General features: G+C 74.0%; 27 protein-coding genes (2 of these 27 running past the window's edge). 18 read left to right on the top strand and 9 right to left on the bottom strand.

The window, feature by feature from the left end; genetic code table 11:
• The 4 genes in view from DMB42_RS43155 to DMB42_RS43140 are tightly spaced (at most 38 nt apart) and all read left to right on the top strand, a layout consistent with a single transcriptional unit that may run on beyond the window.
• On the top strand, positions 1–3,754 hold the 3' portion of the coding sequence (locus DMB42_RS43155; RefSeq protein ID WP_125645309.1) for a DNA-binding protein. Its footprint begins 1,100 nt before the window's first position; only the last 3,754 of its 4,854 coding nucleotides appear in the window; its start codon lies off the left edge, out of view; its stop codon occupies positions 3,752–3,754.
• A gap of 38 nt (positions 3,755–3,792) precedes the next feature.
• Positions 3,793–4,959, top strand: a complete 1,167-nt coding sequence (locus DMB42_RS43150) for an AAA family ATPase (RefSeq protein WP_125645307.1) — start codon at positions 3,793–3,795, stop codon at positions 4,957–4,959.
• The gene (locus DMB42_RS43145; protein WP_125645305.1) at positions 4,956–8,537 is read left to right on the top strand and encodes a DUF5682 family protein; all 3,582 of its coding nucleotides are present in this window, start codon (positions 4,956–4,958) and stop codon (positions 8,535–8,537) included. Before DMB42_RS43150 ends, DMB42_RS43145 begins: the two co-directional genes overlap by 4 nt.
• Complete coding sequence (locus DMB42_RS43140; protein WP_125645304.1) at positions 8,534–10,543, top strand: SWIM zinc finger family protein; 2,010 nt, start codon at positions 8,534–8,536, stop codon at positions 10,541–10,543. Before DMB42_RS43145 ends, DMB42_RS43140 begins: the two co-directional genes overlap by 4 nt.
• Before the next feature lie 54 nt (positions 10,544–10,597).
• Here the strand turns inward: DMB42_RS43140 and DMB42_RS43135 are convergent, their stop codons facing one another.
• The 5 genes from DMB42_RS43135 to DMB42_RS43115 form a co-directional block, all read right to left on the bottom strand.
• A complete protein-coding gene (locus DMB42_RS43135; protein WP_125645303.1) occupies positions 10,598–12,796 on the bottom strand; it encodes a caspase, EACC1-associated type in 2,199 nt (732 codons plus the stop codon).
• On the bottom strand, positions 12,793–13,167 hold the full coding sequence (locus DMB42_RS43130; RefSeq protein WP_125645301.1) for an effector-associated constant component EACC1: 375 nt from the start codon (positions 13,165–13,167) through the stop codon (positions 12,793–12,795). The genes DMB42_RS43135 and DMB42_RS43130 overlap by 4 nt, the downstream gene beginning before the upstream one ends.
• Positions 13,168–13,233: 66 nt before the next feature.
• Positions 13,234–14,382 carry a UDP-galactopyranose mutase gene (gene glf, locus DMB42_RS43125; RefSeq protein ID WP_125645299.1) on the bottom strand — a complete coding sequence of 383 codons (1,149 nt, stop codon included), beginning with the start codon at positions 14,380–14,382 and terminating at the stop codon, positions 13,234–13,236.
• Positions 14,379–15,014, bottom strand: coding sequence for a hypothetical protein (locus DMB42_RS43120; protein ID WP_125645297.1), 636 nt, complete (start codon positions 15,012–15,014; stop codon positions 14,379–14,381). Before DMB42_RS43120 ends, glf begins: the two co-directional genes overlap by 4 nt.
• Positions 15,011–16,807 carry a carbamoyltransferase C-terminal domain-containing protein gene (locus tag DMB42_RS43115; protein ID WP_125645295.1) on the bottom strand — a complete coding sequence of 599 codons (1,797 nt, stop codon included), beginning with the start codon at positions 16,805–16,807 and terminating at the stop codon, positions 15,011–15,013. The genes DMB42_RS43120 and DMB42_RS43115 overlap by 4 nt, the downstream gene beginning before the upstream one ends.
• A gap of 197 nt (positions 16,808–17,004) precedes the next feature.
• On the opposite strand from DMB42_RS43115, the gene DMB42_RS43110 reads away from it, so the two are divergent.
• The 6 genes from DMB42_RS43110 to DMB42_RS43085 all read left to right on the top strand — a co-directional run bounded on the left by DMB42_RS43110 (position 17,005) and on the right by DMB42_RS43085 (position 23,715).
• Complete coding sequence (locus DMB42_RS43110; protein ID WP_125645293.1) at positions 17,005–17,946, top strand: glycosyltransferase family 2 protein; 942 nt, start codon at positions 17,005–17,007, stop codon at positions 17,944–17,946.
• Positions 17,943–19,145, top strand: coding sequence for an ATP-grasp domain-containing protein (locus DMB42_RS43105; RefSeq protein ID WP_125645291.1), 1,203 nt, complete (start codon positions 17,943–17,945; stop codon positions 19,143–19,145). Before DMB42_RS43110 ends, DMB42_RS43105 begins: the two co-directional genes overlap by 4 nt.
• Complete coding sequence (locus DMB42_RS43100) at positions 19,142–20,425, top strand: phenylacetate--CoA ligase family protein (protein WP_125645289.1); 1,284 nt, start codon at positions 19,142–19,144, stop codon at positions 20,423–20,425. Before DMB42_RS43105 ends, DMB42_RS43100 begins: the two co-directional genes overlap by 4 nt.
• On the top strand, positions 20,422–21,633 hold the full coding sequence (locus DMB42_RS43095) for a hypothetical protein (RefSeq protein WP_125645287.1): 1,212 nt from the start codon (positions 20,422–20,424) through the stop codon (positions 21,631–21,633). The genes DMB42_RS43100 and DMB42_RS43095 overlap by 4 nt, the downstream gene beginning before the upstream one ends.
• Positions 21,630–22,925 (top strand): phenylacetate--CoA ligase family protein, encoded by a 1,296-nt coding sequence (locus DMB42_RS43090; protein WP_125645285.1) that lies wholly within the window; start codon positions 21,630–21,632, stop codon positions 22,923–22,925. The genes DMB42_RS43095 and DMB42_RS43090 overlap by 4 nt, the downstream gene beginning before the upstream one ends.
• A gap of 244 nt (positions 22,926–23,169) precedes the next feature.
• Positions 23,170–23,715 (top strand): PadR family transcriptional regulator, encoded by a 546-nt coding sequence (locus tag DMB42_RS43085; protein WP_125645283.1) that lies wholly within the window; start codon positions 23,170–23,172, stop codon positions 23,713–23,715.
• A 30-nt stretch (positions 23,716–23,745) separates the two neighbouring features.
• On the opposite strand, the gene DMB42_RS43080 is transcribed toward DMB42_RS43085, so the two are convergent.
• Both DMB42_RS43080 and DMB42_RS43075 read right to left on the bottom strand, forming a co-directional pair.
• Positions 23,746–24,807 (bottom strand): alkene reductase, encoded by a 1,062-nt coding sequence (locus DMB42_RS43080; RefSeq protein WP_125645281.1) that lies wholly within the window; start codon positions 24,805–24,807, stop codon positions 23,746–23,748.
• Between the two features lie 53 nt (positions 24,808–24,860).
• Positions 24,861–26,276 carry an MFS transporter gene (locus tag DMB42_RS43075; RefSeq protein WP_125645279.1) on the bottom strand — a complete coding sequence of 472 codons (1,416 nt, stop codon included), beginning with the start codon at positions 26,274–26,276 and terminating at the stop codon, positions 24,861–24,863.
• Between the two features lie 140 nt (positions 26,277–26,416).
• Here DMB42_RS43075 and DMB42_RS56165 point away from each other — a divergent pair, with 140 nt between their 5' ends.
• Both DMB42_RS56165 and DMB42_RS43065 read left to right on the top strand, forming a co-directional pair.
• Positions 26,417–27,334, top strand: coding sequence for a nitroreductase/quinone reductase family protein (locus tag DMB42_RS56165; protein ID WP_125645277.1), 918 nt, complete (start codon positions 26,417–26,419; stop codon positions 27,332–27,334).
• Between the two features lie 88 nt (positions 27,335–27,422).
• Complete coding sequence (locus DMB42_RS43065; protein WP_125645275.1) at positions 27,423–28,061, top strand: 4'-phosphopantetheinyl transferase; 639 nt, start codon at positions 27,423–27,425, stop codon at positions 28,059–28,061.
• Between the two features lie 28 nt (positions 28,062–28,089).
• Here DMB42_RS43065 and DMB42_RS43060 read toward each other — a convergent pair whose 3' ends face one another.
• Positions 28,090–29,373, bottom strand: coding sequence for a cation:proton antiporter (locus tag DMB42_RS43060; protein WP_221762611.1), 1,284 nt, complete (start codon positions 29,371–29,373; stop codon positions 28,090–28,092).
• A gap of 132 nt (positions 29,374–29,505) precedes the next feature.
• On the opposite strand from DMB42_RS43060, the gene DMB42_RS43055 reads away from it, so the two are divergent.
• From DMB42_RS43055 to fabD, 4 genes are read left to right on the top strand one after another with little or no spacing between them, the layout of a single operon-like run.
• The gene (locus tag DMB42_RS43055; RefSeq protein WP_125645273.1) at positions 29,506–30,339 is read left to right on the top strand and encodes a DUF6039 family protein; all 834 of its coding nucleotides are present in this window, start codon (positions 29,506–29,508) and stop codon (positions 30,337–30,339) included.
• Positions 30,340–30,342: 3 nt separating this feature from the next.
• Positions 30,343–31,560: a hydroxymethylglutaryl-CoA synthase family protein gene (locus tag DMB42_RS43050; RefSeq protein WP_125645271.1), complete on the top strand. Its 1,218-nt coding sequence runs from the start codon at positions 30,343–30,345 to the stop codon at positions 31,558–31,560.
• A complete protein-coding gene (locus DMB42_RS43045; RefSeq protein WP_125645269.1) occupies positions 31,551–32,273 on the top strand; it encodes an enoyl-CoA hydratase-related protein in 723 nt (240 codons plus the stop codon). The genes DMB42_RS43050 and DMB42_RS43045 overlap by 10 nt, the downstream gene beginning before the upstream one ends.
• A gap of 15 nt (positions 32,274–32,288) precedes the next feature.
• Complete coding sequence (gene fabD / locus DMB42_RS43040) at positions 32,289–34,484, top strand: ACP S-malonyltransferase (RefSeq protein ID WP_125645267.1); 2,196 nt, start codon at positions 32,289–32,291, stop codon at positions 34,482–34,484.
• Here the strand turns inward: fabD and DMB42_RS43035 are convergent.
• The gene (locus DMB42_RS43035) at positions 34,481–35,215 is read right to left on the bottom strand and encodes a thioesterase II family protein (RefSeq protein ID WP_125645264.1); all 735 of its coding nucleotides are present in this window, start codon (positions 35,213–35,215) and stop codon (positions 34,481–34,483) included. The two genes, fabD and DMB42_RS43035, sit on opposite strands and share 4 nt — an antisense overlap.
• A gap of 98 nt (positions 35,216–35,313) precedes the next feature.
• On the opposite strand from DMB42_RS43035, the gene DMB42_RS56160 reads away from it, so the two are divergent.
• On the top strand, positions 35,314–47,403 hold the full coding sequence (locus tag DMB42_RS56160; RefSeq protein WP_125645262.1) for a non-ribosomal peptide synthetase: 12,090 nt from the start codon (positions 35,314–35,316) through the stop codon (positions 47,401–47,403).
• A 4-nt stretch (positions 47,404–47,407) separates the two neighbouring features.
• Positions 47,408–57,671: the 5' portion of an SDR family NAD(P)-dependent oxidoreductase gene (locus tag DMB42_RS43025; RefSeq protein WP_125645260.1), read on the top strand. It continues 9,743 nt past the right edge of the window; 10,264 of the gene's 20,007 nt are visible here — the first part of the coding sequence; the start codon lies at positions 47,408–47,410; the stop codon falls past the right edge of the window.

Raw genomic sequence — 57,671 nt, 5'->3', positions numbered from 1 at the left:
GGCGCCGCACCTGCCCGCGCTGCACGCGCTGATCGAGCGCATGGCCGACCGGCTGCGCGACGAGCTGGCCGCCGGCGGCGGGACGATCTCGGTCGAGGACGACCCCGGCCTGATCGACCTGCTGCTCGCCCTCGGCGTTCCCGTGGCCGACCCCGGCGACGGCGCCCGGCTCCGGCTGGCCCACTGGGCCGAGCGGGAGGACCGCCGCGACCTGCTCGCGCTGGCCGCCGACGGCCGCTTCCACACCGCCTTCCGCCACGGCGCCGACTACCTGGACGCCGACGACGAGGGCCGGGCCACCGTCCGGGCCCTGGCCGCCTCGCCCGGCGGGCGTCCCATGCTGACCGAGTGGGTACGCCTGGTCGCCCGGCGTTCGGCCGCCGCCGGCCTGCCCACCCTGCCCGACGCCCTGCGCCGCCTGGCCTGGCTGCCCGGCGAGGCCCTGGCCCTGGCCGAGGACGAGGTGCGCCAGGCCGTGACCGACGCCGACGTGGCCGGGGTGCTGGCCCGCGCCCTGCGGGCCGGGATCATCGACGAGCTGGGCTGGCCCGCCTTCGAGGAGGCCGACGCCGAGCTCGTGCCGGAGAAGGACGTCGACGACCTCGTCGTGTGCGACGCCTGGCCCCACCTGGTCGTCGCGGGCACCGCGCAGGCTCGCGTGCTGACCGCCGACGGCGTCGTGCTCACCCACGACCTGCGCATCCCCAGGGACGACACCTGGAGCGATCCCGGCTTCCACTACGTGGACGGCGAACTGCTCGTCTACTGGGACTCCCGCGACCGCGTCAACGGGCTGCGCGGCTACTGGCACACCGCCGCCGACCGCCCCCGCGACCTCGACGGGACCGACCGCAGCCGGGGCACCCGGCTGGACTACTACACGGGCGAGGACCCGGTCAGCCTCCCCGTCCCCGGCGGCGGCCGCACCACCGGGTACGGCGTGCTGCACGCCGGCGACACGGCCGTCCCCGACGAGCGTCCCGTCCTCACCGACGGCACCTCGTTCTGGGCGTGGGTCTGGGCCGAGCGTGACAGCGGCTGGTACGAGTTCGACCCCGCCGGCGGCCAGCTCGGCAGGAAGTCGCTGCCCGGCTTCCTCGCCGGCGCGTCGCAGGACAGGCCCGCCGAGGGATGGCTGCTGCCCGCCCCCTCCGCCGATCCCACCCCGGTCGGCACCCCCGTGGACGGCCTGTACGGCCTGCGCGTGACCGAGCTGCCCGACGGCTCCCACCGCGCCGAGGACCTGTCCGGCATCGCCGTGACGCTGCCGCCGGAGGCCGGCGTACCGGCCCGCGTGCTGACGTTCCCCGGCGCGGAACGGCCCTGCGCCGTCGTGCGCTCCAGCTACCGGATCAGCCTCGTGGACGCCGACGGCGTGCTGGCCGAGTTCAGGACGGACGCCAGGCCCGGCGCGTTCGGCGCGGGCACGCTCATCCTGCCGCCCGAGCGCTACTGGAACTGCCTGCGTCCCCGCGACCCCGAGGGTTCGGCGGCGCTGCGCCGCATGGACCGCGAGACGGCCGCGTCCCTGCTGGAGGCGGCCGAGCCTCAGGGCGCGGACCTGCCCGCGGCGATCCGCGTGCTGCTGCCGGGCGTGACCCACGAGTCGCTGCTCAAGGGCCTGGCCGGCGTCGTCGGCTTCGCCGCCGCCCAGCAGGCCGCCGTGCGTACCGTCGTGGGCAACCTCACCCGCGCGCTGGCCGGCGGTCCCGTCGAGGAGCAGGGCCCGTCCGGGCCCACGGACCTGCTGCTGGACGAGGCGCTCAACGGCGTCGGCGGCGGCCACGGCTACCACCGGCACAGCCGCGACGCCGTCGTCCAGCAGATCCGGGCGGCCGGCCGGGCGCTCGCCGCCGCGCCGGAGCGGCCGGAGGTGCCCAACCACCTCCGCCTGCCCGGACTTCCGGCCACCGGCCTGCGGTGGGAGCGGCTGCTCGACCACCTCGCCGCCGTGGCGTACCGGACGGCGGCGCCGACGACCCCGGCCGCGCACCGCGACGCGCTGCGCACGCTGCTGGACGAGCTGCGCGACGGCGGCCTGCCCACCTCGGCCGGCTCGGCACGCTGGCGCGGCATGACGCTGAGGCTCAGGCGCGAGCACATGGTCGTGACCGACGGCACCCCGTCCGGGGGCTCGCTCTCCGGCGTGCTGCCGCTGGGCGGCGGCGCGTTCGTCCTCTTTCTCGATGCCCGGGAGGCCGGCCTCGACGAGCTCGAATGGACGGCGCTGTGCCACGACCCCGCCGGGACGTTCGAGGTGCCCGCGCCCTACACGGCCGCGGACTCCTCGCCCGTCGGCGGGGACCGGGAGGCGGGCTGGCTGGAGGCGTTCCTCACCGAGCTGGCCGAACGCGGCCCGGCGCCCTGGCACGCCGCCGCCGCCGAGGAGTTCGCCCGGCTCACCGGGGTCTCGCAGACCGCCGCGCGGCTGGTCGTGGCCGGGTTCCCGCACGTGGACACCTACGATCGGACGTTCCTCGACAAGGAGGCCCGCACCACGATCGGCGTGAAGGTGGCCGAGGCCGCCGTCGCCAAGGACGAGCTGCGCGCGCTCGACGAAGGCGTGCGGCGGGCCGTCACCGCGGCGCTGCTGCCCGCCGACCCGGCCCTGCTGTGGACCGGCGGGCCCGACGTGGCCGCCGCCGCGCGGGTCTGGAACGACCGCGTCGGGCAGCGGCTCGCCCTGCCCGAGTGGCTGCTCGGCGAGGCCGCCCGCACCCTGCGCACCGGCCGGGACGCGGCGTACGCCCTGCGTGGCGTGCTCGGCGCCGACCATCCCGAGCTGAGCGTGGACCTGGAGTGGGAGGTACGCGGCGACCGCGTCCACTCCGTCGGCCAGGGCACCGGGTTCACCGGCCAGTCGCTGGTCATGGCCGTCACCGCGGCCGGCTGGCTGGCCCACCGGCTGCCGGCCGGGCACCCGCTGCGCGCCGGGCTGCCCGCCACGCTGTCGGCGGTCCGCGACCGGCTCGCCAACCCCGCGCTGCTGATCGACCTCGACAGGTACGTCGGCCTGCCCGCGTTCAGGAAGGTCGCCGGCACCCCGACCGAGGTCCGCGACGGCTACGAGCGGTACGGCGCGCTCATCATGGCCACCCACGACAGCCAGCCCTCGCCCGCGATCCGCCCCGACCTGCTCGACCCGGCCGGCGAGGACCCGTACCTGCGGGCCCTGATCGGGCTCAACGGCTCCTTCCCCGCCGTGATCGCGCTGCGCACGGTCCTCGACCCCCGCTTCGCGGCGCTGCTGGACGATCCCGGCGACCCGCGGCAGGGCGACCGGGACGCCGACGGCACCTGGTGGCCGCAGGACCCCACCCGGTCCGTGCCCGACCTGGTCGTGGACGCGGCCAAGGCGTACGGGCTGGGCGAGGACGCCGCCGCCGTCTACCTGATGTTGCTGGCCATGCCCGACCCGGCCGACCGCAACGTCTCCCGGTGGACCGGCTGGAAGCCGGCCAGGCTCAAGGCGGCGCGGGCCGAGCTGGCCGCGACCGACCTCGTCGTCCAGGCCGTACGCACCCGCGCCGGGCGCTCGTTGTTCCTGCCCGGCGGCTGGTCGGAGCAGGTGACGCCGCGGCTCCCGCTGGAGCAGTGGAAGCTGCCCATGTTCGTCCGGGACGTGGGCCTCGGCGGCCCCATCGTGCCCGCCGAACCCGTGGCCGACCTCTACGACCGGGCCTGGCGCCGCGTACAGGACGGCGACGTGCCCCGCTTCGAGCGGCTCGACGTCAAACGCGGCCGTCGCCGCTGACCTGTCCCTTCTCACTTCCCTAAGGACCGGAAAACCCCATGACCCTCACCGACGAGGCGACCTCCGCCACGCAGGTGGTCTCCGCCGAGCAGCGGTACGCCACCGAACTGGCCTTCCTCGCCGTCCACGACGACGGCCCGCGCCCGCCCGGCTGGCTGCTGACGCCGCGCGCCGTCGTGACCTTCATCTGCGGCAGCGGCGAGGAGACCCTCAGCCTGCCCGCCGGCTCCCTGCCCGCCCGCGACGACCTGCCGTCCAAGCTGCGCGTCGCGCCCAAGTTCGTCGGCGAACGCGCCCTGGTCGAACGGTGTGTCGTGACGCTCGCCGGCGAGCGCGGCCTGCTCCTGGTCGGCGAGCCCGGCACGGCCAAGTCGATGTTGTCGGAACTGCTGGCCGCCGCCGTCTGCGGCACCAGCGCGCTCACCGTCCAGGGCACCGCCGGCACCACCGAGGACGCCTTCCGCTACGGCTGGAACTACGCGCTGCTGCTGGCCCAGGGGCCGAGCCGGGCCGCGCTGGTGGACTCGCCGGTGCTGACCGCCATGCGGTCCGGGCGGGTGGCCAGGATCGAGGAGATCACCCGCTGCCTGCCCGAGGTGCAGGACGCCCTGGTGTCGATCCTGTCCGACCGGCGGGTCAGCGTCCCCGAGCTGGCCGGGACCGACGAGGCGCAGGTGGCCGCCGTGCCCGGGTTCACCGTGATCGCCACGGCCAACCTGCGCGACCGCGGCGTGTCGGAGATGTCGGCCGCGCTCAAGCGGCGCTTCAACTTCGAGACCGTCGATCCCATCTCCGACGCCGCGGCCGAGACGTCCCTGGTCCGGCGGCAGGCCACGGCGGTCGTCCAGCGGGCCGGGGCCGGGTTCGCCGTGGACGACGCGGTGCTCGAAGCGCTGGTCACGGTCTTCCGCGACCTGCGTACCGGGCGGTCCGGGGAGGGCTGGGACGTGGAGCGGCCGGGCACCGTGATGTCCACGGCCGAGGCCGTGCAGGTGGCCGCCTCGCTCGGCGTGGCCGCCGCGTACCTGCCGAGTGGTGACGTCCTGGACCTGGTGCCCGGTCACCTGCTGGGCGTCGTACGCAAGGACGACCCGGCCGACCACGGGCGGCTGCTCGGCTACTGGGACGGTCCGGTGCGGCGCCGCGCCGAGGACGGCTCCGCCATGTGGCGCCGCCTCTGGGATCTCCGGGAGAGCCTGCGTTGACCGCCCACCCCCTCACCTCGCCCGATCCGGCCGGCCCTGAGCCGGATGAGCCGGATCAGCCGGCCGGTTCCGGCACGGGCGACCCCCGGCGGGCGGTGGCGGCGCTGGCCGCGGCCACCCGGCCGTACCTGCTGGGGGTGCGCCACCACAGCCCGGCCCTCGCGGCGGTGCTGCCCGAGCTGCTGGACGCGGCCGATCCTGATGCGGTGTGCGTCGAGCTGCCGGCCGACTTCCAGCCGTGGTTGCCGCACCTGGCCGACCCCGCCACCCTCGCCCCGGTCGCCCTGGCCGGGAACGGGCCGGGCGGGCTCGGCTTCTACCCGTTCGCCGACTTCTCGCCGGAGCTGGTGGCGATCCGGTGGGCGTTCAAACGCGGGGTGGAGGTGTTGTGCTGCGACCTCCCGCTGCCGGACCCGGCCTGGCACACCCCCACCGATCCCGCAGGTGAGGCCGGTGAGGCCGACCGGCCCGCCTTGGAGGTGCGCCGGTTCGCCGACGCGCTGGCCGCCTCGGGCACCGGGCGGGCGGGTGATGACATGTGGGACCGGGCCGTGGAGGTGCTGGCGCCGGGTTGCGAGCCCGAGTCCGTACGCCGGGCCGCCCTCGGCGTCGGCTGGGCGTTGCGGCGCGACGCGGTGACCGGTGGCGGCGTCCAGGCCAGGGACCTGGCACGCGAGGCGCACATGCGGCGCGTCGTGGCCGCCGCCGCGGCCGGTGGCCGCCGGGTCGCCGCCGTGATCGGCGCCTTCCACGCCCCCGCCCTGCTCGCCGACGCGGACACCGCCGAGGCCGCCACGGCGGTGCCCGCCGCGTCCGACGTGGTCACCTCGCTGGTCCCGTACGCCTTCGACCTGCTCGACTCCCGGTCCGGCTACCCGGCCGGCATCCGGGACCCGCGCTGGCAGCAGGCGGTGTTCGAGGCGGGCGGCGTACCGGACCGGGTCAGGGACGGCGCCGCGCGGTCGATCACCGACCTGTGCAGGGAGCTGCGGGCCGCCGGGCACACCGCCGGCACCGGCGAGGCCGTCGAGACGCTGCGCCTGGCGTGCGACCTGGCCCGCCTGCGCGGGCTGCCCGCCCCCGGCCGCGGCGAGCTGCTGGAGGCGGTCACGACCGTACTCGGCCAGGGTGAACCCCTGGGACGCGGACGGGCGCTGGCCAAGGCGCTCGACGCGGTGTTCGTCGGGACGGCCAGGGGCCGCACCGCCCCCGGCACCCCGCGCTCCGGCCTCGGCCCCGCCGTCGAGGAGGAGCTCGCCGCGCTCAGGCTGCCCTGCCCGGACGACCCCGACCCCCGCGAGGTACGCCTCGACCCGCTCCGCTCCGAGCTGGACGCGCGCCGCGAGGTGCTGCTGCGCCGGCTGCACGTGTGCGGCGTCGGCTACGGCGAGCCGATCCAGGTCGCGGGCACCGGCGACGGCACCGCGCTCAGCACCAAGTGGCGCCTGTCCTGGACCCCGGCAGTCCCGGCGCTGCTGGACCTGGCGGGCGTCCGGGGCGTGACCGCGGCCCAGGCGGCGGCGGGGACGTTGCGGGAGGCGTACCGGCGCGAGTCCGCGGACGGCGGGCCCACCTGCCGCACGATCCTCGACGGGCTGCGCGCCGCCGCCCGCTGCGACCTGCCGGAGCTGGTCGCGGTACGGCTGGAGGACGCCGCCGTCACGCTGCCCGCCACCGCCACCCTCCCCGAACTGCTGGACGCCCTCGACCTCATGGAGGCGCTGCGCCGCGAGCACCTGCCCGGCACCACGCCCGAAGGGCGCGAGCAGGCCGGCGAGCTGACGGTCACGCTGCTGGAGGCCGCGGTCCGCGCGCTGCCCGGACTCGCCGGCAGCGACCGGCCCGAGGACGCGGTCGCGCTGGTCGAGCTCGCCACGCGGGCCGGCGAGGACCGGCTGGGGTTGCGGATGGACGACGCCCTGGGCGCGCTCGCGCGTACCGGCGCGCCGCTGGTCCAGGGGGCCGCGCTGGCCGCCCGTGTACTGCTCGACCTGGACGGCCCCGGCCTCCTGGGCGCGCGGGCCGCCGGGTGGATCGACGCCGCCACCACCCCGGACGGCCGCCGCCGCCTGAGCCTGCTGCTGACCGGCGTGCTCACGGCCGCCGGACCGCTGCTCCAGACCGCGCCCGCCGCGCTCGGCCCGCTGATGGACCGGGTGGACGAGCTGGCGGACAAGGAGTTCCTGGACCGGCTGCCGGCGTTGCGCGGCGGGTTCGACACGCTCGCCCCGGCGGCGCGCGGCCGGGTGCTGGCGGCGGTGTCGGAACGGCTGGGCGACCGGCCCGACCTGGCGCTGGGCGCGCCGCCCGACCTGCTGGCCGCCTGGACCGCCGCCGACCTGGCGGGCCTCGCCGCCCTCCGGACCCTCGGCCTCCAGACCCCGTCCACCCCCCTCAACCCCTCCCCGTCCGACACCGTGGTCCCTTCCGCGGATGGTGTTCCCGGGTCCGGGCCGAGGGAGCCGCTCATCGGGCCGGCCGACCGCTGGCGGTTGCTGCTCGGCCGGGAGCACGAACGGCTGCCCGCCGGCGCCCGCCCGTACGCCCGCGCCCTGGACGAGCTCTACGGCACGGGACGCGGCGAGGGCGCCGACGACTTCGAGCAGGGCGACACCGGCGGCCAGGGCGAGCCGTTCCCGACCGCCCGCGAATGGGCGGACGAGCTGGAGTCCCTGTTCGGCGGCGACGTACGCGAGGAGGTGCTGGCCAGGGCCGCCGACGCGGGACGGCACGACGTGCTGTCCGAGCTGGACCCCGACGCCGTACGCCCCTCGGTCGAGCTGCTGACCTCGGTGTTGTCCCTGGCCGGCGGGCTGCCCGAGCAGCAGGTCGCCAGGCTCAGGCCGCTCGTCCGCCGCCTGGTGGCCGAGCTGACCCGCGAGCTGGCGACCCGGCTGAGACCCGCGCTGACGGGCCTGGCCAACCCGCGCCCGACCAGGCGTCCGGGCGGCCGGCTCGACCTGCCGCGCACGCTGCGCGCCAACCTGGCCCACACCCGCCGCCTCGACGACGGGTCGCTCGTGGTGGTGCCGGAACGGCCGGTGTTCAGCACGCGCTCCAGGAAGGAGGCCGACTGGCGGCTGATCCTCGTGGTGGACGTGTCGGGGTCGATGGAGGCCTCGGTCATCTGGTCCGCGCTGACCGCCGCCGTCCTCGCGGGTGTGCCGACGCTCTCGACGCACTTCCTGACGTTCTCCACGAAGGTGATCGACCTGACCGACAGGGTGGACGACCCGCTGTCCCTCCTGCTCGAAGTGCGGGTCGGCGGCGGTACGCACATCGCCGCCGGGCTCGCGCACGCCCGGACGCTGGTGACCGTGCCGAGCCGTACGCTCGTGGTCGTCGTCAGCGACTTCGAGGAGGGTTACCCCGTGGGCGGCCTGCTCGCGGAGGTGCGTTCGCTCGCCGGGTCCGGCGTACACCTGATGGGCTGCGCGGCGCTCGACGACCAGGGCGTGCCCCGCTACTCGCTGCCCATCGCCCAGCAGCTCGTCGCGGCCGGGATGCCCGTCGCCGCGCTCAGCCCGCTCGCCCTCGCCCGCTGGGTGGGCGACCGCCTCCGGGGAGAAGTCCGGTGAACACCTCAGCAACGCTCCCGCCCGCCGCGCCGCACGTGGTGGCCGCCGCCGTCGACGGCCTGACCAGCAGGTTGCGCAAGAAGCTGGACGCGGCCGTCGACCAGTACGCGGCCCTCGACCGGGTGGCCGACGGGACGGACCTGGTGATCACGTGCGGCGAGGACGCGGTGGTCACGCTCTCGCCGGGGTCGTCGGGGGCGATCGAGGAGGAGGGGCAGACACGCTGCTCCTGCCTCCTCGCGCCCCGCTGCCTGCACCGCGCGGCCCTGCTCACCGCCTGCCCGCTGGCCGACCCCGCGCCACCCTCCGGCGACCTGCCGGAGACCGAGGTGACCACCCCCGTACGAACGCCACCACCGCCCGCGGACCCACAAGCCGCCGCCACGGACGAGCGGACACCCGAGCCGGCACCGGCCGGTGCGGTGCCGGAAGTCGCGCAGTCCGGCGCGGTGCCGGGGGCCGCGCAGGTGGCGGCGGCCGGTGGGTTGTGGCGGGCGGCGGCCGCGGTGTTGTCCGCGGGCGTGCCCGGGGCCGGCGCGGTGCCGCAGGCGGAGTTGCTGCGGGCCGCGCACACCGCCCGCCTGGCCGGGTTGCCCAAGGCCGAGGCCGCCACGCTGCGGGTGGTCCGCGGGCTGCGCGCGGCCCGTGCCCGGTACGACGGCCACCGCCTGGCCGACCTGGTGTCGGCCCTGCGTGAGCTGCTGCTCACCGTGGGCCGGCTGGCGGCCTCCGATCCCGACCCCGCGCTGGTCGGCACTGTACGGCGCGGCTACAGCCCGAACGGCGGTCTCAAGGTCTACGGCGTCTTCCGCGAGCCCGTGATCAGCAGCACCGGCTACGGCGGCGTGGTCACCCACCTCGTCACCGAGGACGGACGCTGGTTCTCCGTGGCCGACGTCAAACCCGGCGGCCCCGCCCGCGCCCGGGGTGCGGCCACCGCGACGGTCGCCATCGGCGCGGCCATGATGAGCCACGCCCACCTGGCCCGGGGCGGCCTGCTGATCGCGGGCGCGACCGTGTCCCCGGACGGCCGCCTCGGCGCGGGCAAGGGCGTACGGGCCACCCCGGTCGCGGGCCTGGCCTGGACGGACGGGCCGCTCGGCACGCTGTTCGCCCGTCCGCTGAGCGAGGCGGCAGGGGAGCGGTTGTCGGCGGGGGCGTGGAGCGAGGAGGAGTCGGCCGAGCAGGTCAGGGAGCCGGTGGGCTGCGACCTGGTGATCGTCGGCGCGGCGGGCGACCACGTACTCGCCCGCGAGCTCCTGCCGACAGGAGACCGCGCGCCTCAAAACGGAGGCGCGCAGGACGAAGGCGCGCCGGACGAAGGGCAGGGAGGCCCGGCGGTCCGGGAGGAAGGGCAGGGAGGCCCGGCGGTCCGGGAGGAAGGGCCGCTGATCCGGCTGGTCCCCGCCAACCGGCATCCCGATCTCGCGCACGTCGAGAACCTGCGGCGGCTGGCCTCGCGGCCCGGCCTGCGCGTACGGGTGGTGGCCAGGGTCGAGCCCGATCGGGCCGCGACGCTGGTCCCGCTCGCGGTGGGCCCGGTCGCGGGCGAGGAGGCCACGCTGAGGCTGCCCCCCGAGTGGCGGGACCGGGCCGACCTCGGCTACGACCGCCTCCAGGGCTCGCACCTCCCGCCCGCCGACGCCTGCCCGCCGCCCGGTGCGCACGCGTACGACGACGTGGACCCGCTGGAGGCCGCGCCGCTCTGGCGGGTACGGCGGCTGGTCGAGCTGGCCGTCTCCGGCGGGCGCAGGGCGGTCGCCGAGTCCGCGCGCGGCGGCGACGCCCGCCGCCAGGCCGGGTCACTGCGCGGCGCCGGGTTCCGTACGGCGGCCGACCTGACCGTCGCGCTGGCCGACGAGGCCGACCGGCGCGAACGCGACGTGTTCGGCCGGCTGACCGACTCCGGACCGGACGGGTACGCGCGGGCCTGGCTCGCGGCGGCCACCCACCTGGCCGCCACCGAACGCGCCCTCGTCCGCACGTCCTGGCAGGCCGCCCCCTAGCGGGACCGGGGACGGGCCGCCCGCGCGCGGCCCGTCCCCGAACGCGACGCGGGGTCAGGTGGGCTGTTGGGTCACCGTGAGCCGCCGGCCGGTCGCCGCCTCCCGCGCCGAGACCGTGAAGGCCAGGTCGGCGTCCAGGCCGAACGTGACCTCGATCCGCGGCTCGCCGCGCGGCGCGGCGGTGATGCCGCTCACCGTGTACGTCCCCAGGACGGCGTTGAGCGCTGCGGTCGGCTGCTCGCCCTCGTAGACCCGGATCCGCAACGACGACTGGCCGTCGGCGGTCGTGGTGAACGTGACCGTGCGCTCGACGGGGACCGGCACGTCGCGTTCGATGACCTTGCGCAGGACGCCGCCCTTGCCCTGGAGGCCGAGCGTCATCGGCGTCACGTCGGCCTTGAGCAAGCCGGCCTGCCGCGCCGCGCCGATGGAGGCGGCCTCCGCCGGGCCGAGGCGGGTGAGGGGCGTCCTGCCGCCGGACAGCTCCTTGACCAGCGCCGACACGGCGGGCATCCGGCTCGCGCCCCCGGCCAGCACCACGTACGCGAGGTCGGAGATCCTGAGACCGGCGTCCCCGACGGCCGACAGGAACGGCGCCCTGATCCGGTCGAGCAGGTCGGCGGTCAGGGCCCGGAACTCCTTGCGGGTCAGCGTCGTCTCGAGGTGGAGGGGGCCCTCCTTGCCGGCGGTGATGTAGGGCAGGTCGACGCGCGCGTCCCGCGCGCCGGTCAGGGTGATCTTGACCCGCTCCGCGGCCTCGGTCAGCCGCTGGAGCGCCATCCGGTCCTTGGTCAGATCGACGCCGGTGGTCTTCTTGAACCGCCTGACCAGCTCCTCCACGATCCGCCGGTCCCAGTCCTCGCCGCCGAGCCCGGTGTCGCCGTGGGTCGCCCGGACCTCGACGAAACCGTCGCCGATGTAGAGGACGGACACGTCGAGGCTGCTGCCGCCGAGGTCGAAGACCAGGGCCGAGCGGTCCGGCTCCTCGTCGAGCCCGTACGCCAGGGCCGCCGCGGTCGGCTCGTTGATCAGGCGCAGCACGTTGAGCCCGGCCAGCGCGCCGGCCTCCGTGGTGGCCTGGCGCTGGGCGTCGTCGAAGAAGGCCGGAACGGTGATCACCGCGTCGGTGACCGGCTCGCCCAGGTGCGCCTCGGCGTTCTCCTTCAGCCTGCGCAACACGAACGCGCTGACCTGCTGCGCCGAGTACGTCGTCCCGTCGATCCGCAGCGACCAGTCGGTGCCCAGCTTGCCGGCGACCCCCTGGACCGTGCGCTCGCTGTTGGTGACGAGTTGCCGCTTGGCGAGCTCACCCACCAGGACCTCGCCGTTCTTGGCGAAGGTCACCACGGACGGCATGGACGGGGAACCCTCGGCGCTGGGGACGACGGTGGGCTCGCCGTTCTCGATGACGGTGATGACGGAGTTGGCCGTGCCGAAGCAGATGCCGGCCGCCCGGCCCGTCCCGCGGGCCGCGCCGGCCGGGCGGATGTCCGGCCGGGCCGGCTCGGGCCGGGTGCGCCCCGGCACCGGCCTGTTGCGTATGAGCGGCAGTTCGTCCGCCGCGCCGGCCTGGCTGTACTCGGGCAGCGGCAGCCGCCGGTCGAGCAGCCGGTAGCGCAGCGCGCGGGTGACGTCGCCGATGGACAGGTCGGCGGGGCCGGCGGGGACGCCCTCCTGGAGGATCTTGAGCAGTTCGCCGGTGAAGGCCGTCCGCTGCTCGCCCGGCGGCGCGAGCGACAGGGTGTCCCTGGCCGAGGACGTCAGGACGTATGCGCTGGTGGTGTCGATCAGCCCGCGCAGGGCCGCGCCGCTCATCCCGTGGGCCATGCCGCTGTAGCAGCAGTCGAGCACGACCACGGCGCGTGGAGCCCGGCGCTCGCGGATGATCTCCCGGATGACCGAGAACCGCACGCCGCCGATCCGCAGCCGGTCGGGCCGGGTGGTGGCGATGGGCAGCAGCAGGTCGTTCTCGGTCTTCTCGCCGTGGCCGGAGTAGTAGATGAAGACCGTGTCGGCGGCCTCGGTGGCCGCGTCGTGGATGAGGTCGAGGACGTGGTCGGAGCTGGCCGGGTCGATGAGCCGCGCGCAGTGGTCGCGACTCAGGTGCCACGAACGCGGGCTGGTGAGCACCTCGCCCAGATCCGTGACGTTGGCCCGCACCGCCGGCAGGGCGGGCCACATGACCTGGTCGGTGTACGTCGTCGTGCCGATGAGGACGGCCCGGCAGCGCGCCGGGTCGGGCCAGGCGGTCATGAGGCGGGGGGTTCGAGCATCTCGGCCAGCCGCCGGGCGACCTCCATCACCTTCTCGGGGTCCTTGGCCGCGTCCACGGTGAGCTCAAGCGTGCGCTCGCCGTGGCTGACCTTGACCGTGAAGCTGTGGCGCTGCGTCCTGAGCCAGCCGGCCACCGCCTGGACGATCGAGACGCCGAGCCCGCCGGACTCGGCCGAGACGGCGACCATGAGGGCGTCGACCGTGCCGTTCATGGTCCCGGGCTCGGGCGGGCCGGACAGGGGCCTGATCTCCGCGCCGCGCAAGGCGCTGTCGCCGCGGAGCTGCCGTTCCAGCGAGGAGAGGGCGGGGGCGGTCGGCGCCTCTCCGTCGAGGCGCACGGTTACCTGCATGCCAGAAGTGTGGCCTTCCCCCTGGTTCCGGCACAACCGACATTTTTCATCCGCCCGGGGCCGCCCCTACTCCGGCACGCGGGCCGCGAACCGGGCGCGCAGGCGGTTCTCGTACAGGGTGAGGGCGGCGGCGATGGCCATGTGCATGTCGAGGTACTGGTAGGTGCCCAGACGGCCGCCGAACCACACGTCCCGCTCGCCCTTGGCCAGGTCCCGGTAGCGGCGCAGCCGGGCACGGTCGTGGGGGGTGTTGATCGGGTAGTACGGCTCGTCGGAGCGGCCCGCGAAACGGGAGAACTCGCGCATGATGACCGTGGCGTCGTCCGGGTACCAGGTGCGTTCCGGGTGCAGGTGGCGGAACTCGTGGATGCGCGTCCACGGCAGGTCCTCGTCGGCGTAGTTGATCACCGACGTGCCCTGGAAGTCGCCGGTCGGCAGCACGGAGGTCTCGAAGTCGAGCGTGCGCCAGCCGAGCTCGCCCTCGGCGTACCCGAAGTAGCGGTCCAGGGGGCCGGTGTAGACGACGGGCACCGCCCCGGCCAGGCTCTCCCGCAGGTCGAAGAAGTCGGCGCCGAGCCGGATCTCGATGTTGGGATGGTCGGCCATGCGTTCCAGCCACGCGGCGTAGCCGTCGGTGGGTAACCCCTGGTACGGGTCGTCGAAGTAACGCCCGTCGAAGGTGTACCGCACCGGCAGCCGGCCGATGATCTCGGCGGGCAGCTCGGCCGGGGCCGTCTGCCACTGCTTGGCGGTGTAGCCGCGGATGAACGCCTCGTACAGCGGCCGCCCGATCAGCGAGATCGCCTTCTCCTCCAGGTTGCCGGCCTGGGTGACCTCGGCGGCGTGCCGGGCCACCAGGTCGCGGGCCTCGTCCGGGCTGAGGTGGCGGCCGAAGAAGGCGCAGATCGTGCCCAGGTTGATGGGCATCGGGTAGACCTGCCCCTTGTGTACGGAGTACACCCGGTGCTGGTACGGCGTGAACGACGTGAACCGGTTGACGTACTCCCACACGCGGGCGTTGGCGGTGTGGAACAGGTGCGAGCCGTACCGGTGGACCTCGATGCCGGTCTGCGGCTCGGGCTCGCTGTAGGCGTTGCCGCCGATGTGGTCGCGGCGCTCCAGCACCAGCACGCGCAGTCCCAGCTCGTTCGCGCACCGCTCGGCCACGGTGAGCCCGAACAGGCCCGAGCCGACGACGACCAAGTCGGCGTTCATGCGGCGGGGACCAGCCGGTCGAGCCATCGCCGCACGGGCAGCGCCAGCACGATCCCGGCCAGGACGAAGTGCACGACGCAGAACGTCACCGCCACGGCCACGCTGGGCGGCCCGCCGACGAACACCGCGATGTGCGAGGCCCAGGTCAGGATGGCCGGCCGGCCGTCGGGCCAGTCGCCGAGCAGCCACATGCCCAGGTCGTTCAGCCCGGAGATGACGATCAGGATGCTGGCGATGCCGACCTTCAGCACGCGGTCCGAGCGCGCCCCGCCCAGCCGGTAGGCGAACAGCGCGGCCAGCACGGTGAACGAGTTCATGAAGATCATGAACTGGTAGAGCTCGGGGAAGGCGGCCTTCTGGTCGGCGGACTCGGCGTAGGAGAAGATGTGCAGCACGTTGACGGTGTCGAGCACTCCCATGTAGCCGACGACCAGCACGCAGACCAGGGCCATCCCGAGGCCGGGCCGCCGCGGGAACCCGGCCACGGCCAGCACCGCGAACACCAGCGGGCTGACCTTCCACAGGACTTCGAGCGGGTTGTCCAGCGTACGGTCCGCCGGCAGGATCACCATGATCAGAGTGGCCGCCGCGGCGCCCAGTACGGCGGGCGCCAGCCACAACCATCGCCTCAACGAACAGCCTTCTCCGTGAAGAACGGTCCCAGGGACAGGGCGTCCATGTCGGTCTTGAGGTAGCAGCGCACGGCGTCCTCCGGGGTGCACACGATGGGCTCCTCGTTGTCGTTGAACGAGGTGTTGACCACCATGGGCACGCCGGTCAGCTCCGCGAAGCGCGAGATCATCGCGTGGTAACGCGGGTTGTCGGCGGCCGTGACCGTCTGGACGCGGGCGGTGCCGTCCTCGTGCGTGATCGCCGGCACCTTGTCCCGCTGGTGCTCCAGCACGTCGAACACGAGCAGCATGACGGGCGAGGGGTAGCCGCTGGCGAAGTACTCGCCGGAGCGTTCGGCCAGGCAGGAGGGCGCGAAGGGGCGGAACGGCTCGCGGTGCTTGACCTTCTCGTTGAGCCGGTCCTTGGCGTCGGCCCGGCGCGGGTCGGCCAGGATCGAGCGGTTGCCGAGCGCGCGCGGCCCGCACTCCATGCGGCCCTGGAACCAGCCGACGATCTTGCCGTCCGCCAGCGCCTGCGCCGTCGTGTCGTTGATGTCGTCGGTACGCCGGTACTCCAGGCCGGCGTCCTTGAGCGCCTTCTCCATCTCCTCCTCGGAGAACTGCGGGCCGAGGAAGATGTACTCCTGGTCGCGCGGGCGGCGCATGCCGAGCTTCTCCACGCCGAGCAGCAGCGCCGAGCCCAGGGCGGAGCCGTCGTCGGCGGCGGCGGGCTGGGCGAAGAAGTCCTCGAACGGCGTCTCCAGCAGGATGCGGCCGTTCATGACGCTGTTCAGCGCGACGCCGCCGGCGGTGACCAGCCGGGTCTGCCCGGTCTTGGCCTGGAGCCAGCGCGCGACGTGCAGGCCGGTGCGCTCCAGCGTGGCCTGCAGCGCGTACGCGACGTCGGCGTAGTGCTGGGAGGGGGTGGCGCGCTCGCGCGGCCTGGCCGGGCCGAAGCGTTCCAGGAACTTGGGCGACATCTGGTGCTTGCCGGTGGCGTGGTGGCGGAACCAGCTCAGGTCCAGCTCGAAGTAGCCGTCGGGGCCGAAGCGGACCAGGTCGGCGAAGTCGTCCACGTACCGGTCGGTGCCGTACGCGGCCAGGCCCATGACCTTGCCTTCGTCCCTGGTGGGGTTGAAGCCGAGGTAGCCGGTCACGCCGGCGTACATGGCGCCCAGCGAGTGCGGGAACTTCACCCGGCGGATGTCGTGGATCCGGCCGCCCTTGCCCAGCCCGAGGTAGGTGGAGGTGCCGTCGCTGCCGATGCCGTCCCAGGTGATGATCGCCGACTCCTGGTACGGCGAGATGAAGAAGGCGCTGGCGGCGTGGGCCCGGTGGTGGTCCATCAGGTGGACCTTGAACTTCGTCCGGCCACTGAACCCCTGCGACTCGCGCAGGATCGTCTCCAGCGTGAACCCGCGCCGCAGGTGCAGCAGCAGCGCGCCGCCGACGTTGTAGTCGTCGGGGTGGGCCTGGCCCTTCTGGTCGGAGAGCGTGTCCAGCAGGCCGCTGGCCTTGTCGCCGTAGTCGCCGGCGTCGTTGCGGAAGACGGCCAGCGTCTCCGGCAAGTGCCGGACGAAGTGGCTCAGGGCGTGCATCGTCTCACGTGGCGCCTGCCAGTAGTAGGCGACGTGGTCCACGTCCGCCAGCGTGATGCCGGCCTCCTCCAGGCAGTAGCGCACGGCCTGCGCGGGAAACCGGCCGTCGTGCTTGACCATGGTGAACCGCTCCTCCTCGGCGAAGGCCACGATCGTCCCGTCGGCCACCAGGGCCGCCGCCGAGTCGTGGACCTGGCTGATGCCGAGCACAAACATGAATGCCCCCTGACAATGCGCATGACCCAGCGGCCCCGCGTGAGGATCTTTCCTAACAAACCGCCCGGAATCAAATCAATACCTATCTTTCTTCTGACACGTCCGGATATATTCCGCAACCGGGGTCGTAGCCGGGTGGGAATGCCCGGGCCCGTACGGGGTGAACCGGGGATGATGCACGTGGTGAAGACCGTTCCATGAATGAACACCCGCTTCCAGTTCCGCCGGACGGCCTGGCACTCACCGTGGTCGTTCCGTGCCTGAACGAGGCCGACAACATCCCTGACACGTATCGCGAAATCGCCGACGCGCTGGGTGACCAGGCAGATCTCGAAATCCTCTTCGTCGACGACGGCAGTACGGACGAGACGCTGGCGCGCATTCGCGTGATCGCCGAGAGTGACGATCGGGTGTCGTTCCTGTCGTTCTCCAGGAACTTCGGCGTCGAGGCCGCCTTCTCGGCCGGCTACCGGTACGCCCGCAACCCCTGGGTGCTGCACCTGGACGCCGACCTGCAGTTCCCGCCCGCCGAGGCCAAGCTGCTGATCGAGCGGGCGGCCGACGGGTACGACGCGGTGTTCGGCATCCGGGTGGACCGCAAGGACCCGTGGCCGCGCCGGACCGCCTCGATCGTGCACGACTGGCTGGCCCGGCGGCTGCTGGGCATCGAGATCCCGCCGCGCGCGACGACGTTCCGGCTGGTCCGTACGGAGATCGCGCGCCGGATCGTGGACCTGCGGCTCGGCACACCGTACTTCCTGGCCACGCTGCCGCGCCTGACGCGGGCCTGGACGACCGTGCCGACCGCGCACCGGCCGCGGGCGCACGGCTCGTCCAAGGTGACCGTGCGCGGACTGGCCAGGCACTCCCTCGACCTGTTCTTCGGTTTCTCGTCGCGGCCGATCTCGGCCGCGGTGTGGGCGGGCCTGATCGGCCTGCCCGTGGCGCTGCTGGCCGGGCTCACCGGCAGCACGGCGCTGTTCGGGCTGGCGCTGGCCGCCGCCCTGTTCGGGCTGGCCATGGTCGCCCGCACACTTCTGCACATCTCTCGCGGTCAGGCCCGTCCGCCGCTGTTCCTCGTACGGGAGGCCAACGTGCCGGTCGACTCCATGGACCTGCTCGCCGGGAGGATCTCATGACCGGCGCCCGCCGCACCCTGGCGGTCCTCGGCGGCGCGGACGGCGCCATCAGCACCATCCGCGCGGCGGCCCGCCTCGGCGTGCGCACGATCTGCGTGGACATGCGGGCCGACGCCCCCGGCGTCGCGCACGCCGACGAGTTCCTCGACCTCAGCACCCGGGACGTGCCGCGGGTCGCGCGGGCACTGGCCGAGCGGGCCGACCTGGCCGGCGTGGTGTCCCCGGCCAGCGACGTCAACCTGCCCTCGCAGCTCGCCCTCGCCGAACGGCTCGGCCTGCCCTGCGGTCTGTCGGAGGGCGCCGTACGCGGCTCGGTCGACAAGGGCTGGTTCCGCGCGATGTGCGCCCGGCTCGGCCTGCCCGGCCCCCGGCACGTGAGCGGCCCCGAGGAGGAGGTCCTGCGGGACGCCCTCGACCTGGACTTCCCGCTCATGGTCAAGCCGGTGGACTCCTCCGGCAGCCGCGGCGTGTCGCTGTGCCACACGCCGGACGAGCTGCCCGAGGCCGTACGGCTGGCCAGGGAATGGTCGCTGTCCGGGCGGGTCGTGGCCGAGGAGTACCTGGAGGGCGCCCACTACACGGCCGAGGCGTTCGTGATCGGCGGGAAGGTGGCGCTGATCGGGCTGGCCGAACGGGAGCTGACCCCGCCGCCGCTGTTCATCACCGTCCAGCACACCATGCCGGGCCAGGCCGCGATCACCGACGCCGTACGCCCGATGCTCGACGCCGTCTGCGCCGAGACCGGGCTGCGCGAGGGTCCGCTGAGCGCCGACGTGCTGGTGACCGGGACGGGCGAGGTCGTCCTCGTCGAGATGGGCGCCCGCCTGGGCGGCAACGGCCTGGCCGAGCTGCTGGGCCTGGTCCACGGCGTGGACGTGGTCGAGCAGTACGTGCTCTCGGCGATGGGCGAGACGCCCCGCCTGACCCCCACCGCCGCCAGGTACGGCGCGGTCCGCGTGCTCGGCGCCGAACGCGACGGGAAGCTGATCCGGGTGGACGGCGAGGGCGAGGTCAGGGGCCTGCCCGGGATCGTCGACCTGGTGCTGGCCGCCGCCCCCGGCGACCACGTGGACCGCTACACGCGGGCCGGCGCCAAACTGGGTTACCTGACCGCCACCGCCGCCGACCGGGACACGCTGGCCGGCGAGCTGGACGAGGCCGCCGCACTGCTCCGGTTCGAGATCGGGGACGTGCAGTGAGCCACGGACTCGGCGTCGCCGTACGGGAGGTGCGGCACGTCGTGGACGCCTTCCGCGCCATCCGCCGCCCGCGCGCCGAGACCGACCGCACCACCCTCGACGGCCTGCGCGAACTGCTGGCCTTCGCCCGCGCGCACGTGCCCCACTACGCCGACCCGCGCTACGACGTGCCCCTGGACAGCCTGGCCGACCTGGCCCGGCTGCCGGTCCTGGACAAGGCCACCGTGCTGGACGGCGAGCTGTCCCGCTTCCACGTGCCCGGCCTGACCGAGAAGGACTACCGGCTGGACCGTACCAGCGGGACCACGGGCCGCGTCCTGGAGGTCCGGCACGACGTGGCCGCCTACGGCTACCACGGCGCGACCGTCTTCCGCCGCTTCCTGCTGTCCGGCTACCGGCCGTGGTGGCGGATCGCGCACATCAAGCCGTTCCCGCGCCCGCTGCGCTGGTTCCAGCGGCTCGGCCTGTTCCCGCGTACGGTCATCGGCGCCGGTCAGGGCGACGACAGGATCCTGGCCGAGGTGCTGAAGGTGCGCCCGCACCTGATCATGGGCTACCCGGTGGTGCTGCGCGGGCTGGAGCGCGACGCCGGGCCCGCCGACCTGGCCCGGCTGCGGCGCACGTTGCGCATGGTCATGACCGACTCCGAACTGCTCACCGACGAGGTGCGCGACCTGCTGGCGAACGGCTTCGGCGTCCCGGTGTACGACGAGTACTCGGCGTACGAGGTGCTGACGGTCTCCACCCAGTGCGACCGGGGCTCGATGCACGTGGACGAGGACCGCGTCCGCCTGGAGATCGTGGACGACGACGGCTTACCCGTGCCCGACGGCGAGGACGGCGCGGTCGTGGTGACGCACTTCAGGGAGCGCGCGATGCCGCTGCTCCGCTACCGCCTGGGCGACCGCGGCATGATCGTGCCGGGGGAGTGCGGGTGCGGCAACCGGTTCATGCGCATGCGCGTGACCGGCGGCCGGTCCGACGACTACATCACCTTCCCCGGCGGCCACCGCGTCTACACGGCCACGTTCCTGTCGCTGGCCATGTGGACGCCGGGCGTGGCCGAGAGCATGGTCCGCCAGGACGCCGGCGGGCAGGTCACCGTGCACCTGGTCCCCGAGGAGGGCCGGGACTTCGAGGAGGTCGCCGCGGCCTACCGGAGCGGGCTGGCCCGGCAGGTGGGCGGCCCGGTCGAGGTGCGGTTCGAACGCGCCGAGCGGGTCACGCTGACGCCGGGCGGCAAGGGCAGGTTCGTCGAGTCGGCACGGGCCCGGCAGTGATCGTGGGCCTGCGGCGCAGGCCACCGCCCCGCCTGGTGGCGGTGACGGCGGCCCTGTTCGCCGGGCGCGGCGCGTTCCGCGCCGCGCTGTGGACCGCCAACCTGGTCCTGCTCGGCATGTGGGGCGCCGACGAGTTCGCCCTGTACGCCACCGCCAACGGCGTGTCGGGCTGGCTGCTCGCGCTGACGTCGAGCGGCATCGAGAAGGCGGCGCTCGCGCTGGTGCCGCGGCGCGGCGGGCAGGGGCTGCGGCCGCTGTTCATGTTGCTGGCGGCCACGCCGTTCACGCTGGCCGTGCCGGTGTGGCTGGCCCTGGCGGCGGCCGATCCCGGCGGCGCGCCCGCCAGGTACGCCGCCGCCGCGGCCTACGCCTGCGGGCTCGGCTGCTGCGCGGTCATGGCGGCGCTGAACCGGCTGCGCGGGCGGGCGCGGGCCGACGTGTTCGCGTACCTGACGCTCGCCGTCGCGCAGGCGTCCGGCGTGGGGCTGGTGGCCTGGACGGGGATGGGGGCCAACGGGCTGCTGGCCGTCCACGTGGGCGTGCTGGCCGTGCTCAACGGCGTGCTGGCGGCCGGGCTGCTGCGCAGGCGCCCCGCTGCTCCCGGCAAGGGCGCCTACCGTCCGGCGGTACGGGCCGCGGCCCTGCTCAGCGTCGGCGAGGTGACCAGCGTCGCGGCCACCTCGGTGACGTTCGCGTACTTCGCGCACCTGGACGACGCGCAGAAGACCAGCGTCTTCTACGTGTGGTCGGTGGCGCTGTCCGTGGTCGTCATGGGGGTGTCGTACCTGCTGCGCATCCTCCAGCCGCGGGTGGCGGTCTGGATCGAGGGCATGGGCGAGGCCGGCGCCCGGCGGATGGCCCGCCGCATCCTGGCGCCCGCGGTGCCGGCCGGGATCGTGGCGGTGGTCGTGCTCTCCGTGTTGCTGGCGGGCGGCCAGCGGGGCGTGGTGGCGACCGGCGCGGCGCTGCTGGTGGAGGCGGTGCTGACGGCGGCGGTGTTGCCCGCGTTCCTGCTCGTGGAGAACACCGACGACCGTGGGCGGCGGCTGGCCGCGGTGGCCGCGTGCCTGCAGTTCGCGGTGGTCGCCGCCGCCGGATGGTTCCTGGTGCCCGCCGCGGCGGCGTTCGGCGCGCTGCTCGCGTACTGCGCGGGCGAGGTGGTCAAGGGCGGGGTCATGCTGGCCACGCTGAGGAAGGAGACCTCATGAAGGGCTTGCCCAGCACGATCCCGGTGGTGCCGGTGGTGCGGAACCTGTACCTGGCGCGCTCGCGGGACCGGATGGACCCGGTCCGGCTGCGGGCCGTGCAGGACCGGCTGCTGACCGGGCTCGTCCGCCACGCGCACGCCAACGTGCCGTACTACCGCCGAGTTCTCCCGGCCGACGCCGTGGCCGCGCTGTCCACCGCCGCCGACCTGGCCGCCCTGCCGATGCTGGACCGCGCGACGCTGCGCGACCTGCCGCCCGCCGAGCTGATGGCCACCGGGTTCACCCCCGACAACACCCGCGAGGCGCCCACCAGCGGGTCCTCCGGCGTGCCCATCCGCCCCTTCTACTCCGAGGGCGACCTCGGCTACCTGCGCGCCACCTACCTCCAGGACCTGCTGGCCTCGGGCCTGCGCCCCTGGGACCGGATCGGCTACTTCCGGGTGGGCGAGTTCCGGCCGCACCGGCTCCAGCGGCTCGGCCTGGCCCGTACCGTCCACGTCAACACCAGCCGGAGCCTGGACGAGCAGGTCGACGCGTTCCTGAGCGGACGGCCGACGTTCCTGTGGGGCTTCCCCGGCTGCATCGCCACCCTCGTGGACGAGCTGCGCCGCAGGAAGGTCGTCTACCGCGGCGTGCACACCGTCATCTTCGCCGGGGAGACGCTCACCCCCGAGGCCCGCGCGGACGTGCTGGGCTACTTCGGGGCGCGCGGCCACGAGGTGTACGCCTCGGTGGAGGCGTACACGATCGCCCGGACCTGCACCGAGGGCACGATGCACCTGCGCTCGGCGGACGTGGTGGTGGAGGTGCTGCACGACGACGGCAGCGTGTCGCTGGAGGACGGCGAGGGCGAGATCCTGGTGACCCGGCTGCACGCCGAGGCGATGCCGCTGATCCGCTACCGGCTCGGCGACCGCGTGCTCATCGAGCCGGACGACTGCCCGTGCCGCGTGTTCCACACCCCGATCCTCCGGCGCATCCAGGGCCGGACCGAGGACCGCGTCGTGGCCGCCGACGGGCGTACGGTGCACGCCAACTTCCTCACCAACCCGGCGGTGATGCCGACGGCGGGCATCCGCGGCGTACAGGTGCTCCAGCACCGGCCGGGCGCGGTGGAGATCCTGCTGGTGCCCTCGCCGTCGGCCCCCGCCGACCTGGCCGTCACGGTCCGTGACGCCGTGGCCGCCGTGGCCACGGACTTCGAGGTGACCGCGCGTACGGTGGACTCGATCACCCCGGAGGCCAACGGCAAGGTCCGGATGGTGAAGATCGTCCGGGAGGCCACGGCCTGACGCGGGTGATCGATAAGGGCGCTTTCCGATCACAAAACGATTCCGGAATTTTCGCCGCCGTGCTCGCCGCCGACACGTTCGGAATGAATTCCTGGGAAAATTCCGCACGCTGAATTTCCGCGCCGCAGAGCTCCCCGAAAGAGCCCTGCGGAACGTCGGACATGCCCTTCGACATGACCGAACTCGGTTAGTCGAATTCGACTATTGGGAGCCTCCTGTGCCGCCGCGTCCTTTACGCAGCCCCTTGACCGTCGCCGTGCTCGGCCTGCTCGCCGAGCGGGCCCGGCACGTCTACGACATGCGTACGGCGATGCGCGAACGCGGCCACGACCGCACCCTGAAGATCAAGAACGCGTCGTTCTACGACGTCCTGCCCCGCCTGTCCGGCGCCGGCCTCATCAGCGAGGGCGAGACGGTCCGCGACGGCGCCCGGCCCGAGCGCACGGTCCACCGCATCACCGAGGCGGGCGCCGCGACGCTGCGGGAGTGGCTGCGCGACCTGCTCGACGGCCCCGAGGACGACACCCCCGGCTTCACCGTCGCGCTGATGTTCATGTCCGCCCTGCCCAAGGCCGAGGTGATCGCCCTCCTCGACCACCGCGCCGCCCGCATGGAACGGCAGGTCGCCGAGACCGGCCAGGCCCTCGACGCCGCCGTCCGGGACGGCCGCGCGCCGGTGTCCCTGGCCGACCACGCCTTCCCCCAGGCCCTGCGGCGGGCCGAGCTCGACTGGGTGCGCTCGTTCACCGCCCAGCTCCGCGACCCGGCCACGTACTGGCCCGGCCCGTAGCGCCGGCGGGGAGCGCTCGGTCCCGGCGGGTCAGGGAAGGGCCGGGTAGTCGGTGTAGCCCTCGGCGGCGCCGCCGTAGAAGGTGGCCGGGTCCGCGGCGTTGAGCGGCGAGCCGGCCGCCAGGCGGCGGGGCAGGTCGGGGTTGGCGAGGAAGAGCCGCCCGAAGGCGATCAGGTCCGCGGTCCCGTCGTCGATCAGCGCGAGCTCCTCCGGGCCGGTCGGGCGGTCGCCGGTGTGCGGGTTGAGGATCAGCGCGCCGGAGAACCGCCGCCGCAGTTCCCGGGTCAGTTCCCGGTCGCCGGCCTCCATGACGTGCAGGTACGCCAGGTCCAGCGCGGCCGTCCGGCTGACGAGCTCCTCGTAGACGGGACGGGGGTCGGGCTCGTGCATGTCGTTGTTCGGCATGCCGGGCGAGATCCGCAGCCCGGTACGGTCACCCCCGATCGCCCCGGCCACCGCCGAGACGACCTCCACCGCGAACCGTACGAGGCCCGGGACCGAGCCGCCCCAGCCGTCGGTGCGCCGGTTGGTGCCGGGAGAGAGGAACTGGTGGATCAGGTAGCCGTTGGCGCCGTGCAGCTCCACGCCGTCGAAGCCGGCCTCGACGGCGTTGCGGGCGGCGGCGGCGAAGTCGGCGACGGTCTGCTCGATCTCGGCCGCCGTCAGCTCGCGCGGGGTGACGAACTCCTTCACGCCGTCGGGGGTGAAGAGTTGCCCCCGCGCGGCCACCGGCGACGGCGCGACCGGCACCAGGCCCTCGGGCAGCAGGACGGGGTGGCCGATCCGGCCGGTGTGCAGGAGCTGGGCGAAGATCTTCCCGCCGGCGGCGTGCACGGCGGCGGTGACCTCGCGCCAGGCGGCGATCTGCTCGGCGCTGTGCAGTCCGGGCGTGAACGGGTAACCCTGGCCGACCGCCGACGGCTGGACGCCCTCCGTGACGATCAGTCCGGCGGAGGCGCGCTGAACGTAGTAGCGCGCGGTCAGCTCCGTCACCAGCCCGTCACGGGCGCGGCTGCGGGTCATCGGGGCCATGACGAGCCGGTTGGCGAGCTTGGTACGGCCGACGGCGATCGGGTCGAAGGCGATGGACATGGGTGTCTCCTCGGTGGAAGGGGTGAAGGTGATCTCTGTGTCCCGCGGCGCGGTCATCCGCGCGGGCGGCGCGGCAGCAGGAAGCTGACCAGCGCGATGGCCAGGCCGAGCCCGGCCGCGATGAGGAAGACCAGGTCGTAGCCGTCGGCGAGGGCGGCAGGGGTGCCCGCGGGGGCGGCGCCGCTCGCCGCCGTCGCCAGGACCGCCAGGCCGATCGAGCCGCCGACCTGGCTCGCGGTGTTGGCCAGGCCGCCGATGACGCCCGCGTCGCCCTCGGGGGCGTCGGCGGTCGCCGCGGCCATGAGGGTGGGGAACGTCAGCCCGATCCCGGCCGCGACGAGCAGCGTGGGCCCGAGTACGCCGGTGAGGTAGGCGCTGTCGGCCTGGGCCAGGGACAGCCAGCCGAACCCGGCCAGGAATCCGGCGCTGCCGGCCAGCACCAGGGGACGCACCCCCGTACGCGGGAGCAGCGCCGCGGACCCCCGTGCGACCAGCATGAACGTCACCGCCGCCGGCGTCTGCCCGAGCCCGGCCTGCAGCGCGCTGAAGCCCAGGACGTTCTGCAGGAACAGGGAGGAGAAGTACCACATCGCGATGGTGATCCCGCCGAACAGCAGCAACATGCCGTTGCCGACGGCCACCCCCCGGATCCTGAGCAGCCGCAGCGGCATCATCGGGCGGTCGGCGAAGCGCGCCTCGACCACGACGAAGACGGCGAGCAGCAGCAGCCCGGCCAGGACGGGCACGAGGACCTGGCCGGAGAGCCAGGCGTGGTCGGCGCTCCGCATGACGCCGTAGATGAGCGCGGCCAGCCCCGCCGTCCCGGTGACGGCGCCGGTGAGGTCGAGCGGCTCGCGCCGTCCGGTGTGCGCGCCGGCCAGCGCGGTCAGGGCCACGGCGATCAGCAGCGCGCCGATGGGCACGTTGATCAGGAAGACCCAGCGCCACGACAGGCCGGTGGTGATGGCCCCGCCGGCCACCGCGCCGATCATCCCGCCGACGCCGCCCGCGGCCGACCAGGCGCCGAACGCCCTGGCCCGCGCCCCAGGCTCGGTGAAGAAGGTGTTGATCACGGCCAGCGTGGCCGGGGCCATCATGGCGGCTCCGACGCCCTGCGCGACGCGGGCCGCGACCAGGACCCCGGGGGTGGTCGCGAGCCCGCCGGCCAGGCTGGCGGCCGAGAACAGCACCAGCCCGGAGACCAGCATCCGGCGCGGGCCGAATAGGTCGGCGGCCCGGCCGCCCAGCAGCATGAAGCCGGCGAAGGCGAGCAGGTAGCCGTTCACCACCCAGGCGAGCCCGGTGGCGGTGAAGCCGAGCTCCCCGCGGATCGCGGGCAGGGCGACGTTGACGATGGAGGCGTCCAGAATGACCATGAACTGCGCGGCGCAGGCCAGCGCCAGGATCATCCAGGCGGGGACTGTCCGGGGGGTGGTGGCCCGCCGGGGGGCGGTGCCGATGCTCGTCATGACTTCTTTCCGTTCTGCTGTGGGCGCGTCTTTGTGGGGGGCCGCGTCGGAGGAACCACGCGCGGCGGCCCGAAGCCGTGTAGGATTCGGTTACGCGGATAACTATTATGCAGATAACTAATTTTCGTCAAGGAGCGATCATGGACTTCGCGCAAGCCGATGCCATCAACCAGGCCATCCGCCTGCTGAGCCTGCGCCACCGGGCCAGGGCCGCCACGCTGCTGGCCCCGCTCGGCCTGCACCCGGGGCAGGAGGCGCTGCTGCTCGAACTCGACCGGACGGGACCGAGGATCCAGGCGCAGCTCAGCGAGGCGCTCGGCTGCGAGCCGCCCAGTGTCACGCTCATGACCCGCAAGCTGGAGGCGTCCGGGCACATCCGCCGTACGCCGGCGCCGTCGGACAAGCGGGCCAGCGTGGTCGAGCTCACCGACAGCGGCAGGGCGCTGGCCGAGCAGGTCAAGCGGCTCTGGCGCGACCTGGCCGAGGAGACCGTGGCCGGCCTGCCGGCCGAGACGGTGGCCGGGCTGCCCGCCGTCCTGCACACCCTGACCGACAACGTGGACCGGCGTCCCGGCCGGCGGCAGGCCCCGGCGGAGCAGCGGCGGGCCGCGCTGACCGGCGAGTACGAGCCCAGCGCGTCGGCATGGGTCCGCGAGCACGTCGAGCAGATCATGAGCACCGGCACGACCGACGGCGTCACCATCCTCGACCTGCCCGTCGTGCTGATGACCTACCGGGGCGCCAAGACCGGCAAGGTACGCAGGACGCCGGTGATGCGGGTCGAGCACGAGGGGCGTTACGCGGCCGTCGCGTCCCTGGGCGGCGCGCCGGTCAACCCCCAGTGGTACGCCAGCGTGCTCGCCGAGCCGGTCGTCGAGCTCCAGGACGGCACCGTGAACCGGGCGTACCGGGCACGCGAGGTGTCAGGGGAGGAGAAGGCGACCTGGTGGCGGCGGGCGGTGGCCGCGTACCCGGAGTACGCCGCGTACCAGCTCAAGACCGACCGCCAGATCCCGGTCTTCGTGCTCGAACCGCTCGGCGGCGACGCCGAGGGATAGGCCGGGACGGGCCGGGCGAGCGCGATCGAGGCGGCGGTCCGTGGGTAGGCGGAGTCGGACAGGCGCCGGCGATCGGAAGGGGCGTCCGGTGATCGAAGCACTCGTCCCCGGCAACGTGGCCGTCTCGACCGCGTACGGCGACGCGCCGGACGTGCGGCTCTTCCCCGAGGAGCGGGCGGCCGTCAGGAAGGCGGTCGCCAAGCGGCGGCGGGAGTTCGCCACCGTACGGCACTGCGCCCGCGAGGCGCTGGCGGCCCTCGGCCTGCCCCCCGCGCCCATCGTCCCGGGGCGGCGCGGCGCGCCCCGGTGGCCGGCCGGCGCCGTGGGCAGCATGACGCACTGCGCGGGATTCCGGGCGGCGGCGGTGGCCGGCGCGGCGGACGTACGGACCATCGGCATCGACGCCGAACCGCACGAACGCCTGCCCGAACGGGTCTTCCGCATGGTCGCGCGGCCGGAGGAGGCCGCGATGGTGCGCGAGCTCAGCGCCCTGCGGCCGGACACCTGCTGGGACCGGCTGCTGTTCAGCGCCAAGGAGTCGGTCTACAAGGCGTGGTTCCCGCTGACCGGGGAGTGGCTGGGCTTCCTCGACGGCTCCCTGGACTTCTCCCTCGACGGCCGCTTCCACGCCAGGCTGCTGCCGCCGGACGCGCCGGTGACGGAGTTCGCGGGCCGCTGGGGCGCCTCGGCCGGGCTGCTGGCCACGGCGATCGTCGTCCCCCGGTAGTCAGGCCCCGGTAGTCGGGTCCCGGTGGTCAGGTTCGCCGTACGGGCTCGACGAGCTCGTCGTGCTCGGCCCGGCGCAGGCGTTCCTCGGCGGTGAGCTCGACCCGCCGCATCGCGACGCGCAGGATCGGCGGGGCCATGAGCGAGGTGACGATCGCGACGACGATCACAATGGTGTACATCGCCGTGTCGATGATGCCGATGCGCAGGCCGACCATCGCCACGATGACCTCGATCACGCCGCGCGCGTTCATGCCGGCCCCCAGCGCGAACGCCTCCCAGCCGCCCAGCCGGCTCAGCCGCGCCCCCAGCCAGGCCCCGAGGAACTTGCCCACGATGGCCACGCCGAGGACGACGCCCGAGGCCACCAGGACGTCCGGCCGGGCCAGCAGCGTCAGGTCCATGCGCAGACCGGCCGTCGCGAAGAACAGCGGCGCGAGCACGCTGAGGACGACGGTCCGCAGCGGGGCCAGCCACGCGGCGTCGGCGTGACCGGAACGGCCGATCAGGGCGCCGCAGACGAACGCCCCGAGGATGGCCTCCAGGCCGAGCGCGTGCGTGCCCGCGGCCGCCAGCAGCACCAGGACCACGGCGGCGGCCACGGCCGGGCCCGGCTCGGCCGACCGGGTGGCCGCCCTCATCGTCCAGCGGACGAGGGGACGGCCGACCCACAGGGCGAACGGCACGAGGGCGACGAGGTAGACCAGCGACAACACGATCTGGCCGGTGCGCACACCGGTGGTCGCCATGGCCGAGACGATCGAGAGCATGAACCAGCCGAACGCGTCGTCCACCATCCCGGCGGTCAGGCAGAGCTGGCCGACGTCGCGGTGCAGGAGCTTCATGTCCGTCAGCGTCTTGGCGATCACCGGGATCGCGCTGACGCACGTGGCCACCCCCAGGAACAGGGCGAAGACGGTGACGCTCGTGCCCTCGGTGAGGAGGGAGGCGGGCAGCAGGTAACCGGCGGCCACGCCGAGCGCCAGCGGCACGACCAGCCCGGCGACGCTCACCTTGACGGCGGTGGCGCCGCGGCGGCGGACGAGCCCGAAGTCGAGCTGGATGCCGGTGATGGCGACGAGCAGCAGGACGCCGACCTGGCCGACCGCGTCCAGCAGGTGGAGCTGGGTGAACGTCAGGCCGGGGGCGACGTGGTGCAGCACGGACGGGCCCAGCAGCACGCCCACGGTCAGCTCGCCGACGATGGCGGGCATGCGCAGGCGCCCGGCCAGGCGGCCGAGCAGGACGGCGAGACCGAGCAGCAGGCCCAGTTGCAGCATGAAGACCAGCAGCTCGCGGGCTCCCAGAGGCATGTCAGGCACAGGAGAGGCTAAGCCGATCGGCCGGGCGTCCTGCTGCTCAAAATTGAGCCGTCCCGGGAGGCCCGCGAGGGCCCTGCTCAATATTGAGCGGAGGTTCCCGCCCTCGTGGGCGACATTCGGGGCATGACGAAGCCGGCGCAGTATCAGACCACCCTGCCGCCCGACCAGTTGCTGCACTCGGGCAACGCGGGCCTGATCATCCACCGCGTGGGGATGCTGGAGTACGGCATGGCCCGCGAGGGCCGCGACTTCAGCGTCGACCTGCTCGACTACATGAACCGGGCCCAGGCCGGCGTCGCCACGACCTTCTGCTACGAGGAGGTCTTCGGCGTGCGCGAGCGCCTGCACTGGTTCGTGCACATGAAGTCGCCCGAGAAGTACAGCAAGCTCATCGAGATGGTCGACCACGACGAGGCGTTCCAGCAGATCTCGCTCAAGGACCGGTTGCCCAAGAAGGGCGGCGGCAACTGGGAGAAGATGTTCGTCCACGGCAGCCTCCAAGAGACCGTCATGTGCCCGCAGCACGGGTTCACCGACGACGTGCACGACGTGCCGGGCACGTTCGTGCCGCCCGCGACGCACCAGACCACGCAGAAGGAGCAGCTCAACTCGGCGACCGCCGGGGCGATCGTGTTGCGCAGCGCCGACGTGCGCTACGAGCTGCGCGAGGAGGGACGGCAGTTCCTCTACGACTGGTCCCAGTACGTCAACGGCGACCTCGAAGGCCGGGCCACCGCCTACATCTACGAGCAGACGTGGGGCCGGCAGGACCGCCTGCACGCCCTCATCCACCTGCGCGAGCCGGACGACTACCAGGCGGTGCGCGAGGTGGACCGGAGCGAGGGCATGCGCAAAGAGGTCTACGACGTGGAACGGGTGCCGGAGCGGCACGGCGGTGGTCAGTGGGACCGGCTGTTCGTCCCGGCCAGCATCAACGACGTCCTGATGGTGCCCTAGCCCATGGCTCCCGGGATCGAGGCGATCAACGCGTACGTCGGCCGGGCGTACACGGACGTGCGCGCGCTGTTCGACGCGCGCGGCCTGGACGTGAACCGCTTCGGCAACCTGATGATGGAGCAGCGCTCGGTCAACCTGCCCTGCGAGGACCCGGTCACCAACGCGGTGAACGCCGCCCGGCCGCTGGTGGACGCGCTCGCGCCCGAGGACAGGGACCGGATCGAACTGCTGGTCGTCGGCACGGAGTCGGGCCTCGACTTCGGCAAGCCGATCAGCACCTACATCCACCACCATCTCGGGCTGAACCCGGCCTGCCGGTCGTTCGAGGTCAAACACGCCTGCTACGGCGGGACGGCCGCGCTGCAGTGTGCGGCGGCCGTCGTCGGCGCGAGCCCGGTCCCCGGCGTGAAGGCGCTGGCCATCGCCACGGACGCGGCCAGTGGCACGGCGAAGTCCACCTACTGGGAGCCCTCGGAGGGCGCCGGCGCGGTGGCGATGCTGGTCGGCGAGGACGCGCGGGTGTTGCGGCTCGACCCGGGCGCCAACGGTTACCACACCTTCGAGGTGATGGACACGGCCCGGCCGCGGCACGACACCGACGCGGTCGACCCCGACCTGTCGCTGCTGGCGTACATGCGCTGCGTCGAGGAGTGCTTCGCGGCCTACGGGCGGCGGGTGAGCGGGGCCGACATCGTGCGCACCTTCGACTACCTGGCGCTGCACACGCCGTTCGCCGGCATGGTGAAGGGCGCGCACCGGATGTTGCTGCGCAAGCTCAAGGGCATGGGACCGCGCGAGATCGAGGCCGACTTCGCCGCGCGGGTGACGCCGTCCCTGGTCTACGGGATGCGGGTGGGCAACACCTACTCGGCCGCGCTCTACCTGGCGCTGTGCTCGCTGATCGACCACGGCGGCTTCGACGTGCCGCGACGGGCTGGGCTGTTCTCGTACGGGTCGGGCTGCGCGTCGGAGTTCTTCAGCGGCGTGATCCCGCCCCAGCGGCGCAGCGGCGTCGCCGAGGCGCTGGACGAGCGGCGCGAGATCACCGTCGCGGACCTGGACGCACTGACCGAGCTGAGCGCCGACCGCGCCTTCGGCGTGCGGGACGCGGTGCTCGACCCCAAGCCGTACGGCGACCTGTACGAGGACGCCTTCGCCGGGCGCGACCTGCTGGTGCTGGACCGCATCGCCGACTTCCACCGGGAGTACCGATGGAGCTGACGCAGGCAGTCATGCGCCACAAACTGCGCCGGGCCACGATCGACGACCACGCCATCCACGAACTCGGCGCCGTCCTGGACGCGGCCGAGCGCGACCCCGGCTGCCGCATCCTCCTGCTGGAGGGCGGGGACGGCGTCTTCTGCACCGGTATGGACCTGGAGGAGGCGGCCGGCGGCGACGTCGCCGACGGCGGCCGGGCCTTCTTCGGGCTGCTACGGCGCTTCACCGAGACACCGGTCACGGTGGTCGCCCGGGTGGACGGCCGGACGGCGGGCGGCGGCGTGGGGCTGGCCGCCGCGAGCGACTTCGTCTTCGCCGCCGGGCGCAGCACCTTCAGCCTGCCCGAGGCGCTGTGGGGGCTGCTGCCGTGCTGCGTGCTGCCGTTCCTGATCCGGCGTACGGGCTTTCAGAAGGCGTACGCGATGACGCTGAGCACCCAGCCGGTGAGCGCCGCGGAGGCCGCCGCCTTCCACCTGGTGGACGAGGTGTCGGACGACCCGGAGGCGCTCGTGCGGCGGCTGGCGTACCGGCTGACGAAGCTGGACCGGCCGATCGTCGCGGACATGAAGCGCTACTTCCGCGAGTTGTGGATCCTCTCCGACGAGACCGAGCGGGTGGCGGTCGAGGAGTTCGGCAGGCTCATGTCCGGCCCCGAGGTACGCCGCAGGCTCGTGGACTACGCGACCGAGAAGAGATTCCCCTGGGAACGCTAGAGAGGAACGCGCCTGATGTCCGTCGTGTGGGTTTTCCCCGGTCAGGGGTCGCAGCGCAAGGGCATGGGGACGGGCGTCCTGGAGCGGTACCCCGACCTGTGCGCCCGCGCCGACGAGATCCTCGGCTACTCCGTCGCCGAATTGTGCGACGACCCCGTACGGCTGCGCCAGACCCGCTACGTGCAGCCCGCCCTCTTCACGGTCAACGCCCTGAGCTACCTGGCCAGGAAGGAGGCGGGCGGCCGGCCGGACTACCTGGCCGGGCACAGCCTGGGCGAGTACGCGGCGCTGTTCGCGGCCGGCTGCTTCGACTTCGAGACCGGCCTCGCCCTCGTCAAGCGGCGGGGTGAGCTGATGGCCGAGGCGAGCGGCGGCACCATGGCGGCGGTGCTCGGCGCCGAGCCGGAACGGCTGGAGGAACTGCTCGCCGGCACCGGCGTCGACATCGCCAACTACAACTCCCCTGAACAGGTGGTCCTGGCCGGCCCCAAGGACGAGCTGGACGCGCTCAGCCGCGACGTCCCCGGCAAGTGGGTGCCGCTGAGCGTGAGCGTGCCCTCGCACTCCCGCTACATGGAACCGGCCGCCGCCGCCTTCGCCGAGGCGCTGGACGGCGTCCGCATCGCCGAGCCGCGGGTGCCCGTCATCTCCAACGTGACCGGACGCCCGTACGAGGCGGCCGAGGCGGCCGGGCTGCTGCGCCGCCAGATCTGCAACCCGGTCCGCTGGGTGGACAGCCTGCGCTACCTGATGGGCCGCGGCGTGCGCGAGCTGGAGGAGATCGGCCCCGGCGACGTGCTCAGCAAGTTGTGGGAGGTCACCAGACGCCACCCGGTCGAGACGCCCGCCGCGCCGGAGCCCGGGATCTCGCTCGGCTCGGCCGAGTTCCGCGCGGACTACCGTGTCCGCCACGCCTACCTGGCCGGATCGATGTTCAAGGGCATCGCCTCCGCCGACCTCGTGATCAGGATGGGCCGGGCCGGGCTGATGGCCTTCTTCGGCGCCGGCGGCCTCACCACGGACGAGATCGGCAAGGCCCTCGACACGATCGAGAACGGCCTCGGACCGGACGGCGCGTACGGCGTGAACCTGCTCTACGGCTTCGACGAGGAGGGCCTGGAACGCGAGACCGTCGACCTGCTGCTCCGCCGCGACGTACGCCACGTCGAGGCCGCCGCCTATCCCCGGATCACCGCGCCCCTCGTCCGCTACCGCTACAGCGGCGCCCACCGCGACGTCGCCGGGCGGCCGGTCGCCGTACGGCACGTGCTGGCCAAGGTCTCCAGGCCCGAGGTCGCCGCCGCGTTCATGCGGCCCGCGCCGCCGAACATCCTGGACCGGCTCGTCCGCGAAGGGGCGCTGACCGAGGCCGAGGCGCGGGTCGCCGCCGAGCTGCCGGTCAGCGGGGACGTCTGCGTCGAGGCCGACTCGGCCGGGCACACCGACGGGCGCTCGCCGTACGCGCTGATGCCCGCGATCCTGCGGCTGCGCGACGAGGAGATGGCCGCGCACGGCTACGCCAAACGCATCAGGGTCGGCGCGTCGGGCGGGATCGGCGCCCCGGAGGCGGCCGCCGCCGCGTTCGTGCTCGGCGCGGACTTCATCGTCACCGGCAGCGTCAACCAGTGCACGCCTGAGGCCGGCACGTCCGACGCCGTCAAGGACCTGCTCGCCGGGCTCGACGTGCAGAACACCGCCTACGCCCCCGCCGGCGACATGTTCGAGACGGGCGCGCAGGTGCAGGTGGCCAGGAAGGGCACGCTCTTCCCGGCGCGGGCCGGCAAGCTCTACCAGCTCTACCGCCGGCACGGCTCGCTGGAGGAGATCGACGAGCGGACCAGGCGTACCATCCAGGACAAGTTCTTCCGCCGCTCCTTCGAGGAGGTGTGGGAGGAGACGCGGGCGTTCCTGGCCGCGCGCAGGCCGGGTGAGCTGGCCCGCGCCGAGCGCGACCCCAAGCACCGCATGGCGCTGGTCTTCCGCTGGTACTTCGTGCACACGATCAGGCTGGCCCTGCGCGGTGAGGCCGGACGGCAGGTGGACTACCAGGTCCACTGCGGGCCCGCGATGGGCGCGTTCAACCGGTGGGTCGCCGGCACCGAACTGGCCGACTGGCGGGCCAGGCACGTGGACGTCATCGCCGACCGGCTGATGGAGGCCGCCGCCGGACTGCTCGAAGCCCGGCTGCGCGACCTGACGAAGGACGGTTAGACGTTCAGCAGGTGGCGGTCCAGGTCCTCCTGGATCGCCGCCAGCACCTCGGGCCGCGGGCCCTTGAGGTAGAAGTGGTCGCCGCCGAACACGCGCAGCGTGAAGCCGCCGCCGGTGGCCTCGGCCCAGGCGGTGATCTCGTCCGGGTCCACCTCCGGGTCGGCGTCGCCCAGCAGCGTCGAGATCGGGCAGTCCGGGCGGGTGCCGGGCAGCGGCGTGTACGACTCGTTCAGCTCGAAGTCGGCGCGCAGGCTCGGCAGGAACACCTCCAGCAGGCCGCGCTGGTCCATCACCTCGGACGGCGTGCCGTTCAGCTTGCCCAGTTCGGCCAGCAGCTCGTCCTGCGACAGGTCGGTGAAGCGGCGGCGGCGCGTCGGGAGCTGCGGCGCGCGGCGTCCCGACACGAACAACACCGCGGGCGGGAACCGGCGGGCCGTCTCCCAGGCCACGACGGCGCCCATGCTGTGCCCGAACAGCGCGAAGGGCCGGTCGGTGTACGGCTCGATCGCCTCCGACAGCGGCCCCACGAGCTCCTCCATACGGTTGTAGGGCCGCTCGCGGATACGCGACTCGCGCCCCGGCAACACCACCGGGCAGACGTCGATGTCCGGCGACAGATGCTCCTCCCACTTGCGGAACAACGCCGAACCGCCTCCCGCGTGCGCGAAGCAGAACAGTCTCATCCGGGCGTCGGCTCTGGGCTCTCCGCCCGCTATCCAGGAACCAGGCATGGTCCGAAAGCTACGTCCGATCGCCCGCCGGCGCCTGCTCAGTCTTGAGCAGGCAGGGCCCGGCCTCCTCACTAACTTCGCAGAGAGGGAGGAGGCTCATGGAGCACAACGAGCGCGTGACGGAGACGGTCGTCCGACTGCTGGCCGAGGTGCTGCCCGGCGGCGCGGACCTGACCCCCGACGCTTCACTCAAGGACAGCGGACTCGACTCGATCTCCGCCGTACGGGTGTGGTTCGAGATCCAGCGGGAGTTCTCGCTCGACTTCCCGGTCGAGCGGCTGGGCGGCTGCGGGACACCGGCGGAGCTGGCCGAGCTGATCACCGAGCTGATCGCCGAGCCGGCCGGGACGGCGGAGGGCACGGTCCCGGCCGGGCCGGTGATCGAGGCGGCCCCCGGCGAGCGGCACGAGCCGTTCCCCCTGACGCCCCTGCAGCAGGCGTACGTGATGGGCACGGACGAGGACGCCACCCCCGACCCGGTCGGCTGCCAGGTCTACCGCGAGTTCGAGGTGCCCGGCGTGGACCCCGAGCGGTTGCGCGCGGCCTGGCAGCGCGTCGTCGACCACCACGACGCCCTGCGCCTGGAGCTGGGCGCGGGCGGCAGCCAGCGGGTGCTGGAGCGGGCCCCCTCCTGGGACCTGCCGGTGGACGAGCCCGGCGCCCGCGAACGCCTCGCCCACCGGCGTTACGAGCCCGGCGTCTGGCCGCCGTTCGCCGTCGAGGTCACCACGCCCGGAACCGTGCATTTCGGCATCGACGCGAGCGTGACCGACGGTCGCGGGCTCGACGTGCTCATGCGTGACTGGTGGCGCTGCTACCGCGACCCCGGACATCGCCTGGAGGAGGCCGGTCACTCCGTGCGCGACTGCCTGCTGGCGCTGGAGGCCCAGCGGCGCGGCCCACGCCACCAGGAGGACCTGGACTACTGGCGGGAGCGCCTGGCGGACCTGCCGCCCGGCCCCGCCGCCGGGACGCCGGACGGGTCGCCGCGTACCGCGCTGACCGGCTCGCTCACCGCCGCCCAGTGGAGCGCCCTGCGCGCCAGGGCCGCCGAGCTGGACGTCTCGCCGACCGCCCTCGTGCTCACCCTGTTCGCCGAGACGGTCGGCAGGGGCGAGGACTGCTCCCTCGCCGTCACCACGACCGGCCGCGCCTGGCTGCCGCGCGAGGTGGACGAGGTGGTCGGGCCGTTCACCGGCACCGCCGTGTTCGCCGTGGAGAGCACGCTCGGCGAGCCGCTGGAGGAGGCGGTCCGCGAGGTGCACCGGCGGTTGTGGCGCGACCTCGGCCACGCGGCCGTCCCCGGCGTGACCGTCATGCGGGAGCTGCGCGAGCGTACGGCGCTGCCTGTCGTGTTCACCAGCCTGCTGGACGCCCGGCCCGACGAGGCCGTGCCGCCGGTGTCGTACGCGCTGAGCCAGACCTCGGGCGTCGCGCTCGACCACCAGATGTGGGAGCTCGACGGCGAGCTGCGGCTGCGCTGGGACCTCGTGCCCGGCTGCTTCGCGCCCGGCGAGCCGGAGACGCTGTTCGCCCGCTTCACCAACGCGCTGCGCGCGCTCGCGGCCGACGCCGGCGAGGCGGAGACCCGGCCGCTCAACGAGCTCCAGAAGGCGTACTACGTGGCCCGCGCGGGCGGCTCGTGCCGGTACGACGGTTGCCAGGTCTACCACAGCTTCCACGTCCGCGACCTGGACCGGGACCGGCTCGAACGGGCCTGGCTGCGGCTGGTGGCGGCCTACGACGCGCTGCGCTCGGAGGTCACCCACGACGGGACGCTACGGGTCAGACCGTGCGCGCCGGAGAACTGGAACATCCCCGAGACCGGTGGGGCCGATGACGAGCAGCCGGCGTCGGCGGAGCGGACGGCCGAGGAGATGGCCGGGCGGGCCTTCCCGCTGGGCCGCTGGCCGCAGTGGGAGCTGAGGGTCAGCGGCGAGACGGTGCACGCGGCCGTCGACCTCACGGTGCTCGACGGGCGGAGCATCCACATCGTGCTGCGCGAGCTCTTCAGGCTCTACGCCGACCCCTCAGCCGACCCACGCCCGTCCCCTGGGGTGAGGGCGTCCGACGAGGCGGGGCCGTCCGTCGAGGCGCGCCCGTCCGACGAGGTGGGGGGCGCTCCGGCGGGGCCGCGTGGGGATGGGTATTGGCAGGAGCGGTTCCGCGACCTGCCGCCCGGGCCTGAGGTGGCGACGACGCCCGCGCGTCGCGTCCGGCTGAGCGGCAGCGTCGCCGCGGTCTCCGACGAGACCGTGTTCGCCGCCCTGGCCGGCGCGCTGGGCAGGCGGTTCCCCGACCCGTTCAGCGTGTCCGTGGTGCGCTGGACCGCCGAGTCCGAGCCGCTGCGCCCCGGCGAGTTCACCGCCCTGAGCTGGGTCACCGACGAGGAGTCCTACCCGGACCGGATCGCCGCCGACGCCGCGAACGGCGCCCTGACCGGCCTGGCCACCCTGCGCGGCCACGTCATGCGGGAACGCCGCCACCGCGCGTACGCCTTCCCCGTCGTCTACACCAGCACGCTCGACCTGACCGCGTACCCGCTGCCGGACGGCGTCGAGGCCGGGCCGTGGCTGACCTACACCCCGGACGTCGCGCTCGACTGCATCGTCATCAGGGAGGGCGACCGGCTGCACTACCACTGGGACGCGCTGGAGCCGGAGTTCCCCGACCTCGCCGAGCTGTTCGCGGCCTTCGAGGACCGGCTGCGCCCGGCGCACCGGCTGTTCGAGCGGCAGGCCGCCGCCCGGCCCGACGCGGTCGCGTTGCGGCACGCCGGCGGCACCATGACGTACGGGGAGCTGAACCGCCGCGCCAACGCCGCCGCCTGGCGGCTGAAGGAGCTGGACGTGGGGCCGGGGACGGTGGTCGGCGTGCGCCTGTGCCGCGGGCCGGACATGGTGGCCGCCGTCCTCGGGATTCTCAAGGCGGGCGGCGCGTACCTGCCCGTCGAGCCGTCGCTGCCGGACGAGCGGGCCGCCGTCATGCTGGACGACGCCGCCGCCCGGATCGTGCTCACCCGCGCGGAGACGTCCGGCTGGGCCGTGCCCGACGGCGTGCGCACCGTCGAGCTGGACGACGGCCCGGAAGACAGCACGGAAGACAGCACGGACGACCGCGGCGACCCGCCCCTCGTCAACACCGTGGACGACCTCGCCTACGTGATCTTCACCTCGGGCAGCACGGGCAAGCCCAAGGGCGTCGAGGTCAGCCACCGGCCGCTGCTCAACCTGCTCGACTGGTGCTACCGCATGTTCGATTTCGACGAGTCCGACGTCGGGCTCTGCGTCACCTCGCTCGGCTTCGACCTGTCGGTGTTCGACATCTTCGGCCTGCTCGGCCGGGGCGCCTCGCTCTACATCGCCGACGAGGGCCAGCAGCGCGATCCCGAGCTGCTGCTGGACGTACTGATCGACGAGCCCGTCACGTTCTGGAACTCCGCGCCCACGACGCTCAACCAGCTCGCCCGGCTGCTCGCCGAGCGGCAGGGCGAGCGGGGCACCGGCGACCTGCGGCTGGTCTTCCTCAGCGGCGACTACACGCCGCTGCCGCTGCCCGACGCCGTACGCGCCACCTTCCCGCGGGCGCGGGTGGTCAGCCTGGGCGGCGCGACCGAGGCCACCGTCTGGTCGAACTGGTACGAGGTGGGGCAGATCGACCCGTCGTGGCGGAGCATCCCGTACGGGCGGCCGATCGACGACGCCCTCTACTACATCCTCGACGAGGACCGGCGGCCCTGCCCGGAAGGGGAGGAGGGCGACCTGTACATCGGCGGCCGGTGCCTGAGCCTCGGCTACCGCAACCAGCCCGAGCTGACCGCCGAGCGGTTCGTGCCGGACCCGTTCGCGGGCGGGCGCATGTACCTGACCGGCGACCGGGCCGCGCTGCTGTCCGACGGGAACATCACGTTCCTCGGGCGGGCCGACAACCAGGTCAAGATCCGCGGATTCCGGGTCGAGCTGGGCGAGATCGAGCACCGGCTGCGGCAGCACCCGGGCGTACGGGACGTCGTCGTCCTGGCCCGCGACGACCCCTCGGGGGAACGGAAGCTGGTCGCGTACGTGATGGCCGAGGGCGCGGAGCCCGACGTCGGGGAACTGCGCACGCACGCGGCCGGGACGCTGCCGGCGTACATGGTGCCCAACCATGTGGCGTTCGTGCGTACGTTCCCGGCCACCTCCAACGGCAAGCTGGACCGCGACGCGCTTCCCTGGCCGCTCACCGCCCAGGCGCCCGACCCCGTTCCCGAAGCCGAGCCCGAGCCCGAGCCCGTGGGCGTGGGGGAGGAGGTGGTGGCGGAGATCGCGGAGCTGTTCGCCGAGCTGCTCGGGGTCGAGGAGGTCGATGCCGAGCAGGACCTGTGGGACCAGGGCGTGACGTCGTTCACCATGGTCCAGGTCTCCAAGGCGCTGCGGAAGCGGTACGGCAGGCGCGTCCCGGTGGCGCTGCTCCTGGAGAACCCGACCGTCACGGGCATCGCCGCAGTCGCGGGCGACTCCCCCCGGCCGTCTGCCCAGAAGCAACCGCCCGAGAAGCATCCCGTCGAAGAGTCCGCCGTCCCCGAGAAGCCCGCCGAGTCCGCCGAGCCCGGTGAGGTGGACTTCTTCTCGGCCGAGGACCGGGAGGCGTTCAAGGCGGGACGGTGGAACCTGCGCCCGCTGGAGCCGGACGCCACCCTCGTCCGGTTGGACCGGATCGACGTGCCCGAGGAGCACTTCGCGTGGCGGGCCAGCGTACGGGACTTCGGACCCGGCTCGTTGCCGTACCGGTCGTTGTGCCGGCTGCTCAGGCCGCCGCCGGGGCGGGGGCTCGGCGACCGTGCGCGCCACCTGTACCCGTCGGCCGGGGACACGTACGCGGTGCAGGCGTACCTGCACGTCACCAGGGGCGCGATCGACGGCGTCGCCGAGGGCGTCTACTACTACAACCCGAACGAGCACGCCCTCCAGCTGGTGAACGCCCGCCCCGAGAACGACCGTTCCGTGCACTTCGTCTACAACCGCGACCTGTACGACCGCGCCGGCTTCACCCTCTACCTGATCGGCCAGACCAAGGGCATCGAGCCGCTGTACGGCGAGCAGAGCCTGCGCTACCTGACCCTGGAGGCGGGCTACCTCGGGCAACTCCTGATGACCGGCCAGGCGGCCTGCGGCATCGGGCTCTGTCCCATCGGCGACGTGGCCTTCGACCGCATCCGCGACCAGTTCGACCTCGACGAGGGCCACCACTTCCTCCAGGCGTTCCTGGGCGGCCCCGCCGACCACGCGACCGGCGGCACCGCCCCCACGTTCGCCCCTGCGACGGCGGCTGAGCCCGTCCCCGCGACCGCGCCCGCTTCGGCGACCGGCCCCGCGACGCGGCCGGCCGGGCTGGCCGTGATCGGCATGGCCGGGCGCTACCCCGGCGCCGACGACCTGGACGGCTTCTGGCACAACCTGCGCACCGGCGCCCGCAGCCTCGGCCCGAACCCCAGAGGCGAGCGCCCCGGAGGCTACCTGGAGCACATCGACCGCTTCGACAGCCTGCGCTTCCACGTCTCGCCGCAGGAGGCCGTGACGCTCGACCCGCAGCTCCGGCTGCTCCTGCACAGCGTCTGGGAATGCCTGGAGCACGCCGGGCACACCCCCGCCTCGCTGCACGCGACCGCCCCCAGAGTGGGCGTCTTCGTCGGCTCGATGTGGCACGACTACCAGCACGCGGGCGCCGCCGCCTGGCGCGCGGGCGGCCCGGCGGTGGTCTCGGCGACCGCGTCCGACATGGTCAACCGCGTCTCGTACTTCTTCGGCTTCACCGGGCCGAGCATCGCCGTGGACACCTCGTGCTCCTCCACGCTGACCGCCCTGCACCTGGCCGCCCAGGCCATCCGTACGGGTGACTGCGACGCGGCCGTGGTCGCGGGCGTCAACCTGCTCGCCGACCCCTACCACGCCGGGCTGCTGGCCGGGCTGGGCCTGCTGGCCGAGGAGGCCGGGGCCGCCGCGTTCGACGCCGACCGGCCGGGCTGGACCGTGGGCGAGGGCGTCGGCTCCTTCCTGCTGCGGCCCGTCGCGGACGCCGTCCGGGCGGGGGACGACGTGCACGGCGTGGTCGAGGCCACGTGGGTCGCGCACACCGGACGTACCGGGCGTTTCACCGCGCCGAGTGCCACAGCCATGGCCGAGTCCATGCGCCAGGCGCTGGACCGGGCCGGCGCCGGCCCCGGCGACATCTCCTACGTCGAGTGCGCGGCGGCCGACGCCGCCCTGGCCGACGCGGCCGAGGCGGAGGCGCTCACCGAGGTCTTCGGCGGCCGTGCCGAGCCGGTCGCGGCGGGCACGCTCAAACCGAACATCGGCCACCTCGAAGCCGCCTCCGGCGCCTCCCAGCTCGCCAAGGTGCTGCTCCAGATCCGGCACGGACGCCTCGCGCCGACCCTCCTCGCGGAGCCGCCCACCGACGCGGTCACCGTGCCCGAGGAGCCGCGGCCGTGGACCGGCGAGCGGCGCCGGGCGCTGGTCAACGCCTTCGGGGCGACCGGCACGCACGCCCACGCCGTCGTCCGCGCGCCCCTGCCGGAGGAGTCCCCGGGCGGCGTGCCCGGCGACGGGCGGGAGCACGCCGTGCTGGTCTCCGCCGCGACCGGGGAGCAACTCGTGACCGCCGTCCGCCGCCTCGCCGCCGGGACCGCCGAGGCCGGAGCGGCCTCCGGGGGCGGGGAGCCGGGGCTCAGCCGGGTCGCGTACACCACGCAGACCGGGCGCGCCGCCCTCGCGCATCGGCTCGCCGTCCTCTGCCGGGACGTGGCGGGGCTGCGCGAGGGGCTGGAGGCGTTCGCGGCGGGCAGGGCGCATCCGTCCGTGCTCACCGGCGACGCCGCTCACCCCGGCGGGGGTACGGAGGAGGCCGAGGCGGCCGCCGCCTGGGTGGCCGGGCAGGAGGTTGACTGGGAACGGTTCTGGCCGGAGCCGCCCGGACGGGTGGCGCTGCCCGCAGGTCCGTCCGAGGGGGAACCGTACTGGATCGAGCGGGCGGAGCCGGTCGCGGCCCGGGTCGACACGGGGGAGATGGAGGAGTACCTCAAGGGCGTCTACGCCGAGGTCTCGGGCATCGCCGCCGACCGGCTGGGGGTACGGGTGCCGCTGGAGCAGTACGGGCTGACGTCGTACCAGATCGGCCTGCTCAACGCGCGGCTGGAACAAGACCTGGGGGAACGGTCGCGGACGCTCTTCTTCGAGCACGGCGACCTCGCCGGTGTCGCCGCCGCCCTGTCCGCCCGACCCCCCGCACCACGCCCCGAGCAATCCGAGCCCCCTGAGCCCTCCGAGCAGCCCGAGAGCCCTGGACGGCCGGGGCCGGGAACCACCGAGCCTGACGACGACGGCGCGGTGGCCGTGATCGGGATCGCCGGGCGTTACCCCGACGCCCCCGACCTGGCGACGTTCTGGGAGAACCTGGCGGCCGGGCGGCACTCGCTCTCCCGCGTCCCCGACGGCCGGACCCGCGACGGCTGGCCCGTGGACCTGATGTGGGGCGGCTTCCTCGACGGCGTGACCGACTTCGACCCGCTGCTGTTCGGCATCACCCCGCGCGATGCCGCCCTCATGGACCCGCAGGAACGCGTCTTCCTGGAGGTCACCTGGGAAGCCCTGGAGGACGCCGGCTACCCCCGCACCCGCCTGCGCGACCGGTACGGATCGAACGTGGCCGTCTACGCGGGCGTGATGTACAACGAGTACCCGTTCTTCGGCGTCGAGCAGAGCCTGCGCGGCACGCCCCAGGACACCGGCGCGACCCTGGGCGGCGTGGCCAACCGCGTCTCCTACCACCTGGACCTCAAGGGGCCCAGCATGTCGGTCGACACGATGTGCTCGTCGTCGCTGGCCGCCCTGCACCTCGCGGTACGGTCGCTGCGCCAGGGCGAGTGCGAGCTGGCCATCGCCGGCGGCGTCAACCTCAACCTGCACCCGAACAAGTTCGTCCAGCACGCCCGGATGCGGCTGACCGCCGGCGACCGGCGCTGCCACAGCTTCGGTGCGGGCGGCGACGGCTTCGTCCCCGCCGAGGGGGCCGGGGCCGTCCTGCTCAAGCCGCTGTCCAGGGCGAAGGCGGACGGCGACCGCATCCACGCCGTGATCAGGGGCACCGCCGTGGTGCATTCGGGCCGTACGAACGGCTGGGTGGTGCCCAGCCCGGTCGAGGAGGCCGAGCTCGTCGCCCGCGCGCTCGCCGACGCGGGGGTGGACCCCGCGGGCATCGGCTACCTGGAATGTCACGGCGCGGGCACCGCGCTCGGCGACCCCATCGAGATCAACGCCCTCATGCGGGTCTTCGGGCAGGCGGGGGCGGCTCCGGGGAGCATCCCGATCGGGTCGGTCAAGTCCAACCTCGGGCACGTCGAGTCGGGCGCCGGCATCGCCGGGCTCACCAAGATCGTGCTCCAGCTCCGGCACCGGCGGCTGGCGCCGTCCCTGCACGCCGACGAGCTCAACCCGGACATCCGCTGGGACGAGATCCCCTTCCGCGTGCAGCGCGAGGCGGCCGACTGGCCCGAGGGGCCCGGCGGCGCGCCCCGGCGGGCGGGCATCAGCTCCTTCGGCGCCGGCGGCACGATCGCACACGCGGTGCTGGAGGAACCCCCACCCCCTGAGGCCGGTGCCGGCGAGGCGGGGGCGCAGTTGGTCGTGCTGTCGGCGCACGACGAGAAGCGGCTGCGCGTCATGGCCGGGCGGCTGGCCGCGCACCTGCGCGCCACGCCCGAGCGCCTCGCCGACGTCGCCCACACCCTCCAGATCGGACGCGAGCCGCTGCGCGAGCGGCTCGCGCTGGTCGCCACCGAGGTGGGGGAGCTGTGCGAACGGCTGGAGCGGTTCGCCCGGTCGGAGCCCGCCGACGTCCTGCACGGCCGCGTACGCACGGCCGCCCCGCCCCTCGTGCGGCCGGACGACCTGCTTGAGCTGGGACGGCACTGGGTGGACGGCGGCGACGTGGACTGGACGCCGCGCCCGGGCGCCCGCGTGGTGGGGCTGCCGACGTACCCGTTCGACCGGATGCGGTGCTGGCCCTTCGAACCGGCCGCGTCCCCCGAGCCGACCACCCCCGAGCCGATCGGCCCCGAGACGCCGCTTTTCGAGCGGGTCTGGACGGCCTGCGACCGTCCCGCGAGCGACCCCGGCACGCTGGGCGGCGGCGGTGTGGTGTGCCTGTTCAACGACGCCTCGGAGGAACTGGCCCGGTCACTGGGCGAGCAGGTCGTGCTCGTACGCGAGGGTGACCCGGTCCCGGACGGGTTCACCGGCTGGATCGACCTGTGCGACCTGGGCGAGGCCCACCCGGGCCGCGAGCTGGAACGGCTCGCCACCCTCCAGGACGCCCTGGCCAGGCGACAGCCGCTCACGATCCTGCACGTCACCAGCGGCCTGCTGGACCTCGACGGCGCCCGGCCGAGCCTGGCGGGGGCGCGGATGGCGGGGTTCGTACGGATGCTCGCCGCCGAGTACCCGACGGTCAAGGCCACCGTGCTGGACAGCGACCGGCCTTCCGCCCCGCAGATCCGCGCCGAGTGGGCGGCCGACGAGCCGTACGGGGAGGTTTGTCACCGGGACGGCGGACGGTTCCGTCCCGGTCTGCGGGAGTTGCCCGCGCCGTACGCGGAGCCGGACCTCGACCCCGAGGCCGTCTACGTCGTGAGCGGCGGCACCAGGGGCCTGGGCGCGCTGGTGGCCCGCCACCTGGCCGGACGTGGCGCGCGGCGGCTCGCCCGGCCCGGCGGCCGGCCGCTGCCGCCGCGCGACCAGTGGGACGGCTCGGGCGAGGAGGCCGTCGCCACCGTCCTCGGCCTGGAACGTATGGGCGCCCGGGTGGTCGTGCACACCGGGCCGCCATCCGGGCTGGCCGCCTTCCTGGAGGGCGTACGGCGCGAGCTGGGACCGATCGGCGGCGTCGTCCACTGCGCGGGACGTTCCAGCCAGGGCCGCCCGTCGCTGGCCCACAAGTCCCAGGACGACCTGCGTGCCGTGCTCGCGCCCAAGGCCGACCTCCTGGAGGCGCTGGACGAGGCGTGCGCGGAGGACCGTCCGGCCTTCTTCGTCACCTTCTCCTCCGTCTGCGCCGCCGTGCCCGCCCTGGCCGCCGGGGTGGCGGACTACGCCGCCGCCAACACCTTCCTCGACCTCTACACCGGGGTCGGGCGGCGGTCCGGGCGGCCGGAGTTCCGTTCGGTCGACTGGCCGCAGTGGCGGGAGTCCGGCGGCGCGCGCGGGAAGCCGAACGTCTGCGAGCCCGTCGGCCTCGCCGCGCTCGACGACCGGGACGGGCTGCGCGTGCTGGACCGGGTGATCGGGCTCCCGCGCGGCGCGACCGTGTTGCCGTGCCCGCCGGCCGGGGCGGAGGTGGACGTACCGGCGTTGCTCAGGCTGCCGGAACGGGCCGAGCGCCGTACGGTCCCCGAGCCCGCGCGGGACGCCGGATCTGCGGGGCCCGACTGGCTGGCCGTCCTGTTCTCCGAGACGATCGGCATCCCCGTGGACGCGCTGGATCCGGCGGCGGAGTTCGGTGACCTCGGGGTGGAGTCGGTGATGCTGGCCGAGCTGGTGCAGCGCATCGAGGAACGGCTCGGGGAGAGCCTGGAACCGTCGCTGCTGCTGGACCATCCGACGCTGGACCAGCTCCGCGACCACCTGGACCTCCCGGACGAGCCCACCCAGGCCACACCGGAGCCTGCCCCGGAGAGCGTCCCGGAGCCCGCCCCGGAGGCCGTCGCCGTCGAAGCCCCGGCTGAGGACCGCAGGATCGCGATCATCGGGATGGCCTGCCGGTTGCCCGGCGCTCCCGACGTCGCCACGTTCTGGCGGAACCTGGTCGCGGGCCGGTGCGACGTACGCGAGGTGCCCGCCTCCCGGTGGGACCACCGCGAGTTCTACAGCCCCGAGCCCGCTCTCGGGCGCAGCGTCAGCAAGTGGGGCGGCTTCGTCGAGGGCATCGAGGACTTCGACAACGACTACTTCGACCTGGGCGAGGACGAGGCCCGCGCCCTCGACCCGGCGATCCGCCTGTTCCTGGAGTGCTGCGCGGCCTGCCTCGCCGACGCCGGATACCAGCCCGCCGAGCTGCGCGGACGCCGGGCCGGTGTGTTCGCCGGCGCCCGCATGTCCGACTACGGGCGGCGGGTCGGCGTGCGGCCGGGCGGGCTCGCCTCCGACCAGAACTTCATCGCGGCCAGGGTCGCCCACCACTTCGACCTGCGCGGCCCGAACCTCGTCGTGGACAGCGCCTGCTCGTCCTCGCTGGTCGGCGTGCAGCTCGCCGCGCAGAGCCTGCTGGCCGGGGAGGCCGAGGTCGCCCTGGCGGGCGGTGTGGAGGTGCTTCTGGACGAGAACGACTACCTCCAGCTCAGCGCGGCCAAGGCGCTGTCGCCCACCGGCCGGTGCCACACGTTCGACGAGCGCGCCGACGGGTTCGTGCCGGGGGAGGGCTGCGGGGTCGTCCTGCTCAAGCCGTTGCGGGCGGCGCGGGTCGACGGCGACCGGGTGCACGCGGTCATCGAGGCGGTCGCCGTGAACAACGACGGCCGCACCATGGGCGTCACCACACCCAACCCCGAGGCCCAGGCCGACGTGGTCCGCCGGGCCCTCGCGGCGGCCGGTCGCGCGCCGCGCGAGATCGGCCTGATCGAGGCGCACGGCACCGGCACGCTCATCGGCGACCCCATCGAGCTGCGCGCCCTGACGCGGGTGTTCGGCGAGGGCGGCGGCGACCCGGGCACGTGCGCGATCGGCAGCGTGAAGACCAACATCGGGCACACGCTCAGCGCGGCCGGGATCGCCGGGTTGATCAAGACGGCGCTGGCCGTCGAGCACGGGCGGATCCCGCCGACGTTGTCGTGCGAGCGGCCCAACCCGCGGTTCGACTTCGGCGCCTCGCCCTTCGAGCCCGCCACCGAGACGCGGGAGTGGCCCTCGCCGCGGGTCGCGGGCGTGAGTTCGTTCGGGCTGGGCGGCACGAACGCGCACCTCGTACTGAGCGAGCTCGATCCGCGGCTGCGCGCGCGGCGGCAACGCGAGCCCGCGCCCGCGCCGGTCTTCCGGCGCAGGCGGCTCTGGCTGGAACGCGACCCCGCCCCGGCCCTCACCTCTGACCCCGGGCCTGATCCCGGGCCGCCGGACGACGCCGGCTCGCTGCTCGACCTGCACATCACCACGGGGAGGCGCTGACTCCATGCCCGCGATCGAGTGTCACACCACGCTGAAGCACTCCGACTTCATCATGCGGAACCACCGGGTGCACGACATCTCCGTCATGCCCGGGGTGACGTTCCTCGATCTCGTGTTCCGTACGCTGATCGCGACCGGGCGCGACCCCGCCGAGATCGTCCTGCGCGAGGTGTTGTTCACCGAGGCGATCGTCACCAAGCCGGAGGCCGACCGCGAGCTCCGCGTCACCGTGGACGGCGAGGACGTACGGGCGGAGAGCCGCTGGAGCAGGGACGGGACGCCGCTGTCCGGCTGGCGGCGGAACCTCACCGGCAAACTGGGCACGCCCACCGGCCCCGCGCCCGGCCCGATCGACGTGGACGCGCTCCGGCGGGACGCGCGTCGGCAGGGCGACATGGAGGACCTGTACGTCCGCGCCAGGGCCGAGGACATCAGCCACGGCGAGCCGATGAAGTGCGCGGGACGACTGCACCACGGCGACGGCTACCTGCTCGCCGAGCTGCGCCAGGAGTCGCCCGCGCCCGGCCACGAGGGCTTCCACCTGCACCCCGCCCGCCTGGACGCGGCCACGCTGGACGGGCTGGGCCAGACGCAGGCGTCGGGGGAGGAGCCGTTCATCCCCGTCTACATCGCCGAGTTCCGGGCGCCCCGGCGGCTCGGCGCCGCCTTCCACGTGTACGCGCCACGCCCCGAGAGCATCGCGCCGTCCGGCGACGTGATCACCAACGACTTCGGGCTGTACGACGAGCAGGGACGGTTCGTCGCCGGGTTCGGCGGGTTGTCGTGCAAGCGCATCAGGTCGCCCCGGCTGATCGAGCGGCTGCTCGACGACCCCGTACAGCCGCGGACGCCCGCCACGAGCCACAACGGCTCCGGCGACCTGGTCGGCCACCTGCGCGCGCTCGTCGCCGGGCCGCTCGGCCGCTCACCCGGCGAGGTGCCCACCGACACCGGCTTCTACGACCTCGGCCTGGACTCGGTCACCCTCGTGGACCTCAGCGAGCGGCTGGAGAAGATCGTCGGGCAGCGGCTCTACCCGACGCTGCTCTTCGAGTACGGCGACATCGACACCCTCGCCGCCCATCTGTCCGCCACCTACGACCTGACCCAGCCGAACCCGGACCCGGCCCCGGCCCCGGACCTGGTGTCGGATGATGGTGAGACGCGGTGCTTCCGTGACGTATGGGTGCCGATGCCCCCGGACGGCGACGATCCCGGCGAGTACCGCGAGATCACCCCCGGCGCCCGTCCCGACGGATCCCGCCATCTCCTCATCCACGGCTCGACGGGCGAGCCCGCCGACCCCTGCCTGGCCGTCTGGGAGACGGCGAAGGCCGTCCTCGCCACGAAACCGGACCAGCCGGTCACCCTCACGTACGCGTACACCGGCGACGACCCCGCCGACCACGCCGTCGGCGCGCTGGCCAGGACGATCACCGCCGAGACCCCGCTGATCCGCTGTCGCGCCATCCGCCTGGACGACACCACCCCGGACGCCGCCCTCAGGGACGCCTCCGCCGAGCCCGAGATCCGCTACGTACGCGGTGAGCGCCTGGTCCGCCGCTGGCTCCCCGCCGATCCGCCCGAGAGTGGCGGCGCCGTCCCGTTCAGGAAGGGCGGCGTGTACGTGATCGCCGGCGGCACGGGCGGGATCGGCCGGCTCCTCGCCGGCCACCTGGAACGCCGCCACCAGGCCAGGGCCGTGCCCGTCAGCAGGAGCGCGGAGATCGCCGCCGACCTCACCAACCGGGACGAGGTCGAACGCGCCCTCGCCACGGTACGCGAGCGCCACGGCCGCATCGACGGCGTCGTCCACTGCGCCGGCGTCAACCGCGACGGGCTCTACCCCGGCAAGCGGGCCGCCGACATCCGGGACGTGGTGGCGGCCAAGGCCCTGAGCGTGCGGCACCTCGACGCCGCGACCAAGGACGATGATCTCGACTGCTTCGTGGTGTTCTCGTCCGTCTCGGCGCATCTGGCCAACCCGGGGCAGGCCGACTACGCCTTCGCGAACGCGTATCTGGAGGGGTTCGCCCGGCCGCGCGCGGCGCGGGCGGACCGGCCGGGACGGACCCTGGCCGTGGCGTGGCCGTACTGGGCCGAGGGCGGGATGCGGGTCGGGCCGGAGACGATCGAGCGCTCCCGCGCTGCCACCGGGATGGCCCCGCTGCCCGGCGAGGCCGCCTTCGACGTGCTCGACCGTGCCCTGTGCGGCCCGGAGGACGTCCTGACGGTGCTGCACGGCGACGCCGCGCGCGTCCCCACCCTCCTGCCGGCCCCGCCACCGGAGCCGGGCGGGCCCACCCGGGAACCGACGGCCCGACCGACGGTACGGTCGGCGGGACCTTCAGCGGGACAGTCGGTGGCACGGGAGCCGTTGGCGCGGGCCGGCGAGCCCATCGCCGTCGTCGGCCTGGCCGGGCGCTACCCCCAGGCGCCGGACCTGCGCGCCTTCTGGCGCAACCTCGCCGACGGCCGCGACTGCATCGAGGAGATCCCGGACGGCCGCTGGAACCACGACGAGATCTTCGACCCCGAGAAGGGCGCCGAAGGCAGGACGTACGGCAAATGGGGCGGCTTCCTCGACGGCGTCGACCGCTTCGACCCCGCCTTCTTCGGCATCTCCCGCCGCGACGCCGAACGTATGGACCCGCAGGAACGGCTCTTCCTCCAGACCTGCTGGCACACCCTGGAGGACGCCGGCCACCCGCCGGAGACGTTGTCGGACGAGAGCGTAGGCGTGTTCGCGGGCGTGATGTGGAACCACTACCAACTCGTCGAGGGCGGGGAGGGCGGCGTCGCCCCCACCGCCATGCACGCCTCCATCGCCAACCGCGTCTCCTACACCTTCGATCTCCACGGGCCGAGCATCGCGCTGGACACCGCCTGCTCCTCCTCGCTGACCGCCGTGCACCTGGCCGTGGAGAGCCTGCGGCGCGGCGAGTGCGGCTTCGCTCTGGCCGGCGGCGTGAACGCGACCGTCCATCCGCAGAAGTACCTGCAACTCGCCCAGGGACACTGGCTGTCGGAGGACGGCCGGTGCCGCGCCTTCCGAACAGGCGGCAGCGGGTACGTCCCCGGCGAAGGCGTCGGGGCCGTCCTGCTCAGGCCGCTGTCGCGGGCCCTGGAGGACGGCGACCACATCTACGGCGTCATCGCCGCCACCGCCGTCAACCACACCGGCCGGACCAGCGGCGCCACCGTCCCGAGCCCGCGTTCGCAGGCCGCGCTCATCGGTACGGCCGTCCGCAGGTCCGGCTGGGACCCGGCGAGCATCGGCTACATCGAGGCGCACGGCACCGGCACCTCGCTCGGCGACCCGATCGAGGTCGAGGGCATGCGCCAGGCCCTGCCGTCGGGCGCGGACTGCGCGATCGGCTCGGTCAAGTCCAACATCGGCCACCTGGAGGGCGCCGCCGGGATCGCCGGGCTCACCAAGGTGCTGCTGCAGCTCCAGCACGGGCAACTGGTGCCGTCCCTGCACGCGGAGGAGCTGAACCCGAAGATCGACTTCGATGACACGCCCTTCCACGTGCAACGCGTGCTCGAACCCTGGAACCACGCCGACGGAACGCCCCGGCGGGCCGGGGTCAGCGCGTTCGGCGCGGGCGGTACGAACGCCCACGTCCTGGTCGAGGAGCACACGGAACCCGCCTTCGCGGCGAGCCCGGACGGACCATGTCTTTTCGTGCTCTCCGCCCGTACGCCGGAGGCGCTGCGCGACTACGCCCGCGCCTGGACCGGCTTCCTGTCGCAGGGCGGCCCGGCCGGGAGCCCGGGCGGCTCGGCCAGGGGTGTGGAACGGGTGGCCGCGTTGCTCGGCGTACCCGCCGACCAGCTCGATCCCGCCGACTCGCTGGGCGACCTCGGCCTCGACCCGGCCGCGCTGATCCAGCTCGGGCAGGGACTCTCGCTGGACGACACCGTGAGCGCCGTCGACACCGTCAGCGCTGTCGGCAGCGTGGGCGCCATGAGCGCCGTCGGCGGTTCGGCCGGGCGTGGAGCGGCCCTGGCCGACCTCGCCTACACCTCGCAGGTCGGCCGTACCGGTATGGCGGCGCGGCTGGCGCTCGTCGTGGACGACGTGGCCGAGCTGCGGGCGGGGCTGGAGGCGTACGGGCGGGGTGAGAGCCCCGGTCCCCACGCCTTCACCGGCTCCGGCAGCGACGGGAACGGCGACAGGAACGGGACGCCGACGGCGGAGGAGTGTGTGCGGCTGTTCCGGGCCGGGCGGCTGGAGGAGGTGGCGGCGGCCTGGGCCGGGGGAGCGCGGGTGCCGTGGGGCGAGTGCCACGACGGCGGGCGGCGGGTGTCGCTGCCGGTCTACCCGTTCCAGGAGGAGTCGTGCTGGCTCGGACGCTGGCAGCGCACCACATCCGCCGAGCCCGCCGAGCCCGCCGAGCCCGCCGAGCCCGCCGAGGTGCCCGCCGATCCGTCCGCCGGGCCTGTCGAGTCGTCCCCCGCGTCCGTCGGGTCGCCCGCCGGGCCGCGGGTCGAGGTCGGGGAGTTCGTGCCGGACAGGGAAGGGGTGCGGTTCGAGGTGCTGCCCGAAGGGGTGGCGTTGGTGGTGATGGGGGCGGGGGCGTCCATGTTCACCCGGGAGCTCATCGACGACCTCCAGGCCGTGTTCGCCGAGATCGGCGGGCGCGAGGACGTCAAAGCGGTCGTCCTCACCGGCAGCGGCAACGTCTTCAGCATGGGCGCCACGCCCGAGGCACTGCGTACGCTCGCGGGCGGCCAGGGACGCTTCACGGACGTGCCGTTCCTGTACGAAGGGCTGCTGCGGTGCGACCGGCCGGTCATCGCCGCCGTCCAGGGGCACGCCTCGGGTGGCGGGCTGGCCTTCGGGCTGTTCGCCGACCTCGTCGTCATGGCCGCCGAAGGCGTCTACAGCGCCAACTTCATGAAGTTCGGGTTCACGCCGGGGATGGGGGCGACGTACATCCTCGAGGAGCGGCTGGGCCGGTCGGTGGCGTACGAGATGCTCTACACCGGCCGTTCCGTCACGGGCGAGGAGCTGGCCCGGCGGGGCGCGGGGGTGACCGTACTGCCGCAGGACGCGGTGCTGAAGGCGGCGCTCAGGCACGCCCGCTCGATCGCCGCGCTGCCGCTGCCCGCGCTGCGGGCGCTCAAGTCCGAGCTGGCCGGGCGGGTGCTCGACCGGCTCTCCGGTGTCATCGCGGGGGAGTCGGGGATGCACGAACGCGTGCTGGGGGAGGAGTCGCTGGCCCGCGTAGACGACTACTTCACCAAGGTGGACACCTTCCGCGGCGACTCCCCCAAACCACCCACCGCCGAGGACGGACCCGGCAGTGGGAAGGCCGCGCCTGCCCCGCCCGCTCCTGCGGGTGTCGGGCCTGAGCCGGTGGAGGTGCGACGGGTGATCGAGGGGACGCTCATGAACCACCTCTACCTGGAGGCCCACGAGGTGGACGACGCGCTGAGCTTCAGCGAGATGGGCCTGGACTCGATCGGGGCCGTGGAGATCGTCCGCGACCTGAACCGGAGCTTCGGCCTCGACCTGGACTCCGTCGCCGTCTACGACGACCCGACCGTCCCCGCCCTGGTGGACGCCGTCCGCGACGCCGCCGCAGCCGACAGCCTGAACGTCCCGCCCGCTGCCGAACCCACCGCCGAACCCACCGCCCCGCCCGAGCAGGCCGAGCAGGTCGAGCAGGTCGAGCAGGTCGAGACTTCGGAGCGGGAGGGGCAGGTACGACTGCCCTCGCTCGACGGTGACCGTACCGAACCGGGAACGGCGGCCCGGGAGGCGCCCGCGCGGCCCGGCACGGTCACCCTGGAGGAGGTGCGTCCCGCCGGGAAGCCTCCGGCGCGGGACGGGGACGGCATGGAGATCGCCGTCATCGGCATGGCCGGCCGTTTCCCGGACGCCCCCGACCTCCGGACGTTCTGGGACAACCTGGCGGAGGGACGGTGCAGCATCCGGGAGGTGCCCCCCGAACGGTTCGACGTGTCGGCGGTGTACGACGCCGACCGCATGGCCCCGGGCAGGACGTACAGCAAGTGGGCGGCCATGCTCACCGACGTCGACGCCTTCGACGCGGGCTTCTTCAACATCTCGCCCCTGGAAGCCGAGACGATGGACCCGCAGCAACGCCTCTTCCTCCAAGAGGCGTGGCACGCCCTGGAGGACGCCGGCTACGCAGGCAGATCCGGCCGCAGGCCGTGGGGATGCTTCGTGGGCTGCGGCGCCGGCCGCTACGCGAGCCTGCTCGCCGCGGCCGGGCGCGACGACACCGGGCACGCCTTCCTCGGCAACGCCTCGTCGGTGTTGCCCGCGCGGATCGCGTACCTCCTGGACTTCGGCGGGCCGACCATGGCGGTGGACACCGCGTGCTCGTCCTCGCTGGTGGCCGTGCACCTGGCCTGCGAGAGCATCCGGCGCGGCGAGTGCGAGGCGGCGATCGCGGGTGGGGTGGCGGTGATGAACACCCCGAGGATGCACATCTGGTGCAGCAAGGCCGGGATGCTCTCGCCGACCGGCACCTGCGCGCCGTTCGACGAGTCGGCCGACGGCATCGTGCTGGGCGAGGGCGTCGGCGTGGTCGTGCTGAAGCGCCTGGACCGGGCGCTGGCGGACGGCGACCACGTGCACGGCGTCATCCGGGCCGGTGGCGTCAACGGCGACGGCGCGACGAACGGCATCACCGCCCCCAGCGCCTCCTCACAGGCGGAACTGCTCACCGAGGTGCACCGGCGGGCCGGGATCGATCCCGGCGTGGTCGACTACGTCGAGACGCACGGCACCGGCACCGAACTGGGCGACCCGATCGAGGTCAAGGCGCTGGCGAAGGTGTTCGGCACGGACCGCGAACGCCCGTGCCGCATCGGGTCGCTCAAGGCGAACGTGGGCCACACCACGATGGCGGCCGGGATCGGCGGGCTGCTCAAGACGTTGCTGGCGTTGCGGCATCGGCAGTTGCCGCCTTCGCCGGGGTTCGTCCGGGCCAACCCGAAGATCGACTTCGCCGACGGCGCGCTCGAAGTGGTCACCGAGCTGTCGCCGTGGACGGCCGGGGGCTCCGGGGAGCGGGTGGCGGCCGTGAGCAGCTTCGGCTTCAGCGGCACCAATTGCCACCTCGTGGTCGCCGAGGCGCCCGCCCGCGAACCGCGTACCGGCGGCGGCGAGGACGTCGTCGTCCCCCTGTCGGCCGCGGACGAACCGGCGCTGGCACGCCTGCGCACCGACCTGGCCGGCCATCTCGACGCCCACCCCGAGCTGGACGTACGCGACGTCGCCCGTACGCTCGCCGTCGGCAGGCCGCATCTGGCCGGGGCCCGGATCGCGTACGTGACCGGGGACCTCGCGGACCTGCGCGCCCAGCTCCGCGACGGCCCCCGCCCCGCACGCGGCGAGGCGGGCCGCCGCGCCGACCGCTACACGGCCGGGGACGACCTCCGCTGGGACGACCTGACGGCGGGCGGGCGGCGGGTGCCGCTGCCGGTGTACCCGTTCGCGGGCGACCGGCGTCACTGGGTCGGGGGCGACGGCCGTCCGGCGCGGGTCGTCCGGCAGGAGCACATCCGTCCCGATGACCGGCTGGTGGCCGATCACCTGATCGGCGGCGTCCCCGTGCTGCCCGGCGTGGCCCTCCTGACGATCGCGGCGCGGCGCGGCGGGTTGTCCGGGCCGGTGCGGTTCGAGCGGGTGCGGTGGCTGCGTCCGTACGAGGTGCGCGAGGCCCGTCCCCTGGAGGTCACACTGCACGACGACGGCGGCTTCGAGCTGGAGGGTCACGCGCGTGGCACCCTGGTACGCGCGGACGGCCAGTGGGGGCGGCTGGACCTCGGGGAGATCGAGGCGCGCTGCACGGGCAGCCGTTCGGCCGACGACCTCTACCGGGCCTTCGACCGCGCCGGGCTGCACTACGGGCCCGGGTTCCGGGTGCTGCGCGAGGTCCGCGTCGGCGACGGCGAGGCCCTCGGCGTCCTGCGTGCCGGGGCGGACTGGGAAGCACTGCTGGACGGTGCCCTGCAGACCATCGCGGTGCTGCGTACCGAGGACGCCGGGCCCGCGATGCCGTTCAGCGTGGAGTCGGCCGAGCTGGACGGGCCGTTCACCGGCCCCGCCCACGCCCACGTGACCGACGGCGGCCGGGACGGGTACACGGTCCGGCTCGCCGACGCCGAAGGGAAGGTCAGAGCCGAGTTCCGGGGAGTCGTCCTACGCCCCCGACCGGCCGGCGCTACGACTCGCGCCACCCCCCGCGGCACCTCTCGCGCTACGGCGGAAGGCATGATCTACGCGCCGGTCTGGCGTAGGGCGGCAACCCCGGAGACGGCGGCGACCGCCGGAGCCGGTGGTGGGCGGGCGCTCGTGTCGCACACGCCCGCCGCCGAGCCGCTGGCCCGCGCGCTGCTGGCCACGCACGCGGACGGCCGCCTGGCGCCGCTGGACTCCTCCGTCCCCCTGGAGGGACGGTACGACACCGTCTACATCCTCGCCACGACGGGCCCGGACGGCCCACCGGCCGGCGACCCGACCACCCGCGACGTGTTCCGCCTGCTCAAGCGGCTGTCGGAGCAGGGCGGGGGCGGATGGGCGCCGACGGTGAAGGTGGTCCTCGCCGGAGCCGTACGGGTCGGGGACGAGGAGATCGTCCCGCACGCGGCGGGCGTGATCGGCCTGACCAGGGCGGTGGCCGCCGAGCACCCGCGCTGGACCGTCGCCGCCATCGACGTGGGCGCCCTGCCGCCGCCTCCCGCCGACCTGACCGACCTGACCGACCTGACCGACCCGGCTGACCTGGCCGACCTCGCCCGCCTGGTACGCGTCGAGAGCTGCGCCGACGACCTGGTCGCGCTGCGCGACGGCCACCGGTACGTCCGCACCCTGGAACCCCTGCCCCTGCCCCTGGAGGGCGGCGGCCCGTACCGGGACGGCGGGACGTACCTGATCGTGGGCGGGACGGGCGGGCTCGGCCGCACACTGGCCAGGCACCTCGCCGCCACCGTCGGCGCCCGGCTGGCGCTCGTCGGCCGCCGCGAGCTCACGCCGGAGATCCGCGCGCAGCTCGCCGAGATCGACTCGCTCGGCGGGCAGGCCGTGTACCTGCGGGCCGACGTCGCCGACCGGGCCGCGTTCGGCAGGGCCGTCGAGGCGGCACGGCAGCGGTACGGCGAGATCCACGGCGCCTTCCACGCCGCCCTGGTGCTGCGCGACATGACGCTCGCCAACATGGACGACGACGCGTTCGCCGAGGTGCTCTCGCCCAAGGTCGCCGGGGCGGCCGTGTTCGCCGAGAAGTTCGCCGAGGAGTTCGCCGGCCGGACGCCCGACTTTCTGGCCTACTTCTCCTCGGCGGCCTCGTTCGTCGAGGTGGGCGGGCAGGCGAACTACGCGGCCGCCAGCACGTTCGAGGACGCCTACGCGCTGAGCCTGCGGGACCTGCCGGTGAGCGTGATCAACTGGGGGTACTGGGGGAGTGTCGGCGCGGTGTCGGGCGGCGGCTACGACGACAGGTTCGCCGAGCTGGGCATCTCCTCGATCGAGCCCGAGGAGGGCATGGCGGCGCTGGCGGCGGTCCTCAGGGCGGGGGCCGGGCAGGCGCTCGTCGTCAAGGCGGAACCCGAGGGCCTGGCCCGCATCGGCATCCGTGTTCCCGATGACAGCCACGCTTCCGATGCGGGGCGTGGGGAGCTCGATCGGGCGCGGGTGGCGTTCGACGCGCTGGACGAGCTGGCCCGCGGACTGCTGCGCCGCTCGGCGGACCGGGTGCGCGCCGTCCGGGACGTCCGCCCGGACCGCGGCCGGTTGCACGCCGGCGTGCTCGACCTGCTGGAACGACCGGCGCGGACGCCCGAGCCGGAGGAGGTGACGGCCAGGTTCCCCGACCTGGAGCCGCACGTCAGGCTGCTGACCGCGTGCGTCGAGGCGCTGCCCGGCGTGCTGGCGGGCGAGCGCGACCCCATGGAGGTGCTGTTCCCCGGCGGCTCGATGAGCCTGGTCGAACAGGTCTACAAGGGACAGGCGGTCTCGGACCACTTCAACCGCCTGCTCGCCGGCGAGGTCGCCCGCGGCGCCCCCCGCCGCGTCCTGGAGATCGGGGCCGGTACGGGGGCGAGCACCGGTTTCGTCCTGGACGCCCTCGAAGGCCAGGACGTCGAGTACACCTACACCGACATCTCGGCCGGGTTCCTGCGCCACGGCGAGCGCGAGTTCGGCGCACGCCACCGCCCGGACGTCGTCCTCGCCCTCTTCGACGTGGAACGGGACCCGTCCGAGCAGGGCTTCGAGATCGGGGCGT

Source organism: Nonomuraea sp. WAC 01424 (assembly GCF_003947315.1).
Taxonomy (GTDB): domain Bacteria; phylum Actinomycetota; class Actinomycetes; order Streptosporangiales; family Streptosporangiaceae; genus Nonomuraea; species Nonomuraea spiralis.
Note: the sequence above shows the minus strand (reverse complement) of the source record. Positions and strands in the feature narration are given on the sequence as shown.

Bases quoted from the DNA above. Each gene is read 5' to 3' on its own strand.
- DMB42_RS43150 (WP_125645307.1), top strand. From the start codon at position 3,793: ATGACCCTCACCGACGAGGCGACCTCCGCCACGCAGGTGGTCTCCGCC.
- DMB42_RS43135 (WP_125645303.1), bottom strand. From the start codon at position 12,796: ATGACCGCCTGGCCCGACCCGGCGCGCTGCCGGGCCGTCCTCATCGGC.
- DMB42_RS43130 (WP_125645301.1), bottom strand. From the start codon at position 13,167: ATGCAGGTAACCGTGCGCCTCGACGGAGAGGCGCCGACCGCCCCCGCC.
- glf (WP_125645299.1), bottom strand. From the start codon at position 14,382: ATGAACGCCGACTTGGTCGTCGTCGGCTCGGGCCTGTTCGGGCTCACC.
- DMB42_RS43115 (WP_125645295.1), bottom strand. From the start codon at position 16,807: ATGTTTGTGCTCGGCATCAGCCAGGTCCACGACTCGGCGGCGGCCCTG.
- DMB42_RS43110 (WP_125645293.1), top strand. From the start codon at position 17,005: ATGAATGAACACCCGCTTCCAGTTCCGCCGGACGGCCTGGCACTCACC.
- DMB42_RS43105 (WP_125645291.1), top strand. From the start codon at position 17,943: ATGACCGGCGCCCGCCGCACCCTGGCGGTCCTCGGCGGCGCGGACGGC.
- DMB42_RS43090 (WP_125645285.1), top strand. From the start codon at position 21,630: ATGAAGGGCTTGCCCAGCACGATCCCGGTGGTGCCGGTGGTGCGGAAC.
- DMB42_RS43080 (WP_125645281.1), bottom strand. From the start codon at position 24,807: ATGTCCATCGCCTTCGACCCGATCGCCGTCGGCCGTACCAAGCTCGCC.
- DMB42_RS43075 (WP_125645279.1), bottom strand. From the start codon at position 26,276: ATGACGAGCATCGGCACCGCCCCCCGGCGGGCCACCACCCCCCGGACA.
- DMB42_RS56165 (WP_125645277.1), top strand. From the start codon at position 26,417: ATGGACTTCGCGCAAGCCGATGCCATCAACCAGGCCATCCGCCTGCTG.
- DMB42_RS43060 (WP_221762611.1), bottom strand. From the start codon at position 29,373: ATGCCTCTGGGAGCCCGCGAGCTGCTGGTCTTCATGCTGCAACTGGGC.
- DMB42_RS43055 (WP_125645273.1), top strand. From the start codon at position 29,506: ATGACGAAGCCGGCGCAGTATCAGACCACCCTGCCGCCCGACCAGTTG.
- DMB42_RS43050 (WP_125645271.1), top strand. From the start codon at position 30,343: ATGGCTCCCGGGATCGAGGCGATCAACGCGTACGTCGGCCGGGCGTAC.
- DMB42_RS43045 (WP_125645269.1), top strand. From the start codon at position 31,551: ATGGAGCTGACGCAGGCAGTCATGCGCCACAAACTGCGCCGGGCCACG.
- fabD (WP_125645267.1), top strand. From the start codon at position 32,289: ATGTCCGTCGTGTGGGTTTTCCCCGGTCAGGGGTCGCAGCGCAAGGGC.
- DMB42_RS43035 (WP_125645264.1), bottom strand. From the start codon at position 35,215: ATGCCTGGTTCCTGGATAGCGGGCGGAGAGCCCAGAGCCGACGCCCGG.
- DMB42_RS56160 (WP_125645262.1), top strand. From the start codon at position 35,314: ATGGAGCACAACGAGCGCGTGACGGAGACGGTCGTCCGACTGCTGGCC.